The sequence below is a fragment of the Streptomyces sp. NPDC002144 genome, from assembly GCF_053593695.1.
This window is the reverse complement of sequence record NZ_JBSFDB010000004.1, coordinates 165,483-221,378: the sequence shown is the minus strand read 5'-3', so window position 1 is coordinate 221,378 and position 55,896 is coordinate 165,483. Positions and strand designations below refer to the sequence as shown.

Genomic DNA, 55,896 nt, shown 5'->3' with positions numbered 1-55,896 from the left:
CGCTCGTCGTCGGGGACGCAGGGGCGCACCGCGTCCGTCCTGCCGTCCTCCTGGACCACCCAGTGCCATTCCCAGCCCTCGGGGAGCTCCTGGGCGCACAGAGACTTGTAGGCGTCCCCCAATAACTCGGCCGATGGGGGATGGACGGCGGTGACGACGAGGATGTGGGGCATGGGCCCAGGCTACGGGCCGCCCAGAGGGGGCGATCAAGGGTGCACCACGACGTGAGGACCTCCGGCCGGCATACGGCTGGAGGTCTTCAACAGGCGGTTGTGTGTACGCAAGTTCGCCGTTACGTCGGGTGCGTCGGGGAGGGAGAAGAGGCGTTGATTCTCAGTTCTGAAGAGGGTCGGCCGGTATCGAAGACGATCGGCCAGTGGCGAAGAGGAGCGGTGTCTCAGCGCTGAAGGGGAGCCGTGGCGAGGTCCGCCGGGGCGCAGAGGGGGGTGGCCTGCTCGGGCAGAAGGGTCTCGGCGCTCGCGTCGGCGTCCGTGCGGGGACGGTGGCGGCAGCTCGGTGACTTGCCGTGGGCCTCGGCCCGGATGCGCTGCTTCATCGTGGGGGGCAGGGCTCGTGCGAAGAACCAGGACCAGTGCTGGGACGGTGTTGGCATCGTCACGTGGTGCGCGGTCCCGCTCGTGCTGTTGCCGGTCGCCTCGGTCTGCGCTACGGCCGCGGTGGCGGTCGACGTGGCGAGTCCGAGCGCCGCACACAGCGCGAAGAAGACGGTGACGATGGTGCTCCACAGCTTCATGACCTGGTTCCGGGCCATGGCCCCTCACTTTCGGGTTGGGCGATTTGCGTACTTTCCTCATGATGTGTATGGGGGCCGTGAAATGGTGGACCGACGCCCGTGGCGCGTCGATCTTCGGATGAACACCACTCGGATGGGTGCAAACAGCCAGAAAAGTGGAGAAGAATCACCTAAGAGGGATCAAAGTAACCGTCCGTGGAGGTGTGATCACCCTCAGATCGGAGCGGTCGGCTCCGGTTCTACTGCGGTTTCGGGACCGGGAGTTGAGGCCGGACGCAGGTCACCGATCGATATCGGTCGGTGTGTATAGTCGGGCGCCAGAGGTCCCCTACGTCAAGGAAGAGACGAGGTCGCGCGGTGAAGAAGCTTCTCCTGGTCGCACTGGCCGCCATCGGCGGGCTCCTCGTGTACCGCCAGATCCAGGCGGATCGCGCCGAGCAGGATCTGTGGACGGAGGCGACTGACTCCGTGCCCACGGGTTCGTGAGCACCGACATCCGATTCTGAAAAACCCCGGCCGTCAGAACGGTCGGGGTTTTGCGTTGCCCGGATGCCACGCCGCATCCCGGGGCAGGATGGGCGACGGTCCCACGGTCCGGGCAACGACGAGGGGTGGCGCGTGATGGGGCGGCGTACGACGTGGTGGCGCGCGAGACCGGGGCACGGCCGGACTCCGGTACGCGCGCGCGTGGCGGCCGCCGGAGCGGTGCTGTGCGTCTCGGTGGCGCTGACGGCGGGGCCGGCCTCGGCGGCGGACTCCTCCTACGCGTTCGCGGCGGACGCCCGGACCGTCAAGGGCGCGACGGGTACCACGGACGCCGCCCTCCTCGACCCCGGCAGGAGCTACCGCAGCTCCCTCCCCAAAGGCGCGAAGCTCTACTACCGCCTCGAACCCGACGCCTCCACCAGCGCCTACGTCGCCGTCACCGCCGTACCGCGCGGCAGCGGCAAGCTCTCCGTGAACGACGGCATCAAGGTCTCGGTGCAGAACTCCCGGGGCAACTCCTGCTCCTATGAGAGCGCCAACTTCGGGATCACCGGCAGTCCGCATCCCATCACGGCCTGGGGCGCGCGGACGACGTCCCCGCGCATGCCCCTGTGCGAGGGCGGCGGCCCGTACTACGTGGTCGTCGAGCGCGCCGACGCCGACGGCTCGACCTCCGGCACCTGGGACCTGGAACTGGCCACCGCGACCGAGCCGCGCCTCGGCCGGACCGGCGCGACCAGCGCGCCGACGACCTGGAACTCCGCCACCCCCTCCCCGCTCACCGGCGAGGCCACCACGCGCCAGGGCGGGGCCGGGTTCGCCCGGGCGGCCTCGGTGAAACAGGGCGTCTGGCGCGCCGGCATCTCGCCCGGGCAGACGCTCTTCTACAAGGTCCCCGTCGACTGGGGCCAGCAGCCGTCCGCCGTGGCGGAGCTGGGCAGCCACGACGCCGGCGACAGCAGCGGTTACGCGGTGGGCGCGCTGCAGATGACCCTCTACAACCCCGTGCGCGCCGACGTCGAGGACATCGAGATCGGCTACGACGGCAGCCAGAACACGGCCTCCCTGGCCCCGGTACCGCCTGTCGCCTACGCCAACCGCTACGCGCCCACCGACCAGGTCAACGGCATGCGCTTCGCCGGCTGGTACTACCTCGCGATCCACCTCTCCACCGCGGTGGCCGACGACTTCGGCACCGGGCCGTTCGGGCTGACACTGCGGGTCCGGGTCACGGGCGCGGCCCAGGACGGCCCCGGGTACGCCGGGCAGGCCGTCCCGCAGGACGTCTTCGGTGTCACGGCCCAGGACCGCGCAGCCGCCGGGGACGGCGGGAGCGGCGCGGGCGGCGACGCGATGAGGGCACTCGCCGCGGGGGGCATCGGCGCGGGGACAGTGGTGCTGGTGGTGCTCGGGGTGTGGACGGTCGTGGGGCGACGGCGGGTTCGGGCCTCGTGAGGCGTCAGACGCGGGTCAGGGCCCAGAAGCCGACCGCGTAGCTGACCAGGGCGAACAGCAGGAGCGGCAGGGCCACCTTGGCGGGCGGGCCGCCGGGTCGGCGGGCTCGGCGTGCGGCCCGGTGGCTGCGGCGCGCGGTGTCCTGCGTGAGGCCGTTGACCAGGTGCGGAGCGATTTCCTGCGCGGGAGGTGGAACCTGCCGGTCCTGAGCGGTGTACGAAGCAGTAGAGGCATCGTCGCGCTGGTGCGGAGCCGGAGGCACGGCACGGGGGGAGGACAGGACGTGCGTGGGGTCGTGGGGGGAGACGTGGGCGGGGTAGGGCTGACCGCCCTGAGGTGTCTGGCCCTGTGCCTGCGCCTGTACGTGGGGCGGTGGCTGCGGGGCGGCCGGCGCCTGCGGAGAGGGAGTTCGGGGGGAAGCGGCGGAGGTGACGGTGGCCTGGGGCGGTGGCAGATGGAAGCTGCCGGTGTCCGACATGCCGGGCGGCTGAGCGGGGACGGCCGACTGCGGCTGGGAGCCGGTGTCCCGGCGCGGGTCGACGGGGGGAGCAACGCCCGCGGACGGTACGGCGGTTGTACGGGTGGGAGGCGGCCCGGAGTCTGCGCCGGAGCCGTACGGCAAGGAACCTGTACCGGGGCCGGACGGCACGGAGCCGGAACCTGCTCCGAACGGCAGAGAACCCACGCCGGAGCTGGACGGCACGGATCCTGCGCCGGACGCGGGCGGCACGGATCCTGCGCCGGACGCGGGCGATATGGACCCTGCGCCCGACTCGGGGGCCCGAGAGCCCGGGCCGGACTCGTAGGGCAGAGAACCCGTACCGGAGGTGGACGACGAATCGCCGGGGGAGGCGCTCGCCCTGACCTCGACTCCGGGTGCCGGTTTCAGGGGCCCCTCGGCGGCGAACCCCGGCGGCAGCGGTCCGATCTGGTCGAAGATCTCGATCAGCTCGTCGTCGGGACCGGGCTCCGGCAGCAGCTCCCTGGCCGCGGCAAGCGCCTTGCGCGCCCCCGTGGCGGTCCTGAACCGCGCCTGCGGGTCGGGCTGCAGCAGCGTCGCCACGACCTGCCACAGCGGCTCGGGAACGCTCTTGGGCGCGCCCGGCGTCCCGTGCGCCGCGAAGTACTCCACGAGCGCCTTGGTGTCCGGCTTGGCGCCCTCCAGCAGATACAGCGCGACCAGACCGACGGCGAACAGGTCCGCGGGGAAGTCGGGTTCCGCGCCCATCATCTGCTCGGGCGCGAGATAACCGGGCGTTCCCACCACGAGGTTGGTCTCCGTAAGCCGCGGCTCACCCAGCCGCATGGCGATGCCGAAGTCCGACAGCCGCAGCCGCGGCCGGCCCGTACCGGTGGCCTCCAGCAGCACGTTGGCGGGTTTGATGTCCCGGTGCACCACGTCCTCGGCGTGCACCGCGGCCAGCCCCGACAGCAGCTGATCGAGCAGCGTGCAGACGAACGCGGGCGGCAGAGGACCGTAGTCGCCGATCAGATGGACCAGCGAGCCGCCGGCGACCAGGTCCATGGTGAACAGAACCTTGTCGTCGTCGGCGGCCCAACTGGCGGGCGCGAGCACATGGGGGTGATCGATCCGCAGAGCCTGCTCACGGACGAACCGCAGCAGGGAGTGCGCGTCGCTCTGCTGGAGCACCTTGGCGGCCACATAGCGGCGCCGGCGGTGGTCCCAGGCACGCCACACGGCGCCGACCCCTCCGCGCCCGATCGGGTCGACCAGTTCGTACCGGCCGGCGAAGACCTCACCCATGGCTGTGCGTCGCTCCTCCCCCTTCGGCTACCCCCCTTGCTTCCCCCTGGATGAGCGATACGACTCCCCCTCGTTGCCGTGGCCCGGCCGCCGAACCCCCTTCGACGAACCGGGCCGCGGGCTCAGTTCTGGTGGGACTGGTAGTGCGCGACGGCGTCGGAGGTGCGGCCGGCGCCGTACACCCGGAGGAACTCTGCCAGTTCCGGGTGGCTCGGGGCGAGGGTGTCCGCGGCCTCGATGATGTCGCCCGCGGCGGCCACGGACCGCAGGAGCGACTGGATCTCGCGGACCACCCGCTTGACGGTCGGCGCTCCCGAACTGCTGGTCGTGGTCGTGGTGTTGCTGAGCACAGATCCCCCCTGAGACTTCTTGATCTCCTCCATGCGGTCGGTGGCCTCCGCCGCGCTGACACTGCCGTCCGCGACCTGCCCCGCCAGGTCCTGCAGCAGCTGCACCCGCTGTACGACAGCGGGATTGCCGATCTTCGCCCGCTGACCGCTCATCAGCTGTGACAGCATCGGAGCGGACAGGCCCAGAACCCCCGCAAGACGAGCCTGGTTGAGGCCGAGATCGTCTATGAGCTTACGGAAGAGCGCCCCCAGTGGCTCCCCGTACCAGTTCCGCTGCAGTTCCCGCGCTCTTGCGGTGGCTTCCTGCTGTGCGGCGTCCATTGCGTCTCCCCATCGCTTCCCCAAGTACGGTGGTTCGCTGTAGCGAACCACGCCGAGCATCTTACGGAGAGTGGTCGTCTGCGGGGACCCCCAATCTTTTTGCGAGATCCCCGGGATGACCCGGTACTCTGGTCTCCGGCGCACGTCGGTACGCGGTTCTTCCGATGGGACGCACCACTTCCGGGGCCTTAGCTCAGTTGGTAGAGCGCTGTCTTTGCATGGCAGATGTCAGGGGTTCGACTCCCCTAGGCTCCACATCGAAACCCCTCTGACCTGGAGAAACATGGTCGGAGGGGTCTTTTCATGCCGTCGGCCGCGGCGTTGGAACGGCCCGCAGGACACTCCGGGGCCGTCACCGGGCCGAGGCTGCCGTCCGGCCGTTCGCTGCTCGCTGCCGCTGCGGGCACCCTTCCTCCATGTCGGCCGCGATCCCAAGCCGCGCCGGTGCCCTGCGATCGCGTCCCCTCAGCTGGGCTCGAGGGGGTGATTCCCGGCTCCCCTCGGCCGGTGACGTGCATCACCGGGGCGCCCTCTCCCCGCGAACATTGCAAAAGTTTGCGCAAAGATGAGCATTCGTCAAGATCCATGGGCGGTCACCGCGGCGGCCCGTACGGCGCAGGGGGCGGTGGACGCGGGTAGAGAGCCCTTGCCCTGAGCTGGCGCGAAGGGGATCGCGGTAACCAGAAGGACGCACTCCGTAAAGAGAGTCCGCACAGGGTCCGCACAGACGGGGCGTTGCAAACGTCATCGTCCGCGGTGGAGACAGGGGAAGACAGTCGTGGGGCGGGAGACCGTCAAGTCTCCCGCCCCACGGGCGTGGTCGGGCGCCTCGGAGGTCAGTGGCCCTCGTCGTGCTTGGCGGCCTCCTCCTCGGCCTCCTTCGCCTGGACCTCGGGGTCGAGCACCGACTGTCCGCTGCCGTCCACGGACGTCAGCCGGCTCGTCTCGGGCACCTCGGTGGCGGCGGGCGGCTCGACCAGCCAGTCCGGGTTGGCCTGCTTGTCCCACCACTTCCAGGCGGCGAAGGCACCGCCGGCGACCGCGCTGATCACCAGCAGCGTCCTGGCCGCGCGGCCGGCCCGGGCCCGCCGCTCCTGCCTGCGGACCAGCTTCTGGATCTCCTTCGCCGAGACCTGGCCGCGCAGCGCGGCCAGCGCGGCGGCACCGCGCGCGGCGGCCTCGTCCGCGACGGGCCCGGCGACGGCGACCGCCTGCTCGATCCTCGGCCGTGAGTAGTCGGCGGCCTGCCGGGCCGCCTTGCGGGTACGGACGGCCGCCTCATGGGCGGCCTGGTCGACCTTCGGCGGCACATGGGTGCGTGCCTGTTCCAGCCGCGGCGCGACAAGGGCGTCGTACTGGACGCGTGCCTGGTCGGCCGCCAGGGACACCTTCGGCGCAAGCCGTACGCGTGCCTCGTGTGCGTAGTGCGCGGCCCTGTCCTTGGCCGTGTCGGCGTAGGGCGCCACCACTTCCGCGGCGTGCAGCACGCTGTCCTTCGCCGAACCGGTCGCGGCGCGCACGCTGTCGATGCGGGTCACGGGTTCCTCCTCCTCGGTGGCGTACGGTATTTCGACTTTCCACCCTTTTACGGATCATGCCTGTCAACGAACCCTCAGGCATGCGAGGGCGGGCATCCGGGTCATCTGAGGATGAATAAGGGGCAACGAGAGCTTGTCGTCGACAATGCCACGGATCGCCGCCCTTCGCTCCGGTACCGGGGGGTACAAGACCGGTTTTCCGCATCCGGTTACCCGGGATCCGCGCCGAGAAGCGGGTGCCGGACGACGTGGGGCGGGTACCGTGCGAGGATCGGGGGGTCACGGAAAGACAACGGAAGGCAGATCGTGGCTGAGCAGCTTTACGCCACCCTGAAGACCAACCACGGCGACATCGACGTCCGGCTCCTGCCGAACCACGCCCCCAAGACGGTCCGGAACTTCGTCGAGCTCGCCCAGGGCGAGCGTGAGTGGGTCAACCCCGCCACCGGCGCCAAGTCCACGGACAGGCTCTACGACGGCACGGTCTTCCACCGGGTGATCAGCGGTTTCATGATTCAGGGCGGTGACCCGCTGGGCAACGGCACCGGCGGTCCCGGTTACCAGTTCGAGGACGAGTTCCACCCGGACCTGTCCTTCAACAAGCCCTACCTGCTGGCCATGGCCAACGCGGGTCCGGGCACCAACGGCTCGCAGTTCTTCATCACCGTCGCCCCCACGACGTGGCTGAACCGCAAGCACACCATCTTCGGCGAGGTCACCGACGCGGCCAGCCAGAAGGTCGTGGACGCCATCGCCACCGCCCAGACCAACCCGCGCACCGACCGTCCGGTCAACGACGTCGTCATCGAGTCGGTCGTCGTCGAGACGCGCGAGGGCTGAGTCGCCGCACGGCAGGAACCAAACGCCCCGCTCATCCGTAAAGATGGGCGGGGCGGTGCTTTTGCGCAACGCACCCGTACGACGACCTAGGGGATGTCATGGACCACGCGGCAGGCAGCTCGCAGGACGCCACGAGCGCGCCCGGCTGCTACCGCCACCCGGACCGCGAGACCGGCATCCGCTGCACCCGCTGCGAGCGGCCGATCTGCCCCGAGTGCATGGTCAACGCCTCGGTCGGCTTCCAGTGCCCCGAATGCGCCCGCGGCGACTCCGGCACCGGGCATCCGCCGGCCGCGGCCCGTCCTCGTACGATCGCCGGCGGCAGCGTCGCGGCCGACCCGCGTCTGCTCACCAAGATCCTCATCGGGATCAACGTGGCGGTGTTCATCGCCGTGCACGTACGGCCCTCGCTGCTGGACCACCTGGTCCTCATCGGGGAGTGGCCCCCGGCGCCGTACCACGCGACGCAGGGCGTCGCCGCGGGTGAGTGGTACCGCCTGGTGACCTCGATGTTCGCGCACCAGGAGCTGTGGCACATCGCCTTCAACATGCTGAGCCTGTGGTGGCTCGGCGGGCCCCTGGAAGCGGCCCTCGGCCGTGCGCGCTATCTCGCGGTGTACTTCGCCTCGGGTCTCGCGGGCAGTGCCCTGGCCTATCTGGTGGGTTCACCGACCACCGCGACCCTCGGCGCCTCCGGCGCCATCTTCGGCCTCTTCGGCGCCACCGCCGTGCTGATGCGCCGGCTCAACTACGACATGCGGCCGATCCTCGCCCTGCTGGCGATCAACCTGGTCATCACCTTCGGCTGGGGCGGTATCTCCTGGCAGGCCCACATCGGCGGTCTGGTCGCCGGTGTGATCACCGGCTACGGAATGGTCCATGCACCCCGCAGACACCGCGCCCTCGTGCAGTACGGCACCTGTGCGCTCGTCCTGCTGGTTGTCGTGGTCCTGACCCTGATCAGGACGGCTCAGCTCACCTGACGTGCCCGGTTGTCCACAGCGGGTGGCGAATCTTGTGCATGACGGACGGGAACAGCTGCGCCCCCTGTCACTGACCGTGTTTGCGCAGGTCAGGCAGGGGGCGAACAGGCTTGCGAAGAGTCATGGGATGGTCGTACCGGCGTCAACGCCCGACGGGTTATCCACAGATCGTCGTTCTTTATCCCCAGGGGCTCTGTGGATTTTTTCTCCGGGCTGTGGATAACTCTGCGGATAGCCGTGGGCAGAGCTGGGTTCACCCGGCCGTGGCCGTCGCGTCGACCGCTACTTCCACTGCGTGGAGACGCCGAATCCCGCGGCGATGAAGCCGAAGCCCACCACGATGTTCCAGTTGTCCAGCGCGTCGATGGGCAGCGAACCGTCGGTCACATAGAAGACGACGATCCAGGCGAGGCCGATGACGAACATGGCCAGCATCACAGGCGCGACCCAGCCGCGGCTGTGCAGCTTGAGGTTGGTCGCCTGCTTCGCCGGAGGCGGCGTGTAGTCGGCCTTCTTGCGGATACGTGACTTCGGCACGAGGGTCTCTCCTGTCGATGCGCTGCGTGGCCGCGCAGGGAACTGGGGCTGGCTCCGGGGCAGCGTACAAGGGGACTCTCAGAGCTCCCCCGGGCGTCCGTTAGCGTAGTGCTTCCGCGGTGCCGAAGGAGATAAGGGTACGTTGAGCAATTCTGCCGACTCCCCCCAGGCCGGATCCAGTCCTGGCCGGGGGCCCCGTTTCCGGCCCGTACGGATCCTCACGGTGGCCGTCTTCGCCCTCGCGGGGCTCATTTTCTTCACCAGTTTCAATACGGCCAAGGGCACCAATATCCGCACGGACACGTCCTTGTTGAAGCTTTCGGACCTCATCCAGGAGCGCAGCCGCAAGAACAAGGAACTGGACGAGTCCAACGCCTCCCTGCGCGGGGACGTCGAGGCGCTCGCCGAGCGCGACGACGGCAGCACCAAGGCGCAGGACGAGAAGCTCGCCGGCCTGGAGAAGAGCGCGGGCACGCAGAAGCTCAAGGGCAGGGCGATCACCGTCACGCTCAACGACGCCCCGCCGAACGCCACCGCCAAGCTCCCGGGCTATCCCGAGCCGCAGCCCGACTACCTGGTCATCCACCAGCAGGACCTGCAGGCCGTGGTGAACGCCCTGTGGCAGGGCGGAGCCAAGGGGATCAAGGTCATGGACCAGCGGCTGATCTCCACCAGCGCCGTGCGCTGCGTGGGCAACACCCTGATCCTCCAGGGCCGGGTCTACTCGCCGCCGTACAAGATCACGGCGATCGGGGACCCGGACAAGCTGAACCAGGCGATGTCGGCCTCGAAGGCGATCCAGAACTACATGGTGTACGTCAACGTGTACGGCCTCGGCTGGAAAGTCACCCAGGACGGGACGGTGACTCTTCCCGGCTACTCGGGCACAGTGGATCTGCACTACGCCCAGCCCGTGAAGTGAACTGAGCCGCTCGGGAGCTGCCGGTGCGCGTCGTCGTCAGGACCGTCAGCGAACTGTTCATCACCGTCGGTGCGTTGATAGTCCTCTTCGTCGCCTATGTCCTGTTCTGGACGGGTGTTCGGGCGGACGGCGCGATGAGCCACCAGATCGATGTGCTGCACAACCAGTGGTCGAAGCAGACCGTGCGCCCCACGACGACGGCCGGCACCGCCGCCACGCTCAAGAAACCGGCGCCCTACAGTCCGGGCAGGCCTTTCGCGATCATGTACATCCCGCGGATTGGTTTCACGTGGAACAAGCCCGTGCTGGAGAACACCGCCGTCAACACCCTGAAGAAGGGCCTCGGGCACTACGCGGACACCGCGCAGCTCGGCCAGGTCGGCAACTTCGCGGTCGCCGGCCACCGTCGCACGTACGGCGACCCCTTCGTGGACTTCCCGAAACTGCGGCCGGGCGACGCCGTGGTGCTCACCGACGGGACCACTTGGTTCACGTATCGGATCGACAAAGGCCCCTACAAAACGGTTCCCACCGACGTTGAGGTGATCGACCCTGTGCCACGTAAGTCGGGGTACACGCGTCCGGGCCGTTATCTCACGCTGACCACGTGCGATCCGGAGTGGGGGCACAGCCACCGCCTGATCGTGTGGGGGCACCTGGACTCCACACAGCCTGTGGAGGCAGGCAAACCGGCCGCGCTGCGCCGTTAGTCTGGTGACGGTACGGCGTTGGACTGGTGCCGTGGGTGGAACGGAAGGGACGGCATGTACGGCTGGATCTGGCGGCATCTGCCGGGGAACGTGTGGGTGAAGGCGCTGATCTCGCTCGCCCTGGTCCTGCTGGTGGTCTACGTCCTGTTCCAGTACGTCTTCCCGTGGGCCGAACCGCTGCTTCCCTTCAACGATGTGACGGTGGACAACCAGTGAGCGCGCGCATTCTGGTCGTGGACAACTACGACAGCTTCGTCTTCAACCTGGTCCAGTACCTGTACCAGCTGGGTGCCGAGTGCGAGGTGCTGCGCAACGACGAGGTGTCGACCGCGCACGCCCAGGACGGCTTCGACGGCGTCCTGCTCTCGCCGGGCCCGGGCACACCCGAGGAGGCCGGCGTCTGCGTCGAGATGGTGCGCCACTGCGCCACGACCGGCGTCCCGGTCTTCGGCGTCTGCCTCGGCATGCAGTCCATGCAGGTGGCGTACGGCGGTGTGGTGGACCGCGCCCCGGAGCTGCTGCACGGCAAGACCTCGCTGGTCGAGCACGAGGGCAAGGGCGTCTTCGCCGGCCTGCCGACGCCGTTCACCGCGACCCGGTACCACTCGCTGGCGGCGATGCCGCCCACCGTCCCGGCCGAGCTGGAGGTCACCGCGCGCACCCACGACGGGATCATCATGGGCCTCAGGCACCGTGAACTCCCCGTCGAGGGCGTGCAGTTCCACCCCGAGTCGGTGCTCACCGAGCACGGGCACCGGATGCTGGCCAACTGGCTGGTGGAGTGCGGCGACCAGGGCGCGGTGGCGAGGTCGGTGGGGCTCGCCCCGGTGGTGGGCAGGGCCACGGCGTGACCGCGCTGCGCCCCGAGCGCGAGTCCGGCACCTCGTACGGGCAGGAGCCGCACGAGGCCTCCGGCACGTTCGAGGACTGGGCGGTGGGGCGGCAGGCCTACGAGCCGCCGATCGACGAGGAGACCGTGGCGCTGCGGATCCCGAATCCGCCGCCCGGCGAGTCGATATTGGCTGTGCGGCCGTCTGGCGCCTCAACGGCCGCTGCTGCGGGCGGAGTCACCCCGGGAGGCCGAGCGGCCCGCAGAAAGGCCGCCAAGCGCCGTCATGGGCGTCATGGGGGAGCTCCGGCGACTCCTGATACTGCTGAGGCTTCTGAGACCTCTGCTTCTGCGACGTCCGGGGTGCGGGCACCGCTGTCCCGGATGGAGGCCCGGCGTCAGGCCCGCGCGCGCAAGCCCAGCGCCGGGGTGATCGCGAGCCGGGCGATCGGTGAGCTGTTCATCACCACCGGTGTCCTGATGCTGCTGTTCGTCTCCTACCAGCTGTGGTGGACGAACGTCCGCGCCCACGCGCAGGCCGACAAGGAGACCAGCACCCTGCAGAACGACTGGGCCAGCGGAAAGCGCGCGCCCGGGGAGTTCGAGCCGGGGCAGGGCTTCGCGATCCTCCACATCCCCAAGCTGGACGTGGTGGTGCCGATCGCCGAGGGCGTCAGCAACAAGAAGGTGCTCGACAAGGGCATGGTCGGTCACTACAGCGAGGGCAAGCTGAAGACGGCGATGCCCTCCGCGAAGACCGGGAACTTCGCGCTGGCCGGCCACCGCAACACGCACGGCGAGCCGTTCCGGTACATCAACAAGCTCAAGCCGGGCGACGAGGTCGTCGTGGAGACGCAGGACGAGTACTACGTCTACAAGATGACCTCGACGCTGCCGGTGACCTCGCCCAGCAACACGAGCGTGATCGACCCCGTCCCCAAGGGGTCCGGTTTCACCCAGCCCGGCCGCTACATCACCCTCACCACCTGCACGCCGGAGTTCACCAGCAAGTACCGGTTGATCGTCTGGGGCAAGATGGTCGAGGAACGGCCGCGCAGCAAGGGCAAGCCGGATGCGCTCGTCGAATAGGACAGAGGAACGTGGCAGCGACCACCGACGACAGACAAGAGGACACGGACGACGCGGACGCGTACACCGGGACCCCGGCCCGCCGCCGGGGTCCCGGCCGGATCGCCACGGCGGTCAGCGTCTTCGGTGAACTCCTCATCACCGCGGGCCTGTTGCTGGGCCTTTTCGTCGTCTACTCGCTCTGGTGGACGAACGTCGTCGCCGACCGCGAGGCGGACAAGGAGGGCGACAAGGTCCGCGACACCTGGGCCCACGAGCCGGGCGGCCCGGGCGCGCTGGACACGAAGAACGGCATCGGCTTCCTGCACGTGCCCGCCATGAAGAACGGCGAGGTGCTGGTGGAGAAGGGCACCTCGACGAACGTCCTCAACGACGGCGTCGCCGGCTACTACACCGACCCGTTGAAGGCGACGCTCCCGATGACGGGCAAGAAGGGCAACTTCACGCTCGCCGCCCACCGGGACGGCCACGGCGCCAAGTTCCACAACATCGACAAGCTCAAGGTCGGCGACCCGATCGTCTTCGAGACCAAGGACAAGTGGTACGTCTACAAGGTCTACGACGTACTCGACGAAACCTCGAAGTACAACGTCCAGGTCCTCGCCCAGGTCCCCAAGGAGTCCGGCAGGACCAAGGCAGGCCACTACATCACCCTGACGACGTGCACCCCGGTGTACACCTCGCGCTACCGCTACGTGGTCTGGGGCGAACTGGTCCGCGTCGACAAGGTCGACAACAAGCGGACTCCGCCGAAGGAACTGCGCTGAGACGAGCGGGCTGAACCAAGCGAAGGGCCCCTGCCGGGATCGCTCCCGGCAGGGGCCCTTACGTGTCCGAGGGCACCGTCAGCCGCCTGCGCCGCCGAAGAGGTTGGTGCCGCCGTTGTTTCCGCCGTTGTTGTTGCCGTTTCCGCCGAAGGTCGTCAGGTTGACCGATGAACCCTGGTCGACCGTGCTGCCCTGGCCCGGGTCCGAGCTGATGACGATGGCGTTGTCGTCCTGGGAGCCGTTGATGTTGCCGACCTGGAGGCCCACCTGCTGCAGGGCGTTCTTGACGTCCTTCAGCCGCTGACCCTGGATGTTCGGCACCTGGACCTGGGTGTTCTGCTTCTGACCGATGTTGATCTGCACCGCGGTGTTCTTCTTGACCTGGGTGCCGATCGACGGGTTGGTCGAGATGGCCTTGCCGTCCTGGTTGTCGTCGGTCGTGGGGGTGTTGACGCAGTTGCCGTTCAGGCCGTTCTGCTGCAGCTCGGCCTTGGCGTCGTCACAGCTCTTGCCGGTGACGTCGGGCACCGCGACCGTCTCCGCGGCCTTGGCGATGGTGAGGGTGATCGTCGATCCCTTCTCCACCTCCTTGCCGCCGATGGGGTTCTGGTCGAGGACCGTGTTCGGGTCCTCCGTCGACTCACGCGTCTTGGTCTCGACCTTGAACTGGTAGTCGGAACCCTCGAGCTTCGCCTTCGCGTCGTCGAGGCTCAGGCCGACGACACCCGGCACCTGGACCTTGGGCGCCCCGGTCGACACCACCAGGTTGACGGCGGTGTTCTTCTTGACCTTGCTGCCCGGTGTCGGGTCCGTGGAGCAGATGTTGCCCTTGGACTGGTTCTCGCAGGGCTGTTCCTTGACCGTGCCGACCTTGAGGTCGCTGTTGGTCAGCTGTTTCTCGGCGTCCGCCTTCGGCTGGCCGACGATGCTCGGCACGGCAACCGTGTCGTTGCCGGTGCCGTGGCCGCTGACCACCCACCTGCCGATCAGGATCGCGCCCACCAGCACCAGGATGCCCGCGACGACCAGCAGGATCGTCGAGGTGTTGTTCTTCTTCTGGCGCCGCCGGTCGGGCCGGTCGTCGTAGCCGAAGCCGCCGTCGTCCGGGTTCATGGGCGGCAGCATCGACGTGGCGCCGGCGCCCGCGTCGGAGCGCAGGGCCGTCGTCGGCTGGTCGTCGGGGTAGCCGCCGTAGCCGACGGAACCCATCGCCGCCGTCGCCGCGACCGGCTGGCCGTCGAGGCACGCCTCGATGTCCATGCGCATCTCGTCGGCGGACTGGTAGCGGTAGTTGGGGTCCTTGACCAGCGCCTTCAGGACGATGGCGTCCATCTCGGGCGTGATCTCGGGGTCGAAGACGGAAGGCGGCTGTGCCTCTTCGCGGACGTGCTGGTAGGCGACGGCGACCGGGGAGTCGCCGACGAACGGCGGCCGTACCGTCAGCAGCTCGTACAGCAGGCAACCCGTCGAGTAGAGGTCCGAGCGGGCGTCCACCTGCTCGCCCTTCGCCTGCTCCGGCGACAGGTACTGCGCGGTGCCGATGACCGCCGCCGTCTGCGTCATCGTCATGCCGGAGTCGCCCATGGCGCGGGCGATGCCGAAGTCCATGACCTTGACCTGGCCGTTGCGCGTGAGCATCACGTTGGCCGGCTTGATGTCGCGGTGGACGATGCCGCTGCGGTGGGCGTACTCCAGGCCCTGCAGGATGCCGATGGTCATCTCCATGGCCCGCTCGGGCAGGAGCTTGCGGCCGGAGTGCAGGAGTTCGCGGAGCGTGGAGCCGTCTACGTACTCCATGACGATGTACGGGATCGAGACCCCGTCGATGTAGTCCTCGCCCGTGTCGTAGACCGCGACGATCGCGGGATGGTTGAGCGAGGCGGCCGACTGGGCCTCCCGGCGGAACCGGGCCTGGAAGGACGGATCCCGCGCGAGGTCCGCGCGCAGCGTCTTCACCGCCACGGTGCGGCCGAGCCGGGTGTCGTGCGCGAGGTAGACCTCCGCCATGCCACCACGGCCGAGCACCTGGCCCAGCTCGTACCGGCCGCCGAGGCGACGCGGCTCTTCCATAGCTTCCTACCAGCCCTCTCCGTCGGTCCCGACCGGCACGGGTGTGCGGTCGGAGGCTGCCGTCCGGGCCTACCGTACCCGGCTAGCTTTGTGTGACCTGGCCAAGCCCGTAACCCGATACAGGACCGGTATCGCAACGTGCACCGATGTGAGGAGGGCGTGAGCGGGGTCACTTCTTGGAGTTGATGACCGCCTCCATCACGCTCTTCGCGATCGGCGCCGCGAGGCCGCCGCCGGAGATGTCGTCGCGGTTGGCCTTGCTGTCCTCGATGACCACGGCCACGGCGACCGGCGCGCTGCCGTCGGGGAGCTTGGCGTAGGAGATGAACCAGGCGTACGGGTTCTCGCTGTTCTCGACGCCGTGCTGGGCGGTACCGGTCTTTCCGCCCACCGTGACGCCGTTGATCTGCGCATTGGTGCCGGTACCTTCCTTGACCACCGTCTCCATCATCGACTGCAGGATCTGCGCGTTCTTCGACGACAGGGGCTGGCTGAGCTCCTGCGGGTCGGTCTGCGCGATGGTGTCGAGGTTGGAGGACTGCAGCTTGTCGACCATGTACGGCTTCATCAGCTTGCCGTCGTTGGCGACCGCGGAGGCGACCATGGCCATCTGCAGCGGGGTCGCGGCGGTGTTGAACTGGCCGATGGAGGACAGCGCGGTCTGCGAGGAGTTCATGTTGTCGGAGAAGACCGAGGCCGCCGAGCGGACCGGCGTGAACTGCTCCGCGTCGAAGCCGAACTTCTTCGCCTCTTCGAGCATCTTCTCGTTGCCGAGGTCGGCGCCGATCTTGCCGAAGACGGTGTTGCAGGACACGCGGAGCGCGGTGCGCATGGTCGCGTTCTTGCAGGGGATGTTCCCCTCGTTCTTCAGCTCGGTCGTGGTGCCCTTCATGATGTAGGGCAGCGGCGAGTCGGTGTTCTGGTCGGCGGAGGTGTACAGCCCGTTCTCCAGCGCGGCCGCGGCGGTGACCACCTTGAAGGTGGAGCCCGGCGGGTAGGTCTCGCGCAGCGCCCGGTTCAGCATCGGGTCGTTCTTGTTGTTCTTCTTCAGCAGCGAGTTCCAGGCCTTGGTGTCCGTCGACGTGGAGTTGCCGGCGAAGCTCGAGGGGTCGTACGAGGGGTACGAGGCCAGCGCCAGGATCTTGCCGGTGGACGGGTCGAGTGCGGCGACCGCGCCCTTGCCGCCCTGGGCCTTCAGACCGTCGTACGCGGCCTTCTGGGCGGCCGCGTTGAGGGTGGTGACGACGTTGCCGCCCTGCCGCTGCTTGCCCGTGATCATGTCGAGCGTGTTGCGGAAGAAGAGCCGGTCGTCGTTGCCGGTGAGGATGCCGTCCTCGATGCTCTCCAACTGGGTGGCGCCGAAGGCCTGCGAGGCGAACCCGGTGACCGGCGCCCACATGGGGCCGTTCTTGTAGGTGCGTTTGTACTTCAGGTCGTTCAGGCCGCTCTTGCTCGTCGTGGTGGACCCGGTGATGGGATCGCCGTCGACGATGATGTCGCCGCGCGGGGTCGAGTAGCGGGCGATGGTGACACGGCGGTTCAACGTGTCGTTCCTCAGGCTGTCGGCCTTGACGTACTGCAGCCAGTTGTCCCGGACGAGCAGGGCGAGGACGAGAAGACCGCAGAAGATCGCGATCCGGCGCAGGGGCTTGTTCATGACGGGCGGACCACCTGGGTCATCTCGGCGTCAGGGTTGCTGGCGGGGGCGGGCGCCGGACGGCGGGCGGTGTCGCTGATGCGGATCAGGATGCCGATGAGGGCCCAGTTGGCGATGACGGAGGAACCGCCGTACGCCAGGAAGGGCATCGTCATACCGGTCAGCGGGATGAGGCCCATGACGCCGCCCGCGACGACGAAGACCTGGAGAGCGAAGGCGCCCGAGAGGCCGACGGCGAGCAGCTTGCCGAAGGGGTCGCGGGCGGCGAGGGCGGTGCGGATACCGCGCTCCACGATCAGGCCGTAGATCAGCAGGATCGCCATCAGGCCGGCCAGGCCCAGCTCCTCGCCGAAGGTGGCGAGGATGAAGTCGGAGTTGGCCGCGAAGCGGATGAGGTCGGAGTGGCCCTGGCCCCAGCCGGTGCCGAGGGTGCCGCCGGAGCCGAAGGCCCACAGGGCCTGCATGGCCTGTTCGGAGTGGAGGATGCCGTCGTGGCTGCCGGACTGGCTGAGCTTGTACTCGTGCAGTGGGTTGAGCCAGGCCTGGACGCGTGTCTGGATGTGCGGCTCGAAGCTGGCCACGCCGACGGCACCGGCCGCGGACATCAGCAGACCGAAGACGATCCAGCTGGTGCGCTCGGTGGCGACGTACAGCATGATGACGAACATTCCGAAGAACAGCAGCGACGTACCGAGGTCGGTCTCGAACACCAGGATGAGGATCGAGATCATCCAGACGACGACGATCGGACCGAGGTCGCGGCCTCGCGGCAGGTACAGGCCCATGAAGCGGCGGCTGGCGAGGGCGAGCGCGTCACGCTTCACCATCAGGTAGCCGGCGAAGAAGATCGCCAGCACGATCTTGGCGAACTCACCGGGCTGGATGGTGAAACTGCCGATCTGGATCCAGATCTTGGCGCCGTAGACGTTGGCGCCGAGGCCGGGGATCAAAGGGAGGAGCAACAGAACAATCGCGCCTGCCATGGAGATGTACGTGTACCGCTGCAGGGTGCGGTGGTCCTTCAGGAAGATCAGCGCGACGACGAACAGGGCGATGCCCAGCGCCGTGTAGATCAACTGGTTGGTCGCCTTGCCACCGGCGACATTGATGGACTGCAGCAGCTTGGACTGGTCGAGTCGCCAGATGGCGACGAGACCGAGGCCGTTGAGCAGTGTGGCCAGCGGCAGCAGCAGCGGGTCCGCGTACGGGGCGAACTTCCGCACCACGAGGTGGGCGACGCCGGCGAGCAGACCGAGGCCCAAGCCGTACCCGAGCAGGCCGGCCGGCACCTTGTCGTCGATGGCCAGGCCCACGTTGGCGTAGGCGAAGACCGGGATGACGACGGCGAACACCAGGAGCGCGAGCTCGGTGTTGCGTCTGCTGGGCGCTCCGATTGCGCCGATCGTGGACGTATGGTGCGTCGGTGTGTTGGTAGTACTGCTCATCGTGTGACGGGGCCTCTCACGGCTTGCCTACTGCTTACCGCACATCGAGACGACCTTCTGCTCTTCCTCCGAGAGGCTGGGGCCGGGGCTGGGAGTGGCGGTGGTCGCGGACGGGTTCGGGGTCGGGGAGGACTTCGGCTTCGTGGACGGACTCGGTGACGACGTGGCCTTGGACGTGAGCGAGGTGCTGGTGGTTCCCGTGGTGCCACCGGCCTGTCCCTGACCGGTCTTGGCGTTGTTCTTGCTCGCGGCCGCCTGCCGCTCGGCCTGCTTCTTGCACGCGGAGGCCTGTACGGCGAGCTCGTCGACCTTCTTCCGGGCGTCCGTCAGGCCGCCCTCGGCGATCGTGTTCTTGACCTGCTTCTGCTGGTACGGCGGCAGGTACTTGAGTTCGATCTCGGGGTGATCCTTCTCCACCTTGGACAGGGACACCCAGGCCAGGTCCTGGCTGATGCCCCGGTACAGCGCCACGTGCTCGCCGTTGGTGCCGACGTAGTACTGGGTCTGCGTCCAGCGGTAACCGCCGTACAGACCGCCGCCGATGACGGCGAGCGCGAGCACCGAGTAGAAGGATCTCTTCAGCCACTTGCGGCTTCTGCGCGGTTTGACGAAGTCGTCGTCGGTGTAGTCGCCGAAGCTGCCGGCCGGGATGTAGCCGGTGGTGTCGCCGGATCCGGGCGGCCCGAACTCGCCGCCTCCGCCCTGCCCGGGCACCTGGCGGCCGAGACCCGAGGCGCGCCCTGCGGGCGTCTGCATGATCCCGGGGTCGTGGTGCAGGTGGTTCTGGTTCTCGGCGACGGCGCCGACCACGACCGGGGTGTCGGAGAGCTGCCCGGCGAGGGTGTCCCCGGTGTCCAGGTCCAGGACGTCGGCGACGATCACGGTGATGTTGTCGGGGCCACCGCCGCGCAACGCCAGCTGGATGAGTTCCTGGACGGTCTCCTGGGGACCCTGGTAGCTGGCGAGGGTGTCCTCGAGGGTCTGGTGGGAGACCACGCCGGACAGGCCGTCGGAGCAGATCAGGTAGCGGTCACCGGCCCGGACCTCACGGATCGACAGGTCCGGCTCGACGTGCTCACCGCTGCCCAACGCCCGCATGAGCAGGGAGCGTTGGGGATGCGTGGTGGCCTCTTCCTCGGTGATGCGGCCCTCGTCGACCAGCCGCTGCACCCAGGTGTGGTCCTGTGTGATCTGGGTCAGGACGCCGTCGCGGAGCAGGTACGCGCGCGAGTCGCCGACGTGGACGAGACCGAGCCGCTGCCCGGTCCACAGCAGGGCGGTGAGCGTCGTGCCCATGCCCTCCAGCTGCGGGTCCTCCTCGACCATCGCGCGCAGCTGGTCGTTGGCACGCTGTACGGCGGCGCCGAGGGAGGTGAGGATGTCGGAGCCCGGCACGTCGTCGTCGAGGGCGACGATGGTGGAGATGGCCTCGGAGGAGGCGACCTCGCCGGCGGCGGCGCCGCCCATGCCGTCGGCGATCGCGAGCAGGCGCGGGCCGGCGTATCCGGAGTCCTCGTTGCCCTCCCGGATCATGCCTTTGTGCGATCCGGCGGCGAAGCGCAGTGACAGACTCATGCGCACCTCGCCCGTCGGCTCCGGGTACATCCGCACGGTGCCCACCCTCCGGTCGGGAGCGCGCCGGGGCCCGTGGTGGGGGCCGCCGCTGCGTGCTCGCTCCGCTCGCTCATTGTCGTACTACTTCCGCAGCTCGATGACTGTCTTGCCGATGCGGATCGGCGCGCCCAGCGGAATCGGCGTGGGGGTCGTCAGCCGGCTCCGGTCGAGGTACGTGCCGTTGGTGGAGCCGAGGTCCTCGACGATCCAGTTGCCGTCGCGGTCCGGGTAGATCCTGGCATGGCGGCTGGAGGCGTAGTCGTCGTCCAGCACGATCGTGCTGTCGTGCGCCCGGCCCAGGGTGATGGTCTGGCCCTGCAGGGCGACCGTGGTGCCGGTGAGGGTGCCCTCGCTCACCACGAGCTTGGTGGGCGCGTTGCGGCGCTGGCGGCCGCCGGACTGCTGGCGCTGCTGCGGAGGAGCCGCCTGCTGGCGGGCGGCTTGCTGCTGCTGCCGCCCGGCCTCTCGCCTGGACCCGCGCTGGGTGACGCGCGTACCGAACAGGTCGCTGCGGATGACCTGCACGGCCACGATCACGAACAGCCACAGTACGGCCAGGAAACCCAGCCGCATGACCGTGAGGGTCAGCTCTGACATTGCCCCCGCTTCACCCTTCGGCTTGCCGGTAAATGATGGTGGTGCTGCCCACGACGATCCGCGAGCCGTCGCGGAGCGTAGCGCGGGTGGTGTGCTGCCCGTCCACCACGATGCCGTTGGTGGACCCGAGATCCTGGATCGTCGAGGGCGTTCCGGTCCGGATCTCACAGTGCCGGCGGGAGACGCCGGGGTCGTCGATCCGCACGTCGGCTTCGGTGCTGCGGCCCAGCACCAGCGTCGGGCGGGAGATCTGATGGCGTGCGCCGTTGATCTCGATCCAGTAGCGGGTACGGCCGCCGGCCGCCGGGGCGGTCGCGGGCCGCTGGAGATAGGGAGCGCTGCCGCGGGCGCCGGGCGGCGGTGCGGCGGGCATCGGCGGGGCGCCCGCGGGGGCGGCGGCCGGCGGGTAGCCGTAACCGCCGGGGCGGCCCGCGGCCGGGGCCGCCGGAGCGGGGCCGGCGGGCGGCTGCTGGCTGGTGGAGGACGCGAGCGTACGGCTGCGCACCCGGTACAGACCGGTGTCGAGGTCGTCCGCCTTCTCCAGGTGGACCTTGATGGGGCCCATGAAGGTGTAGCGCTGCTGCTTGGCGTAGTCGCGCACCATGCCGGCGAGCTCGTCGCCGAGCTGGCCGGAGTAGGGGCTGAGCCGCTCGAAGTCCGGCGTGCTCAGCTCCACGATGAAGTCGTTGGGGACGACCGTCCGGTCGCGGTTCCAGATGGTCGCGTTGTTGTCGCACTCGCGCTGGAGCGCGCCGGCGATCTCCACGGGCTGGACCTCGGACTTGAACACCTTGGCGAAGGTGCCGTTGACCAGACCTTCGAGACGCTGCTCGAACTTCTTCAGGACTCCCATGGGGCACCTCCTCCGATGTCGCTGTCGTCCTGCTTCCCGCCTGGCGGGTACTGCCTTACCTTGTGCTGCCTTACCTGGTACTGCTTACTGATCGTATCCACGCGCCGGTGAATCGGCTGGTTCCCCCCGCGAGCCCCGCCGACGGGTGTCGCACCCGCCCGGTTCCCTCCGGAGGTTCCCTCCGAGGCTCCCCTTCGAACTCCTCCCGCGAACTCGTTCTGGCATGGATCGTAGAGGCGACCGCAGACCAGTGTCCCGCACCTGACTGTGGACCCGGCCCGGCTCCCGGGGAGACGGGCCGTACCGGTACGAGGTTGATACGAGAACCGGCACTCCCTGATACGGAGTGAAGGACTCCGAACGTGGGCCGGTCGCCGGCCGGGATCGGGAGACCTCCCTGGTCGGCGGCTGCCCCCTGGAAAGCGATGTGAACCCACCCCTGCCAGCGTGCTAATGTTCTGGGTGTCGGAAGGCGCCAGCCCACAAGGGCGAGGAGCCGGAGGACACACCCAATGCGCGGGTGGCGGAATAGGCAGACGCGCTGGATTCAGGTTCCAGTGCCCGCAAGGGCGTGGGGGTTCAACTCCCCCCTCGCGCACCAGCCGAAGGCCCTCAGGTCCCAGACCTGGGGGCCTTCGCGTTGTTCGGATCGGTGTGAGGCGTATTACCTGGTGAGGACAATCACACGGGTCGGTCGGGCCGTCGCCGGGCGGGGTTTTCCACAGGTTCGGAGTTGTCCACAGGGTCTGACGCGTTCTCGTCGGCGGCTGTACGGTCGGCACGAGTTGATGTTCGTCTTGATGTTCGTCTTGGTATGCGTCTTGAGGTTCGTCTGATGTCCGTCGGCGCCCGGTGGTGGGCGTGCGTCGTGCGAGTGCGGGGGAGGCGGTCGGTGTGACCGAAAGCGGAGCGGTGCCAGCGGCGGAGGCGACAGCGGCGTCGGCGACCGTGGCGTCTGCGACGGCGGCGTCGGGTGCGCGGCGGTTGCCGCGGGTGCGCGGATTCGCCGAGTGGCCGGTGGAGGGATCGCCCAAGGAGGAGGGCAAGGCGCTGCGCAGGCTGGTCCCGCGCCGGGCGCACGCCGAGCTCGACCTCGACGCGGGGCGGCCCGCCGCGGTCGCCGCGGTGGAAGAGTCCAACCTCGGCCGCATCCCCGAGCTCACCCCGATAAGGGCGGGCCGGATGGCGGCAACCCCCTTCGCCTTCCTGCGCGGCTCGGCGGGCCTGATGGCGTACGACCTCGCACGCACGCCCATGACCAGGATCCGGGCCCAGATCTGCGGGGACGCCCACGCCGCCAACTTCGGTCTGTACGGTGACGCGCGCGGCGACCTCGTGATCGACCTGAACGACTTCGACGAGACGGTGTACGGCCCCTGGGAGTGGGACCTGAAGCGGCTCGCCGCATCCCTGGTGCTCGCGGGCCGGGAGGCCGGCGCCGACGAGACCCAGTGCCGCAAGGCGGCCTACGACGCGACCGGCGCCTACCGCCGCACCATGCGGCTGCTGGCCAAGCTGCCGGTGCTGGACGCGTGGAACGCGATCGCGGACGAGGAACTGGTCTCGCACACCGACGCCCATGATCTGCTCGGCACGCTGGAGCGGGTCTCCGAGAAGGCGCGGGCCAACACCAGTGGGCGGTTCGCGGCGAAGGCGACGCAGCAGCACGAGGACGGCGGACGCCGGTTCGTGGACGCGGCGCCGGTGCTGCGGCGGGTGGGGGACGAGGAGGCGGCCGCCGTCGCCGCGTCCCTGGAGAGTTACGTGGACACGCTGTCCGAGGACCGCCTCCCGCTCCTCGCCCGGCACGCGGTGCACGACGTGGCCTTCCGGGTCGTCGGCACGGGAAGCGTGGGCACCCGGTCCTACGTCGTGCTCCTGCTGGACCACCGGGGTGAGCCGCTGGTGCTGCAGGTCAAGGAGGCCCGACCCTCGGCGCTGGTGCCGCATCTGGTGACCGCCGGTTTCGAGGCGCCGGTCGTCGAGCACGAGGGGCGCCGCGTGGTGCTCGGCCAGAAGCGGATGCAGGTCGTCAGCGACATCCTGCTGGGCTGGACCTCGGTGGACGGGCGGCCCTACCAGGTACGGCAGTTCCGCAACCGCAAGGGGAGTGTCGACCCCGCCGCACTGGCCGCCGACCAGATCGACGACTACGGCCGGATGACCGGCGCCCTGCTGGCCCGCGCCCACTCCCACAGCGCCGACCCGCGCCTGGTCGCCGGCTACTGCGGCAAGAATGAGGAACTGGACGAGGCGATCGCCGACTTCGCCGTCGCCTACGCCGACCGCACGGAGTCCGACCACGCCGATTTCGTGACGGCGGTACGGGCGGGGAGGCTGGCGGCGGAGATGGGGGTGTGAGGGTGTGATGTCCGCGGTGTGTGGGGGGCGTCATACCCAGCGGGGTGCGTGAGGCTGTGATGTCCGGCGGGGTGGCGGCCGCGTGAGCGGTGGCGGGATGCGTTCGCGTGAGCGGTGCCCGTGAGGTGCTCCGCTCCGGTCGTACTGGCATCCCCCGCGGCGTCGCGGTCGCAGGGCAGGCCGTGCAGCTCCCGGCGTGGCCTACGCTGGTCGGGTGACGAGCCCGGAAGCTGAGCAGGATGGGGTCGCCGGTGAGACGCCATCGACGCCCGAGGACGGTGCGCCGCGCCCCGAGGAGCGGCTGGAGCGGGCCGTGCGGGCCGCCGAGCAGGCGCTGATCGAGTACGAGATCGCGGTCGAGACCTTCCGTATCGAGGTCGAGAACTTCTCCCGGCTGCACCACCAGAAGCTCGGCCCGATGTACGCCCGTCTCGACGAGCTGGACGCGCAGATAGCCGAGGCCAGGGCCGCCCGCACCGGCGACCCCGAGGACCGTCGCAAGGCGGACGAGGCGCGGGCCCGGGTGCTGCCGATGCCGGCCGTGGAGGAACTGTTCCACGGCTGGATGGACGGCGACGGCCTGTTCCCGGAGGCCGCGGCGATGCTCACCGAGCAGCCCGTACGCCCTCCGCAGCGGGTGCGCCCCAGCGCCGAGGCCCGCAAGCTCTACCGCGAACTCGCCCGCAAGGCCCACCCCGACCTGGCCCAGGACGACGCCGAGCGGGAGCGCCGTGAGGAGTTCATCACCCGGGTCAACGGCGCCTACGCCCGCGGCGACGAGGCCCTGCTGCGTGAACTGGCGGAGGAGTGGGCCAAGGGACCGGCGCCGGTGGAGCGCGGCCCGAGCCGCAGCGAGGAGCTGTACGCCCGCCTCGAGTGGCTCGCCCAGCGGAAGGAGTTGCTGACGCTGGTGGCCAAGGAGCTGGAGGAGGGCGCGATCGGCTCGATGCTCCGGCTCGCTCCCGACGATCCGGACCGTCTCCTCGACGAGATCGCCGAACAGCTCCTGTCGGACGTCGCCCTGCGCGAACAGGAGCTGGCGACGCTGCTCGAGCAGTAGCCGGGCGAGGGCCTCGGGCGGTGTCCGGTAGCGTCGGGGTATGAGTTTCGGAGCTGGTGTGCCCACGGTCGGGGTCTCGGACCTCAAGGACAGCGACTTCCTGGTGGACGTCCGCGAGGACGACGAGTGGCAGGCGGGCCATGCCGAAGGCGCCCTGCACATCCCCATCAGCGAGTTCGTCGCCCGCTACGGCGAGCTGACGGAGGCCGCGCCGCAGGACGGCCGCGTGCATGTGATCTGCCGCTCGGGCGGCCGGTCGGCCCAGGTCACGATGTATCTGGTCCAGCAGGGCATCGACGCGGTGAACGTCGACGGCGGCATGCAGGTCTGGGCCGCCGCGGGCCGACCGGTGGTGACGGACGAGGGCCGACCCGGGTTCGTGCTCTAGGTCCAGGGGACCTGGGACCCGGGGACCAGCGGGTCCAGCAGGTTCGGCTACGCGGCCGTCAGCCCAGTGGGTGCGCCGCCAGCAGATCGCCCAGTGCCTCCTCGTGTGCCGCCGCCGGGCCGAGCGACAGTTCCAGGTGCTTGGCCCAGGCGTGGTACCGGTGGAGCGGGTACTCGACGTCCGCCCCGAACCCGCCGTGCAGATGCTGCGCGGTCTGAACGATCCGCCGCACCCCCTCCGACGCCCAGATCTTGGCGACGGCGACGTCACCGGAGGCGGGCAGCGCGCCGGACGCCCCGGAGGCCATCCGCCATGCGGCCTGCCAGAGCGTGGCCTCCATGGCGCGGAGGTCGATGTAGCGGTCGGCGGCCTGTACCGCCACCGCCTGGAAGGTGGCGATCGGATGCCCGAACTGCTCCCGCTTGCCGGCGTAGTCGCTGGTCATCTCCAGTACCCGCTCGCCCAGTCCGAGTGCGAGCGCACAGGTCCCGGTCGTCAGCAGCTCCCGCAGCCACTCCCAGGCCCCGTCCGCGTCGATCACGTCCCGGGCCGCGATCCTCACCGACTCCAGCCGCAGCTCGCCCAGCCGCTCCCCCGCGGTGGAGATCTGCTCACCGAGCACGACCCCTTCGTGGTCGCGGGACACCACGGCCAGCAGGGTCCGGTCCGCCGCCGTCCGCGCCGGTACGAGGACGAGGTCGGCGGTGTGCGCCCATGGCACCGCGGTCTGCACCCCGTCCAGCAGCCAGTCGTCGCCGTCCTGTCGGGCGGTGACGGCGAGTTCGGCTCCGTCGTGACCGGTGCGGCCGTTCGCAGCGACGGTCAGCACCAGCTCGCCCCGCCCCGCCCGCTCCAGCAGCGTCGCCTTCAACTCCGGTCCGCCGTAGGCCTGTACGGCGGCGGTGGCCGCGGCGCTCTCCAGCAACGGCACCCGCGCCAGCCCCTTCGCCGACTCCCGCAGCACCAGGCACAGCGCGATGGCGTCCAGCCCCGCCCCGCCGTACTCCGCGCCCAGCAGCAGACTCAGCAGGTCGGCCTCGGCAAGCCTGCCCCACAGCGGACGGTCGAAGTCCTCGGCGACGGCGCCCGCGACCAGCGAGGGAGAGGGCACCGTGTCCGGAGCGACCCCGGCGAACACCCCCCGTGCCGCCTCGGCCGCCGCCTGCTGCTCCTCGGTGAAGGTGAAGTCCACGGTCCTGTCCCTCCGGAGGGTCCGCTGATCTGACGGACCGTCAAGATAGAACAGGTTCTAGAAGAAGGGAACGGGCTGCCGACGGCCAATGCACGGGCAATGCACGGCCAATGCGGGGGCGGCGCTCCGCCGGTGTTCACCGGTCGGGGCTGCCGCTCCGCCGGTGTTACCGGTCGGAGCCGACGCTCCACACGTCATCATCGGTCGAAGTCCAGCTCCACCTTCTCCGTCACCGGATGCGACTGGCACGCCAGCACATATCCCGCCTCCGTCTCCTCCCGCTCCAGCGCGAAGTTGCGGTCCATGCGCACCTCGCCGGTGACCAGGAAGGCGCGGCACGTCCCGCACACCCCGCCCTTGCAGGCGTACGGGGCGTCGGGCCGGTTGCGCAGCACCGTGTCGAGCAGGGATTCACCGTCCTGCACGGGCCAGGTCCCGCCGCGCCCGTCGAGCCGGGCCGTGACCGTGCTGTGCGCGGGGGCGGCGCCGATGGTGGTGCCGGTGACCGGCTGGGCGCTGTCCACGTGGAAGATCTCCTCGTGGATACGGGCCCGGGGGACACCGAGGCCGCGCAGCGTCCGCTCCGCCTGCTGCACGAGTCCGTAGGGGCCGCACAGGAACCACCCCGCCACCCGGTCCACCGGCAGCAGCGCGGGCAGCAACGCGGTCAGCCGCTCCTGGTCCAGCCGCCCGGACGGCAGCCCCGCCTGCTGTTCCTCCCGGGACAGCACCGTGACCAGCTGAAACCGGCCCGGGTACCGGTCCTTGAGGTCGGCGACCTCCTCCAGGAACATCGTCGAGGCGGCCGTCCGGTCGCTGCGTATGAGGCAGAACCGCGCCTCCGGCTCGCGCGCGAGCAGGGTCGAGACGATCGACAGCACCGGGGTGATGCCGCTGCCACCGACGACGGCCGCGTACAGACCGGGCGCCGGGTCGAGGGTGAAGCGGCCGGCCGGGGTCATGACCTCCAGCTCGTCACCGACGTTGATCTCCTTGAGCGCGTACGTCGAGAAGGCCCCGCCCTCCACCAGCCGCACGCCGACCCGCAGGGTGCGCGGCCCGTCCGCGTCGGGTGCCGGGGAGCAGATCGAGTACGTACGGCGTATCTCGACCCCGTCGACCACGCGGCGCAGGGCGAGGTGCTGGCCGGCCGCGTGCCGGTACTCCTCGCGCAGCTCGGGCGGGACGGTCAGGGTGAGGGCCACGGAGTCGTCGGTGAGCCGGTCGACCGCCGCCACCGGGAGCGCGTGGAAGCGGGCCATCACAACTCCTTGAAGTGGTCGAAGGGTTCACGGCACGCGAGACAGCGGCGCAGTGCCTTGCACGCGGTGGAGGAGAAACGGCTCAGCAACTCGGTGTCGGGGGAGCCGCAGTGGGGGCAGCGGACGGGTTCGGGCCGGGGTGCGGGTTCGTCGGCGAGGGTGCGGGTCGGTCCCAAGCCGACGGTCACCGGCCCGGAGTCGCGTACCGAGCGCGGCGGCGCGATCCCGAACTCCCTGAGTTTGCGCCGTCCTTCGGCCGTGATGTCGTCCGTCGACCAGGCCGGCCGCAGCACCGTGCGGACCGCGACCTCACGCATGCCGTGGGCCCGCAGCACCCGCTCTATGTCCAGCGACATCGCCTCGATGGCCGGGCAGCCGGTGTACGTCGGGGTCAGCTCCACCTCGACCGAGTCCGCGCCGCGCACATGCACCGCCCGAACGACACCGAGCTCCTGGAGGGTGAGTACCGGCAGCTCCGGGTCGGGCACCGAGCCGGCGATCTCGAGGAGTTCGGCCTCCAGCGGGGTCGTCGTCACCATGACGCCCCCGGGTGGCTGCGGTGCAGATGCTGCATCTCGGCGAGCATCCGCCCGAACGGCTCGGTGTGCACGCCCTGACGGCCCGCGCCGGCCGACCAGGCGCCGGAGCGCGGCCCCTCCGGGAGGGGCAGGGTCGCCCGGCGCAGCACGGCCTCGACGGACTCCAGCCAGGCGGTGTCCATCCCGGCCCAGTCGACGTCCAGCCCCTCCACCGGCTGGAACATCTCGCCGGTGAGGCGCCACAGTGCCGTGCACGCCCGCACCATCCGCTCATGGCTGGCGTTCGTGCCGTCGCCGAGCCGGAGGGTCCACTGCTCCGCGTGGTCGCGGTGGTAGGCGACCTCCTTGACGGCCTTCGCGGCGAGACCGGCGAACGGGCCCTCACCGACGGCAAGTTCGGCGTACAGCAGGTGCTGGTAGGTGGAGAAGTACAGCTGGCGGACGATGGTGTGGGCGAAGTCGCCGTTGGGCTGTTCCACCAACTGCAGGTTGCGGAAGGCGCGTTCTTCGCGCAGATACGCCAGCTCGTCCTCGTCGCCCACCGTCGACAGCAGCACCCGGGCCTGCCCGAGCAGGTCCAGCGCGATGTTGGCGAGGGCGACCTCCTCCTCCAGGACCGGGGCGTGGCCGGCCCACTCGCCCAGGCGGTGCGAGAGCACCAGGGCGTCGTCGCCGAGAGCGAGGGCGGCAGCCGTGGGAACGGTCGTCGTCACAGGTGCTTCACCCCCTCCGGGATCTCGTAGAACGTCGGGTGCCGGTACGGCTTGTCGGCGGCCGGCTCGAAGAACGGGTCCTTCTCGTCCGGCGAGGACGCGGTGATCGCGGCCGAGGGCACGACCCAGATCGAGACGCCCTCGCCGCGCCGGGTGTACAGGTCGCGGGCGTTGCGCAGGGCGAACTCCGCGTCCGGCGCGTGCAGACTGCCGGCGTGGGTGTGGGACAGGCCCCGGCGCGAGCGCACGAAGACCTCCCACAGGGGCCAGTCGGTGTTGGTCATGCCTGCTCCGCTTTCGTGTCGTCGCTGTGCTTGGCCGCGTAGGCCGCGGCCGCCTCGCGCACCCAGGCGCCCTCTTCGTGGGCCTTTCTGCGCTGGGTGAGCCGCTGTTCGTTGCACGGTCCGTTGCCCTTGAGGACTTCCTTGAACTCCGTCCAGTCGATCGGGCCGAAGTCGTGGTGTCCCCGCTCCTCGTTCCACTTCAGGTCCGGGTCGGGCAGGGTCAGGCCCAGCGACTCGGCCTGGGGGACGCAGATGTCGACGAAGCGCTGGCGCAGGTCGTCGTTCGAGTGCCGCTTGATCTTCCACGTCATCGACTGAGCGGAGTGCGCCGACTCGTCGTCGGGCGGGCCGAACATCATCAGGGACGGCCACCACCAGCGGTCCACCGCGTCCTGGGCCATGGCGTGCTGTTCGGGGGTGCCGCGGCTGAGGGCGAGCAGCAGCTCGTAGCCCTGGCGCTGGTGGAAGGACTCCTCCTTGCAGATGCGGACCATGGCGCGCGCGTACGGTCCGTACGAGCAGCGGCACAGCGGGACCTGGTTGGTGATCGCCGCGCCGTCCACCAGCCAGCCGATGGCACCGACGTCCGCCCAGGTCAGCGTCGGGTAGTTGAAGATCGAGGAGTACTTCTGGCGGCCGGAGTGGAGCTTGTCCAACAACTCCTCGCGGCTGGTGCCCAGGGTCTCGGCCGCGCTGTAGAGGTAGAGCCCGTGGCCCGCCTCGTCCTGGACCTTGGCCATCAGGATGGCCTTGCGGCGCAGGGAGGGCGCGCGCGTGATCCAGTTGGCCTCCGGCTGCATGCCGATGATCTCGGAATGGGCGTGCTGGGCCATCTGCCGGACCAGCGTCGCGCGGTAGGCGTCGGGCATCCAGTCCCGCGGCTCGATGCGCTCGTCCGCGGCCACGGCGGCGTCGAAGGCACGCTCGTAGGCGGCGGTGCCCGCGTGTTCCTCCTCGGTGCCGTACGCCTTGTGCGCGGCTGCTGTGGCCATGCGGTCCCCCTCGACCTGGGTTCTGTCCGGAGTCGGCTCCCGACCGATCGTTCGGTTCGTGCGATTCCATGGTCGGTCGGGCGCCGTAAGGTGTCAACCGCTGTGGACAACCTGCGGCATGCCCTGTGGAAAACACGGATCCGGTCCGCGCCGCCGGGCCCGTCCGGCAAGGGGCGAGCCGGTCCGGTAGGGCGAGCCGGTCCGGTAGGGCGAGCCGGTCCGGTAGGGCGAGCCGTGCTCCGCGGGAGGGGACTGTGCCTCGCGGGCGGGTCTGAGTACCGTTCGCGTGCGAGTGCGGTGGTGCGGCGGGCACGTGTGGTGCGGTGCCCGCGGCCGGGCAGCCGAAGACGGACCGGGATCGGGGATCGGGGCGGAATGGACGCGTACGACACAGGGTCGGGCGCCCGGCGTGTGCCGGACGGGTCCGGCGGCTTGCCCGAGCCGGGTGAACCGGACGGGGCGGCCGAGCAGCGGTCCGCGCCGCCCGAGCCCCCCTCACCCGCACCCGAGCCGGACCCCGCCCTCCGCACCGGCCCCTACGCCGAGCCCCGGACGGGTGTCGCCGCCCTCTCCCTGCGCTACCAGATAGGCGCCGCGCTCGCTCTCGCCGTCGTCGCCGCCGTCGTCTGCGTGCACATCGGCATGGTGTTCCTGCACGTCGCGCCGGCGAACACGGTCACCCAGCAGCACGGCAAGGCGATCGACGAATGGATCTACCCGGAGTTCGAACAGAACTGGAAGCTGTTCGCGCCCAACCCGCTGCAGCAGAACATCGCGGTCCAGGCCCGCGCCGAGGTGCGCGCGACGGACGGCGGGGTGCGCACCACCGGCTGGTACGACCTGTCGGCCGAGGACGGCCGGGCCATCGACGGCAATCTGCTGCCCAGCCACACCCAGCAGAACGAACTGCGCCGGGCCTGGGACTTCTTCCTCGCCACGCACGACGCCGACAACCGCCCCTCGGGCCTGCGCGGCTCCCTGTCCGAGGCGTACGTGCGGCGCATCGTGGCGCTGCGCCTCGACCGGGACGACGCGGCGGGGAAGAGCGGCTCGGTGATCCAGGTGCAGGTCCGCTCGCGCACCACCAACGTCCAGCCCCCGAAGTGGAGCGCAGAGAAGCTCTCCGACCAGCCGATGTACCGGGTGCTGCCCTGGTGGCCGGTCTCGGCCGCCGACACCGAGGGGGGCGCGGAGTGAACCGCTTCGCTCTGGCCGTCTCGGCCGGCATCGCCCGCGTCACCGACGCGGCCCTCGGCCCGTACCAGACCGCCGTGATCCGTATCGGCTTCAGCGCGACCTGGCTGCTGTTCCTGCTGAGGGAGTTCCCGCACCGCCAGGAGATGTACGGCCCCGACGCCCCGTGGAGCTGGGACCTGGCCCAGCGGCTGATCGCCGACAACCACGCCTTCACGGCCCTGATGTGGTCCAGCGGCCGGTTCTGGTTCGAGCTGGTCTACGCGTTCGCCCTGCTGGCGAGCGTCCTGCTGCTGCTGGGCTGGCGCACCCGCACCATGTCCGTGCTGTTCATGGTCGGTGTGCTCTCCCTGCAGAACCGCAGCGTCTTCATCGGCGACGGCGGTGACAACGTCCTGCACCTGATGTCCGTCTATCTCGTCTTCACCCGCTGCGGCCAGGTGTGGTCGCTGGACGCGCGGCGGGAACGGCGCACGCGCGAGGCACACGCGCGTGGGGAGGTCGTCGCGGACCGGATCGGTCCCCCCCTGTGGGGCGTGCTCGGGTTCGTCCTGGTCGCGGTGACGGCCGGGGGCCGATTCGACGGCACCGACCCGACCGTGCCGGTCATCCTGTGGCTGGTGTGGGTGGCGCAGGCCGTGCGGTGGGCCGTCGCCCGCTGGGCCGGGCGCCGGGAACCGCGGATCCTGGCGGACGTCGTGGCCAACGTCGTGCACAACGGCGCCCTGCTGGTGATCATGACGGAGGCCTGTCTGATCTATGCGACGGCCGGCTGGTACAAGATCCAGGGCTCGCGCTGGCAGGACGGTACCGCCGTCTACTACCCGCTCCACCTGGACTACTTCTCGCCCTGGCCGGGCCTCGCCGACCTGCTGTCCTCCAGCGGCACGATGGTGATGCTGGTGACGTACGGGACCGTGATCGTGCAGGTCGCCTTCCCGTTCACGCTGTTCAACCGGCGGGTGAAGAACGTCCTGCTGGCGGCGATGATGACCGAACACGCCGTGATCGCCGTGGTCCTCGGGCTGCCGTTCTTCTCGCTGGCCATGATCGCGACGGACGCGGTCTTCCTGCCGACGTCGTTCCTGCGCCGTCTGGGCGGTTTGGCCGCACGCGCGCGTACCCGTGTCCTGGCGGGCCGTGCGGCGGTGCCCGAGCCGCGGACACCGGAGAACCCCGAGCCCGCGCACGCGAACTCCACGGCGTGAACCCCCAAGGCACGCGCACGTAGGCTGCACGCCATGACCGACCCCGTGACCCTCTGGCGCCGGCTCGCCGACTCCTCCGTCCTGCTCGACGGCTTCCACGCCCTCAAGCACGCCGTGCGCTTCGGAGCGGAGATCCCGGTGGCGGTCGCCGTGGACCGGGCGGCCGTACTCGCCCTCGCCGACGAGCTGGCCCCCGATGTCACGGACACGCTGGCCGCGCTCCTGACGGAGGTGCCGGAGCCCACGTACCGCGGCCTCGTCGATCGCCCGCACCCGACGGCGGTGGCCGCCCTGGCCGTACGACCGCCCCGCGCGGCGCATCTCGAGACGCTGGCGCGCCGCCCCCGCACCGCCCCGGTCGTGGTCCTCGACAACCCGCGCAACCTGGGCAACGCAGGCGCGGTGATCCGTCTGGCCGCCGGTTTCGGGGCGACCGGCGTGGTCACCACCGGCACGCTGGACCCCTGGCACCCGACGGTCGTCCGCGGCGGGGCCGGGCTGCACTTCGCGACGGCGGTGGAACGGCTGGCCGTGGAGGAGCTGCCCGAAGGGCCGCTGTTCGCCCTGGACCCGGAGGGCGACGACATCCGGGGGACGAAGCTCCCGGACGACGCCGTCCTCGCGTTCGGATCGGAGCGCAGCGGCCTGTCGGCCGCCCTACGCGCGCGTGCCGACCATCTGCTGTCCCTGCCCATGCGTCCCCAGGTCTCCAGCTACAACCTGGCGACCAGCGTGGCGATGACGCTCTACCACTGGAGCGCCGGCGGTTTCTAGGCCTCCCGCCGCACCTCGACGACGCGGAAACGGTTGGCCACGAACGCCCCGTCGCACAGCGCGGCGTTGGCCGCCGGGTTGCCGCCCGAGCCGTGGAAGTCGGAGAAGGCGGCCGTCTGGTTGACGTACACCCCGCCGGTCAGGTTCAGCGACAGCTGGGCCGCCTCCTCCAGGCAGACCTCCTGGACCGCCTGCTCGACCTCCTCGTCGCTCGTGTACGCCCCGACGGTCATCGCGCCCTTCTCGCGGACGGTGCGCCGCAGCAGTTCCAGCGCGTCGGCCGTCGAGTCGACCGCCACGGCGAAGGAGACCGGGCCGAAGCACTCGCTCATGTAGGCGGCCTCGTCGTCCGGCTTGGCGCCGTCGAGCTTGACGATGACCGGCGTGCGGACCACGGCCTGCGGGAACTCCGGGTTGCTGATCTCCCGCGACGCAAGGGCGACTTCGCCGAGACCCGCGGCCGCTTCCAGCCGGGCCTTCACGTCCGGGTTGACGATGGCGCCGAGGAGCGCGTTCGCGCGGGCGTCGTCGCCGAGCAGTCCGTCGACGGAGCGGGCGAGATCGGCGACGACCTCGTCGAAGGTCTTCGGCCCCTCCTCGGTACGGATGCCGTCACGGGGGATCAGCAGGTTCTGCGGGGTGGTGCACATCTGGCCGCTGTACAGGGACAGCGAGAAGGCCAGGTTGGACAGCATCCCCTTGTAGTTCGCCGTCGAGTCCACGAGCACCGTGTTCACGCCGGCCTTCTCCGTGTAGACCTGCGCCTGCCGGGCGTTGGCCTCCAGCCAGTCGCCGAAGGAGGTCGAACCCGTGTAGTCGATGATCCGGATCTCCGGGCGGGTCGCCAGCGTCTTGGCGATGCCCTCGCCGGGGCGCTCGGCAGCCAGAGCCACCAGGTTCGGGTCGAAGCCGGCCTGGCCGAGGACCTCGCGCGCGACCTGCACGGTGAGCGCGAGCGGCAGCACCGCGCGCGGGTGGGGCTTGACCAGGACCGCGTTGCCGGTCGCCAGGGAGGCGAACAGGCCCGGATAGCCGTTCCACGTCGGGAAGGTGTTGCAGCCGATCAGCAGTGCGATCCCGCGCGGGACCGGCGTGAACTGCTTGGTGAGCGCGAGCGGGTCGCGCTTGCCCTGCGGCTTGGTCCACTCCGCCGTGTCGGGCGTGCGCACCTGCTCCACGTACGCGTACGCGACCGCCTCCAGGCCGCGGTCCTGCGCGTGCGGGCCGCCCGCCTGGAACGCCATCATGAACGCCTGGCCGCTGGTGTGCATGACGGCGTGCGCGAACTCGTGCGTCCGGTCGCTGATCCGCTTGAGGATCTCCAGGCAGACCACCGCGCGCGCCTCCGCGCCCGCGTCCCGCCAGGCTTTCTGGCCCGCCCGCATGGCGGGCAGCAGCACGTCGACGTCCGCGTGCGGGTACTCCACGCCCAGCTCGATCCCGTACGGCGAGACCTCGCCGCCCACCCAGTCGTCCGTGCCGGGCTGGCCGAGGTCGAGGCGGGTGCCCAGGACGGCGTCGAAGGCGGCCTTGCCCGCGGCCATGTCCAGGCTGCCGTTCTCGCCGTAGGCCTTGGGGTGCTCGGGGTGCGGGGACCAGTACGCACGTGTGCGGATCGCTTCCAGCGCCTGGTCGAGGGTCGGCCGGTGCTTGGCGATGAGCTCGTGCGTGGTCAGTTCGGCGGCCATGCGGGACCAACTCCTCGTCTCAAGAGCTCTTCGTCGAGCTCATGACCTGGGCAGAAACTTGGGCAGGAACAGCCAGTCAGAGTTAGAGTAACCGAACGATCGGTCGGGACAAGGGGGTCCGCCGCATCTGTGGAAAACCCCGTGCGGGAGGATCGCGCACATGACAGCACTCGACCTCAGCAGCCCCGTGGCCGTCGTCGGCACCGGCACGATGGGCCAGGGCATCGCCCAGGTCGCGCTGGTCGCCGGCCATCGCGTACGGCTGTTCGACGCCGTTCCCGGCCGGGCCCAGGACGCGGCCGCGGCGATCGGCGCCCGGCTCGACCGGCTCGTCGAGAAGGACCGGCTCACCGGCGCCGAACGGGACGCGGCACGCGCGCGTCTGCTGCCCGCCGCGGACCTCGCCGAGCTCGCCGACTGCTCCCTGGTCGTCGAGGCCGTCCTGGAGCGGCTGGACGTCAAGCAGGACCTCTTCCGGGCGCTCGAGGACCTCGTCGACGAGGACTGTCTGCTCGCCACCAACACCTCCTCCCTGTCGGTCACTGCGATCGGCGGTGCCCTGCGCAGCCCGGGCCGCTTCGTCGGCCTGCACTTCTTCAACCCCGCGCCGCTGCTGCCGCTGGTGGAGGTGGTCTCCGGGTTCGCCACCGACGTCTCGTCGGCCACGCGCGCGTACGAGATGGCACGCGCCTGGGGCAAGACGCCGGTGGCCTGCGCCGACACCCCCGGCTTCATCGTCAACCGCATCGCCCGGCCCTTCTACGCCGAGGCGTTCGCGGTCTACGAGGCCCAGGGCGCCGACCCCGCCACCATCGACGCGGTCCTGCGCGAGTCCGGCGGCTTCCGGATGGGCGCCTTCGAACTGACCGACCTCATCGGCCAGGACGTCAACGAGTCGGTCACGCACTCGGTGTGGCAGAGCTTCTTCCGGGACGTGCGCTTCACCCCCTCGCTCGCCCAGCGCCGCCTGGTCGAGTCGGGCCGGCTCGGCCGCAAGAGCGGGCACGGCTGGTACGACTACGGGGACGACGCCGAGCGGGCCGAGCCGCACACCGCGGAGCGGGCGCAGCCGCCCGCGTACGTCGTCGCCGAGGGCGACCTGGGCCCCGCCTCGGAACTGCTCGCGCTGATCCGCGAGGCGGGCATCCAGGTCCGCGAGGAGGACGAGGACCACGGCAGCCGCCTGGTGCTGCCGGGCGGCGGCCAGCTCGCCCTCGCCGACGGGCAGACCTCGGTGGAGTTCCGCGACGTCGTCTACTTCGACCTCGCCCTGGACTACCGCCGCGCCACCCGAATCGCCCTGTCCGCCTCCCAGGACACCGCCCCGCAGACCCTCGCCGAGGCCACCGGCCTCTTCCAGGCGCTCGGCAAGGACGTCAGCGTCATCGGAGACGTCCCCGGCATGATCGTCGCGCGCACGGTCGCCCGGATCGTCGACCTCGCGCACGACGCCGTCGCCAAGGGCGTGGCCACCGAGGAGGACATCGACACCGCGATGCGCCTGGGCGTCAACTACCCGCTGGGCCCCTTCGAGTGGAGCCGCAGGCTCGGCCGGAACTGGGCCTACGCCCTCCTCGACGACCTGCACCTGCGCGACCCCTCCGGCCGCTACGCGCCCTCCCTGGCGCTGTACCGGCACGCCTACGCCTCCGACAAGCGGGAGGGCAGCACCTCATGACGACCGCCAAGCGCGACACGTACACCCCGGAGACGCTGCTGTCCGTCGCCGTCCAGGTCTTCAACGAGCGCGGCTACGACGGCACCTCCATGGAGCACCTGTCCAAGGCGGCCGGCATCTCCAAGTCGTCGATCTACCACCATGTGGCGGGCAAGGAGGAACTGCTGCGCCGGGCCGTCAGCCGGGCCCTGGACGGCCTCTTCGGGATTCTCGACGAGGACCACGCGCGCGTGGGGCGTGCCGCCGACCGTCTTCAGTACGTCGTACGGCGCATGGTCGAGGTGCTGATCGGCGAACTCCCCTACGTCACCCTGCTGCTGCGCGTGCGCGGCAACACCGGCACCGAACGGTGGGCCCTGGAACGGCGCCGCGACTTCGACCACCGGGTCGCCGAGCTGCTGAAGGCGGCGGCCGCGGACGGGGACGTGCGCGGCGACGTGGAGGTGCGGCTCGCCACCCGGCTCGTCTTCGGGATGATCAACTCGATCGTCGAGTGGTACCGGCCGGACGGGCGCGGGATGAACGAGCGCGAGGTCGCCGACGCGGTGGTGCAGCTGGTCTTCGGAGGCCTGCGCGAGGAGGGCTGACCTCAGCCCTGCGGTTCCAGGTCCTCCTCCTCGAACACCAGCAGCGTGCGGGTGCTCAGCACCTCCGGCATGTTCTGCAGCCGGGTGAGGACCAGTTCGCGCAGCGCCCGGTTGTCGGACGTGTGGACCAGCAGCAGTACGTCGAAGTCGCCGCCCACCAGGGCGATGTGGGAGGCGCCGGGCAGCTGTCTGAGCTGCTCGCGGACCGTGCGCCAGGAGTTCTGCACGATCTTCAGGGTGATGTACGCCGATGTGCCCTGACCGGCGCGTTCATGGTCGACGCGGGCGCCGAAGCCGCGGATGACGCCGTCGTCGATGAGCCGGTTGATACGGGCGTAGGCGTTGGCGCGGGAGACGTGGACCCGTTCGGCGACCGACCTTATCGACGCACGGCCGTCAGCCTGGAGCATCTGCAGGATGTCCAGATCGATCGCGTCGAGGGGCCGCGGCGGCGGCAGGGGGACGGTGCCCTCGGGCTCCTCGGCCATTTGTTCAGGTGCCATGTCCCCCCGCCTCCCTGCCATGGACGTACTGCGTTCATTCCAGGCTGTGGAGAACCGTTTGTCCACAGCCCGAAGGGGCCTGTAGCCAAAATGTGCCGACGACCGAACAATCGGTAGGTGAGGCGGGTCACAGCCGACGCGCCTCCCGTAGCCACTCCCACGAGGAGGTGCCGTCATGACGGTCATGGAGCAGCGGGGCGCGTATCGGCCATCGCCACCCCCCGCCTGGCAGCCCCGCACCGATCCCGCGCCGCTGCTGCCCGACGCGGAGCCCTACCGGGTGCTGGGCACCGGGGCGGCGGCGAAGTCCGACCCTGCCCTGCTGCGCCGCCTGTACGCCGAGCTGGTGCGCGGCCGCCGCTACAACGCGCAGGCCACCGCCCTCACCAAGCAGGGCCGTCTCGCCGTCTACCCCTCCAGCACCGGTCAGGAGGCCTGCGAGGTCGCCGCCGCGCTCGCCCTGCAGGAGCAGGACTGGCTCTTCCCCAGCTACCGCGACACCCTCGCCGCCGTCGTCCGTGGCGTCGACCCCGTCCAGGCGCTGACCCTGCTGCGCGGTGACTGGCACACCGGCTACGACCCGTACGAGCACCGGGTAGCCCCCCTGTGCACCCCGCTGGCCACTCAGCTCCCGCACGCCGTCGGGCTCGCGCACGCCGCCCGCCTCAAAGGCGACGACGTGGTCGCGCTCGCCATGGTCGGCGACGGCGGTACCAGCGAGGGCGACTTCCACGAGGCGCTGAACTTCGCCGCCGTCTGGCAGGCACCGGTCGTCTTCCTGGTCCAGAACAACGGCTTCGCCATCTCCGTCCCGCTCGCCAAGCAGACCGCGGCCCCCTCCCTGGCCCACAAGGCCGTCGGCTACGGCATGCCCGGCCGGCTGGTCGACGGAAACGACGCGGCCGCCGTCCACGAGGTCCTCACCGACGCCGTACGGCACGCACGTGAGGGCGGCGGACCCACGCTGGTCGAGGCGATCACGTACCGCATGGACGCCCACACCAACGCCGACGACGCCACCCGCTACCGGGGTGACGCCGAGGTCGAGGCCTGGCGGGCGCACGATCCGATCGCGCTCCTGGAACACGAACTGACCGAACGCGGCCTCCTCGACGAGGACGGGATGCGGCACGCGAGCGATGCCGCCGAGACCATGGCCGCCGACCTGCGCGAGCGCATGAACCAGGACGCGGTGCTCGACCCGGCGGACCTGTTCGCCCACGTCTACGCCGAACCGACACCGCAACTGCGCGAACAGCAGGCCCTGCTGGAGGCCGAGCTGGCGGCGGAGCAGGAAGGGGCGCACTGATGACCACCGTCGCCGTCAAGCCGGCCACCATGGCGCAGGCCCTCACCCGAGCGCTTCGCGACGCCATGGCCGCCGACCCCTCGGTGCACGTCATGGGCGAGGACGTCGGCACCCTCGGCGGCGTCTTCCGCGTCACCGACGGCCTCGCCAAGGAGTTCGGCGAGGACCGCTGCACCGACACCCCGCTCGCCGAGGCCGGCATCCTCGGCACCGCCGTCGGGATGGCGATGTACGGGCTGCGCCCGGTGGTGGAGATGCAGTTCGACGCGTTCGCGTACCCCGCCTTCGAGCAGCTGATCAGCCATGTCTCCCGCATGCGCAACCGCACGCACGGCGCCATGCCGCTCCCGATCACCATCCGTGTCCCCTACGGCGGCGGCATCGGCGGTGTCGAGCACCACAGCGATTCCTCCGAGGCGTACTACATGGCGACTCCGGGGCTCCATGTGGTCACGCCGGCCACCGTCGCCGACGCCTACGGACTGCTGCGCGCCGCCATCGCCTCCGACGACCCGGTCGTCTTCCTGGAACCCAAGCGCCTGTACTGGTCGAAGGACTCCTGGAACCCCGAGCACCCGACCGACGTGGAACCGATAGGCCGCGCCGTGGTGCGGCGCCCGGGCCGGAGCGCCACGCTCATCACCTACGGCCCCTCGGTCCCCGTCTGCCTCGAAGCCGCCGAGGCCGCGCGCGCCGAGGGCTGGGACCTCGAAGTCGTCGACCTGCGCTCCCTGGTGCCGTTCGACGACGAGACGGTCGCGGCCTCGGTACGGCGGACCGGACGCGCGGTCGTCGTGCACGAGTCGGGCTCCTTCGGGGGACCGGGCGGAGAGATCGCGGCGCGGGTCACCGAGCGCTGCTTCCACCATCTGGAGGCGCCGGTGCTGCGCGTGGCCGGGTTCGACATCCCCTACCCGCCGCCCATGCTGGAGCGGCACCACCTGCCCGGCGTGGACCGGATCCTGGACGCCGTGGGGCGTCTGCAGTGGGAGGCGGAGAACTGATGGCACAGGTGCTGGAGTTCAAGCTCCCCGACCTCGGGGAGGGGCTCACCGAGGCGGAGATCGTGCGCTGGCTGGTGCAGGTCGGCGACGTCGTCGCCGTGGACCAGCCGGTCGTCGAGGTCGAGACGGCCAAGGCGATGGTCGAGGTGCCCTGTCCCTACGGCGGCGTGGTCACCGCCCGCTTCGGCGAGGAGGGCACGGAGCTTCCCGTCGGCGCCCCGCTGCTGACGGTCGCGGTGGGCCCGAAGGCCTCGCACACCGAGTCCGAGGGCTCCGGGAACGTGCTGGTGGGCTACGGCACGGGGGCACCCCCGGCACGCAGGCGCAGGGTGCGCCCGACGACACCGACGGGCGCTCCCGCGGGTCCGACGGGCGGTCCCGCGGCACCCGGACGTGTGCCCCCGGCGGCACCGGGGCGCGGGCATGCCACTCCCGCCGACGACGCCTCCGACCGCTCCGGCCGCTCCGACGGCTCCGACGGCTCCGACGGCTCCGAAGGGTCCGACGGCAGGATCGCGTCGGCGGCGGGCCAAGGACCCGCCCGGCAGAACGGCACCGTCGCCGTCGGCACCGCGCGCGTGACCGACGCACCCGGGAGCCCCCGGGGCGAGGGACCCGTCCCCGTGATCTCCCCGCTCGTCCGCCGTCTCGCCCGCGAGAACGGCCTGGACCTGCGGGAGTTGGCCGGCTCAGGACCCGACGGGCTGATCCTGCGGGCCGACGTCGAGTACGCGCTGCGGGCCGCGGACGCGGCGTCCCGGCGGGCGGCACCAGCGGCCGAGCCGCACGCACGCGTGACCGCGACGCCCACGCCCGCGACCCCGGCGCCCGGGCCGTCGCAGGCCGCCCCCGCCGGCACCCGCATCCCCCTCAAGGGCATCCGCGGTGCCGTCGCCGACAAGCTCTCCCGCAGCCGGCACGAGATACCGGACGCCACCTGCTGGGTGGACGCCGACGCGACCGAGCTAATGCGCGCGCGTGCCGCGATGAACACGGCGGGCGGCCCCAAGATCTCCCTCCTCGCCCTCCTGGCCAGGATCTGCACCGCCGCCCTCGCCCGCTTCCCCGAGCTCAACTCCACGGTCGACACAGCGGCCAGGGAGGTCGTCCAGCTCGACCACGTGCACCTGGGGTTCGCCGCGCAGACCGAGCGGGGCCTGGTCGTACCGGTCGTACGGGACGCCCACGCGCGCGACGCCGAGGCGCTGACCGCCGAGTTCGCCCGGCTGACCGAGGCGGCCCGCGCGGGAAGCCTCACGCCCGGGGAACTCACGGGCGGGACCTTCACGTTGAACAACTACGGAGTGTTCGGCGTCGACGGCTCCACGCCGATCATCAACCACCCCGAGGCGGCCATGCTCGGCGTCGGCCGTATCGTCCCCAAGCCGTGGGTGCACGAGGGCGAGCTGGCGGTGCGCCAGGTCGTCCAGCTCTCGCTCACCTTCGACCACCGGGTGTGCGACGGCGGCACGGCGGGCGGCTTCCTGCGCTACGTGGCGGACTGCGTGGAACAGCCGGCGGTCCTGCTGCGCACGCTCTGAACCGGACGTGCTGCGTGACTGTGCGGCCGCCCGCACGTTCCCTGTGATCGTGAGGCCCCCCATACTCATGGGGTGACCTCGTACGAGCGCTCGGACGTCCCCGGCACGGCGTACGACGCCGTCGTCCTGGCCGGGGGCGCCGCGCGGCGGCTCGGCGGCGCCGACAAACCCGGCCTGCGCGTAGGAGGGCGGGCGCTGCTCGACCGCGTGCTCGCGGCCTGCGCCGACGCGCGCAGGACGGTCGTCGTGGCCGAACCGCGCCCCACACCCCGGCCCGTGCTGTGGGCCCGAGAGGACCCGCCCGGCGGCGGCCCGCTCGCCGCGCTCGGCGCCGGACTGCGCGACACCACGGCCGACCCCGTCGTCGTCCTCTCCGCCGACCTGCCCTTCCTCGAAGCGCAGACGGTACGGCGGCTGCTGACCGCCCTCCGGGCGAGCAGCGCCGACGGCGCCCTGCTCACCGACGCCGACGGCCGGGACCAACCCCTGGTGGCCGCCTACCGCGGGCCCGCGCTGGGCCGCGCACTGGCCGCCCTCTCCGCAGAACACGACGGCCTCACCGGCCTCCCCCTCCGCCGGCTGACCGCCGGCCTCGACCTCACCCGCGTCCCCGACCCCGTCGCGTCCTTCGACTGCGACACCTGGGACGACATCGCCACCGCCAGGGCACGTATCAGGGAGCATGGGCACGTGTTGGATGAATGGATCTCCGCAGCCAAGGACGAGCTGGGCATCGACCTCGACGTCGACACCGGCGTCCTGCTCGATCTCGCCCGCGACGCCGCTCACGGTGTGGCCAGGCCCGCCGCACCCCTGACCACCTTCCTCGTCGGCTATGCGGCCGGACTGGCCGGCGGCGGCCCGCAGGCCGTCGCCGAGGCCGCCCGCAAGGCCGCCGCCCTCGCCTCACGCTGGGCGGACGAGGTCGCCGACGCCAAGGCGGACGCGGCCCCGGACGCCACGCCCGAGCCCCGTCCGGACGCCGGATGACCGCCCGCTCCACCCGGACCGGCGAGGACGCCGAGGACCTGGACGTCGAGGAGGTGCTCGCGCTGGTGAACGAGCACGGTGGCCCCGCGGGCGACCCCGGCGGCCGTAGGGAAGGCCCCGCCCACGTCCCGGCCCCCGCCGCCCAGGGTGCCCACCACAAGCCGGACGCCCACCACAGGGCCACCCCCTGGCCCGAGGCCCGCGCGACCGCGGCCCGTGCGGCCCGCGCCGGCTCCAGGGCCGCCCGCCGCGCCCCTGTCTCGGTGACTCTGGACGACGCTCTGGGCCTCACCCTCGCCGCCCCCCTCACCGCCCTCACCGACCTGCCCTCCTTCGACACCTCGGCGATGGACGGCTGGGCGGTCGCCGGGCCCGGCCCCTGGGACGTACGGGACGAGGGGGTGCTGGCCGGGCACGCGGAACCCGAACCGCTCACCGACGGCGAGGCCGTCCGGATCGCCACCGGCGCCCGTGTCCCCCCGGACACCACGGCCGTCCTGCGCACCGAACACGGCCGCAGCGACGCCCAGGGCCGTCTGCACGCCACCCGCGAGATGCACCACGGCCAGGACATCCGCCCCCGCGGCCAGGAGTGCCGCTCCGGCGACCAGCTCCTGCCCGTCGGCGCCCTGGTGACCCCGGCGGTGCTGGGTCTCGCCGCGGCCGCCGGCTACGACACGCTCACCGCCGTACCCCGCCCCCGGGCCGAAGTGCTCGTCCTCGGCGACGAGTTGCTCACCGAGGGGCGACCGCACGACGGTCTGATCCGGGACGCGCTCGGCCCGATGCTGCCGCCCTGGCTGCGCGCGCTCGGCGCCGAGGTCGTCGCCGTACGCCGCCTGCGTGACGACGCCAAGGCACTGCACAAGGCGATCTCCGGCTCCACCGCCGACCTGATCGTCACCACCGGCGGCACGGCCGCCGGCCCCCTCGACCACGTCCACCCCACCCTGGAGCGCATCGGCGCCGAACTCCTCGTGGACGGCGTGAAGGTGCGCCCCGGCCATCCCATGCTGCTGGCCCGCACCAAGGAGGACCAGCACCTCGTCGGCCTCCCCGGCAACCCCCTCGCCGCCGTCTCCGGCCTGCTCACCCTCGCCGAGCCCCTGCTGCGCACCCTCGCCGCGCACCCCGCCCCGGAGCCGTACGCGCTGCCGTTGCAGGGCACGGCGCACGGGCATCCGTACGACACCCGGCTCATCCCGGTCGTGCTGCGCGGGAATGTCGCCGTGCCGCTGCACTACAACGGGCCCGCCATGCTGCGGGGCATCGCGGCGGCCGACGCTCTCGCCGTCGTACCGCCCGGTGGCGCACGAGCGGGTCAGGAGCTGGAACTCCTCGATCTGCCCTGGGCGTCCGCCGGCATCGGGGTGTGTTTCACGTGAAACTTCCGGGCCATGACGCGATCGCCCGCCAGGCGGACGAACATCTCGTGACCCATCGCGTGAAACTCCCCCGGAAGGTGGTGGACCGGCCCATCCAGCAGGTCGTCAAACGCCTGCTGATGGCCCTGCTGGTCCTGGTCGCGACCGCCCTCATCGTCTACGCCGACCACGAGGGCTACAACGACAACGCCGACGGCTCGGTCGATCTCGTCGACGCGTTCTACTACGCGACCGTCACCCTCTCCACGACCGGCTACGGCGACATCACCCCGGTCAGCCATGGCGCCCGGCTCACCAACATCCTCGTCATCACGCCCCTGCGCGTGCTCTTCCTGATCATCCTGGTCGGCACCACCCTCGAGGTCCTCACCGAACGCACCCGGGAGGAGTGGCGGCTGAATCGCTGGAGGTCCGCCTTGCGGGATCACACCGTCGTCGTCGGGTTCGGGACGAAGGGGCGGTCGGCGATCCAGACCGTCTGCGCGACGGGGCTGAGGAAGGACCAGGTCGTCGTGGTCGATCCCGCCGCCAAGGTGATCGACGCGGCGGCGGCCGACGGGTACGCAGGCGTCATAGGTGACGCGACCCGCAGCGAGGTGCTCAAGCGGGCCGAGGTGCACCGGGCACACCAGATCATCATCGCGACCCAGCGCGACGACACGGCCGTGCTGGTGACGCTGACGGCCCGGCAGCTCAACCGGGGCGCGAAGATCGTGGCCGCCGTGCGGGAGGAGGAGAACGCGCCGCTGCTGAAACAGTCCGGTGCCGACGCGGTGATCACCAGCGCCAGTGCGGCCGGACGGCTGCTCGGCCTGTCCGTGCTCAGTCCGGCGGCCGGCATGGTGATGGAGGACCTCATCCAGCAGGGCAGCGGGCTCGACATCGTCGAACGGCCGGTCACCAAGGCCGAGGCCGGCAAGGGTCCGCGTGAGACGGAGGACCTGGTGGTGAGCGTCGTCCGCGGGCACCGGGTGCTCGGATACGACGATCCCGCCATAGGAACCCTGCAGTTGACGGACCGTCTGATCACCATCGTCCGGGCGACCCCGGGCAACCAGGTCGCCCCCGACGTCCGCCCGATGCGGCAGGACTGAGTCCCGCCGTCGGTGAGGGGTAGCGTCCCCCTCATGCATGCGATCACGATTTCCGAACCTGGCGGACCCGAGGCCCTGGTGTGGGAGGAGGTCCCCGATCCGGTGCCCGCGGAGGGCGAGGTGCTGGTAGAGGTGGTGGCCGGCGCCGTCAACCGCGCCGACATCATGCAGCGCATGGGCTTCTACGACCCTCCGCCCGGCGCCTCCCCCTACCCCGGCCTCGAGTGCTCGGGCCGTATCGCCGCGATCGGCCCCGGCGTCTCCGGCTGGGCCGTCGGCGACGAGGTGTGCGCGCTGCTGTCGGGCGGCGGTTACGCCGAGAAGGTCGCCGTACCGGCCGGACAACTGCTGCCCGTCCCCGAGGGGCTGGAGCTCAGGCAGGCGGCCGCGCTGCCCGAGGTGGTCTGCACCGTCTGGTCGAACGTCTTCATGATCTCCCACCTGCGTCCCGGCGAGACCCTGCTGGTGCACGGCGGTTCCAGCGGTATCGGCACGATGGCGATCCAGCTGGCCAAGGCCGTGGGCGCCAAGGTCGCCGTCACGGCCGGCACCAAGGAGAAGCTGGACCAGTGCGCCGAGCTCGGCGCGGACATCCTGATCAACTACCGGGAGCAGGACTTCGTCGAGGAGATGGAGCGGGCCACGGACGGCGCGGGCGCCGACGTCATCCTCGACAACATGGGCGCCAAGTACCTGGACCGCAACGTCCGCACGCTCGCCGTCAACGGGCGGCTCGCCATCATCGGCCTGCAGGGCGGCGTCAAGGGCGAGCTGAACATCGGCGCGCTGCTGGGCAAGCGGGCCGCCATCAGCGCGACCTCGCTGCGGGCCCGTCCGCTGGGCGAGAAGGCGGCCATCGTGGCGGCCGTACGTGAACACGTCTGGCCGCTGATCGCCGCCGGGCACGTCCGTCCCGTCGTCGACCGCGAGATCCCGATGAGCGACGCGAGCGCCGCGCACCGGGTGGTGGAGGAGAGCGGGCACATCGGCAAGGTGCTGCTCGTCGTGGGCTGACGGGCCTCAGGACCGGCGCAGCCGCAGCCCGATGAACGCCAGCCCCAGGCCGAGCCCGATCAGCACCAGTCCGCTGCCCAGCGGCAGGACGCGCAGGACGGGCTCAGCGGGGGCCACGGCCTGCGTCCCGCTCCGCCCCGGAGGCTGCTGCGCGGGCGTGGGGGTGACCTGAACGGCCTCCTCGGACGGCACGGATGCGTCGGCGCTCTCGGCGACGCCGCCGTCGCCTCCGCCGGCCTCCTCCGGGTCGGTGGCCGCCACGTCGGTGTCCGCGCCCTGCTCCGTCGCCGACTCCTCGGCCCGCCCCGGCCGCTCCCGACCCACCCCGGCCCGGCTCCCGGCACGGGACGGCTCGGCGGAAGCGGCCGGTGCGGAGGGCCGTACATGCTCGCGCGCGGGCCTGCCATAGGAGCCGGGTGCGCCCACGGTCTCGTACGCCGGCGCGAGTTCATGAGCGGGCGTGTGCTGGTGCGTCGGCGTGGCGCCGGGCGCGGGCAGGACCCTGTGTGCCGACGGGTGCTGCCGCGCGTACGCCGACCCGGAGCCATGAGCCGTCGATCCGCCCCCGTGAGCCCACGCCGCGCCGCCCGGCGTCACCCCGGCCACCACCGCCACCAGCAGCCCCGCCGTCCGCATCGCACGCGCCCATCCAGTCATGCATCCACGGTCACACCGACGCACGCGTCCGGCACTCCGGAGGCCGCCAAAAACGCGAACGGGCTGCACAATCCGGGTATGTCGATACGTCACGGACTGCTGGCGCTCCTGGAAGGCGGCCCCCGCTACGGCTCCCGGCTGCGCACCGAGTTCGAGGCGCGCACCGGCGGCACCTGGCCGCTGAACATCGGGCAGGTCTACACGACCCTCGGCCGGCTGGAGCGGGACGGCATGGTCGCGCAGGACGGCCAGGACGACGGCGGACGGGCGCTGTACACGCTGACGGAGGCGGGCCGGGCCGAGCTGCGGGCCTGGTTCGGGCGGCCCGTGGAGCGGGAGAGTCCGCCGCGCGACGAGCTGGCGATCAAGCTGGCCCTGGCGGTCACCGCGCCCGGCGTCGATGTGCGCGAGGTCGTCGAGACCCAGCGCCGGCACGCGTCGCAGGCGCTGCACGAGCACGTACGGCAGCGCGCCCAGGCGCTGGCCGACTCCCCCGGGCATCCGGACGAGCTGGCACGGCTGCTGGTCCTGGAGCAGCTGATCTCTCACGCGGAGGCCGAGATCCGCTGGCTGGACCACTGCGAGGCCCGGCTGCTGCGGCTGACGGTCACCGAGCGCGCGGAGGAGTGACGCAAACCTACACGCCGTGAGCGGTGGATCACCTCGTACGGGGGGCACCACGGTGATGTGATGCACGGGTGCGAGAGAATGGCGGCATGGAGATGCCGAGGAACGAACGGTCGCCGGAGAATCCCCAGATCCTGGTCGTGGGCCAGGACGGCATGGCGATTGGCGGCGGAGGTGACGAGGACTCCCGCGAGATTCCGGTGACGGAGCAGGTCGAGCAGCCGGCCAAGGTGATGCGGATCGGCAGCATGATCAAGCAGCTCCTGGAAGAGGTGCGGGCGGCTCCTCTGGACGAGGCGAGCCGGGCCCGGCTCAAGGACATCCACCGCAGCTCGGTCAAGGAGCTGGAGGACGGGCTGGCACCGGAGCTGGTGGAGGAGCTGGAGCGGCTGTCGCTGCCGTTCCAGGACGAGGGCACCCCCAGCGACGCCGAACTGCGGATCGCGCAGGCGCAGCTGGTGGGCTGGCTGGAGGGCCTCTTCCACGGCATCCAGACCACGCTGTTCGCCCAGCAGATGGCCGCGCGGGCCCAGTTGGAGCAGATGCGCCGCGCCCTGCCGCCGGGGGTCACCCCGGGCATGGGTGAGGACGGCGGCCCCGCGGCCGGCCGCTCGGGCGGACCGTACCTGTAAGCACCTGGACCACGACAAGGAAAGGGCCCGGCGGCCGAACCGCCGGGCCCTTCGCACGTCGGGAGTCAGGAGGCCGGATTGCCCGTCGAGACCTGCAGTTCGAGCTCGACCTTCTTCGGGTTGACGTCGGTACCGGCCGCGGGGAACTGGTTGATCACCGCGCCCTGGCCGTACGTGTTCTCGTCGAGGTTGTCGATCTTCAGCTGCCAGCCCGCGGCCTGCAGGCACTCCTTGACCGAGCCGATGTACTTGAAGCGGAAGTCGGGCACACGGATCTTGCCCGCCTCGTCGTACGACTCCTGCGGCTCGGTGCACTCCGTCTTGTCGATGGTCTTCGAGGTGTCCGGACCGCGATAGCCCGCCACCTGCCTCGTCGACGTGGTCGGGCTGGAACTCCCGCTCGCGCCCTTGTCCTTGTTGCCGCCGGTGTGCAGCAGCACGGCCGCGAGCAGCCCGGTGACCGCGATGATCGACACGATGACCGCGCCCACCACGACCGGCTTGTTGCTCCTGTCGCCGCCGGAGGGCGCGGGCGTCGGCGGCTGCGGTGTGATGGCGTACGGCGGCGGGGTGGACGGCTGCCCGCCGTAGGCGGCCGGCGTCGGGTAGCCGCCCTGCTGCGGATAGCCGTACGACGGCGAGGGCGCGGGCGTGGAGTACGGGTTCGGCGTCGACGGCTGGTACGGCGTCTGGACGGGGCCTGCCGGCCCCGCGGCCGACTGGTCGACCGGCGGGAAGACGGCGGAGCCGACACCGGCACCGCTCTGCGCCGGGGCGCCCGGCACGATGTTCGGCGGGGCGGCCTGGAAGGACGCGGCCACGCGCAGGCACTCGTCGCGCATGGCGACGGCGTTCGGGAAGCGCTCGTTCGGGTTCTTCTTCAGCGCGCGGGCGACCAGCGCGTCCACGGCCGGGGGCAGCGCGCGGTTGACGGAGGAGGGCGCGACCGGTTCCTCCTGCACGTGCGCGTAGGCGATGGCCAGCGGGGAGTCCGCTTCGAACGGCAGCCGTCCGGTGACCAGTTGGAACAGCATGATGCCGACCGAGTACAGGTCGGAGCGGGCGTCGACGCCGCGGCCCAGGGCCTGCTCGGGCGAGAGGTACTGGGGGGTGCCGACGACCATGCCGGTCTGCGTCATGGACGTCACACCGGACTGCATCGCGCGCGCGATGCCGAAGTCCATCACCTTGACCACGCCGCGCTTGGTCATCATGACGTTGCCCGGCTTGATGTCGCGGTGCACCAGCCCCATCTCGTGGCTGATCTCCAGGGCCGCGAGCACGTCCGCGGTGACCTTCAGCGCCTTGTCGGCGGGCATCGCGCCGAACCGCCGTACGTCCTCGTCGAGCACGGAGCCGAGGGGGCGGCCCTCTACGTACTCCATGACGATGTACGGGGTCGTCATCCCGTCGAGGGTGTCCTCGCCGGTGTCGAAGACCGAGACGATGTTGGTGTGCGTGAGCTTGGCCACGGCCTGCGCCTCGCGGCGGAAGCGCTCGCGGAAGGCCTGCTCCCGGCCGAGGTCGGTGTGGAGTGTCTTGATCGCGACCTGCCGGTCCAGCGTGGCGTCGTACGCCAGGTGCACCGAGGCCATGCCGCCCTCGCCGAGCAAGTCGCGCAGCTGATACCGGCCGCCGGCGAGCGCCCGGCCCGCGTAACGGCCCTGTGCGGCGTCCTGGCTCATGTTCCGCGTCCCCCATGGGCCTTCAGGCGCCGGCCCGGCTGTCGTTGATCGAATGGCTCATTCCCGGCCAAGTCTGCCCGAGGGCACTGACACGTCAAGCGCGGTGCCCGTTCCGTGACCGTACGCGAAAGAAGCGTCGCGCGAGCGTTACAGAGGCTGTACGGCCGGTACACAGAATTTGCACGACCACACCGGAAGACGGTTTGATGGCCGGTCCGTCTCGTGCCGGTTCCGGCCCCCTTCTCGGACCGGCGGCTTGCGTTGAGGCTGTAGCGTGGCCGACGGAGACCGTAACAACACCGCGCGCACCGCGGGCAGAAACGACGGCGAGGACTGATGGAGCAGCAGCAGCGCGCTCAGGGCCCGTCCGACCCCGAGGCGACTGGCGGCGGTATGTCAGATGCGCCGGAGATGTGGGGTAACGGCGGGCTTGTCGGGGACGGCCGGTATCGGCTGACCCGCAGACTCGGCCGGGGCGGCATGGCAGAGGTGTTCGCCGCGGAGGACGTGCGCCTGGGGCGCACCGTCGCGGTGAAGCTGCTGCGCGCCGACCTCGCGGAGGATCCGGTCTCCAAGGCCCGCTTCACCCGCGAGGCCCAGTCGGTGGCCGGCCTCAACCACCACGCGATCGTCGCCGTGTACGACTCCGGCGAGGACTACGTGGGCGGCCAGTCGGTGCCGTACATCGTGATGGAGATCGTCGAGGGCCGCACCATCCGCGACCTGCTGATCAACGCCGAGGCGCCGGGGCCCGAGCAGGCCCTGATCATCGTCTCCGGCGTTCTGGAGGCGCTCGCCTACTCGCACCAGCACGGCATCGTGCACCGCGACATCAAGCCGGCGAACGTCATCATCACGCACAACGGCGCCGTCAAGGTCATGGACTTCGGCATCGCGCGCGCCCTGCACGGCGCGTCCACGACGATGACGCAGACCGGCATGGTCATGGGCACGCCCCAGTACCTCTCCCCGGAGCAGGCGCTCGGCAAGGCCGTCGACCACCGCTCCGACCTGTACGCGACCGGCTGTCTGCTGTACGAACTCCTCGCTCTGCGGCCCCCGTTCGTCGGGGAGACCCCGCTGTCGGTGGTCTACCAGCACGTCCAGGACGTGCCGGTCCCGCCGTCGCAGATCTCGGGCGGGGAGTCTCCGCCGGAGCTCGACGGCCTCGTCATGCGCTCGCTCGCCAAGGAGCCGGACGACCGCTTCCAGACCGCCGAGGAGATGCGCGGCCTCGTCCAGTACGGGCTGCAGATGCTCTACGACCAGGGCGGCCACACCGGCACCTGGAACACCGGGCCGGTCGACATGCACGACGGCCGGCACACCCCGGCCGCCGGTTTCGCCGGCACGCAGGTGCTGCCGCACCCGGCCGACGGCTCCGGCACGACCCAGATCCCACAGCCGATCCTGCCGGGCGGCGGTTACGGCGGCGGGGACGACGGCGGCTTCGAGGGGCACGGCAACAGGGGCAGCGGCCGCGGCAAGCTGTGGATCCTGGCCGTCCTCGCGGTGATCGCCATCGCGGCGGGCGTCGCGCTGGCGCTGCAGAAGAGCGGCGGGGACGGGGGCGGCGCCGGGACCTCCCAGACGCCCACCACCTCGCAGACCACCAAGGACGACACCAACAGCGAGACACCGAGCGACCAGTCCACGGACCAGTCCGCCGACACGTCCACGGACGACGGCTCGGGCACGAACACCGGGTCCGGGGACTACACGCCGTCGTACACCCCGTCGTACACGCCGTCCCGGAGCTCGACCAGCCAGCCGAGCAGCCAGCCGACGAACAAGCCGACGACCTCGGCACCGGCGGACACGCCCAGCGAGACGTCCCAGCCCTCGGAGACGTCGGACCCCAGTGGCGGCGCCGGTGGAGACAACGGTGGCCTGACGCAAGGGATCGGCGGCTGACCCGGTCGCTCTCGATCAACCTGCACGCGCGTGGGAGCTCGCATGCTCCCGCGCGCGTACCGCCGACAGGGCTCTTCACGCGCGTGCACCGGTCATGAGCCCGGCCGTCACCCCGCGAACGCCTCGCACACCGTGTCGTACTCGCGGGTCCACCACACCGCGAGGGCCGAGGCCGCCGGGAACTGGGGGTCGGCCCGGGTGTCGCCGCGTTCGTAGTGCCAGCGCAGCATCCAGAAGTCGTTGAGCCGCTCCCACCACACGCGGTGCACGGCCGCCGCCAGCTGGGAGGGCGTGGCGCCCGCCGTACGCCGGTACGCGCGCGCGTACGCCCGCACCTTCGGCAGGTCCAGGGTGCCCGCGGGCCGTACGAAGAAGATCGCGGCGGCGCGTACGGCCTCCTCCGCGCGCGGGCGCAGCCCCAGCCGGTCCCAGTCGACGATCGCGGCCGGCGCATCGCCCTTGTAGAGCAGGTTGAACGGGTGGAAGTCGCCGTGCACCCAGCCCACCGAGCCGCCCCGCGGGGGACGCCGGTCGGCGTGCTGCTCCAGCAGCGCGCGCCGCTCCAGGAGGCGGTGCCGGGCGAGTTCGTCGAAGGAGTCGGCGGGCCGGTGGCGGTGCACCCGGCCGAGCAGGTCGTCGATGAGGGTGAAGGTGTCGGCGGGGTCGGCGCTCTCGGCGCGCGCGTCCGGGGCGGGCGGATGCGAGGCGGCCGGATCCGAGGCGGCCGGGTCCGAGGCGAGTGCCCGCGCGCGGGGCGGCATCACGCGCTCCAGGCTGGCGTGGACGAGTCCCAGCAGCGCCCCCAGCCGCGCGCACTGCCCGGCGGTGAGCTGGCCGCCGTGCCGGTGCCGTCCCTCGACCCAGGGATGCAGCGCGTACGCGTGCCCGCCGACGACGGCGACCGTGCGCCCGTCCCTGCCGGGCAGCGGGGGCGCCACCGGGACGCCCAGGTCCGCAAGGCGCTGGGTGGCCCGGTGCTGGCGGGCGATCGCGGCCGGGTCGGCGGTCTCGGGGTCGAAGTGGTGCTTGAGGAAGTAGCGGCCCCGGGTGGTGCACAGGCGGTAGCCGCGGTTCAGCAGGCCCTGTTCGACGGGCTCACAGGCGAGGGCGGAACCGGCGGAGTACTGGCGCAACAGGGCGCCCAACGGGGGCGCGTGAGGGTCGTGGGGTGGTACAGAGGAGCGCGGCACGCGCCAGATGCTAGGGCACGAGCCGGGCCTGTGAGCTGGGCGTTGTCACAGGCAGTCGCATTCGGTCACACCATGTGCTCGAAGTGGCCTTCAGGGCCACCATCGGTGCCACCATCGGGATTTTCCGTGCCGTGTCCGCGCAGGTGTCCGCGCAAGTCCGACACGGAAACCCTTCCCGTGACCTCGGTCACCGATATAACGTGCCGTTGTTCCGGCCCCCTGCAAGGCTGTGACCAGGACAAGTTCCGGGCTCTCGGGATTTACTTGGAAATCCAAGCAAAATCCCAGGTCAGGAGGGGTTTCACAGAGATGTGGAGCACTGGGTAACGTGCCTTGTGCAGGGCGCTCGCCGGGGCACCTTGTCACGCCTGTTCCGGCCGAGTGGCACCCACCCCGTGCACGGGTGTCGGAACAGGTGAGCCGTACTGGTACCCGGCAACCCCGGGGGCCGGACCGACGGAGGAGCACACGTGACCGTGGAGAGCACTGCCGCCGCGCGCAAGCCGCGACGCAGCGCCGGGACGAAGAAGTCCCCGAGCACCAAGCCCGAACTCGTTCAGTTGCTGACGCCCGAGGGCGAGCGCCTGAAGAACGCCGAGTACGACAAGTACGTCGCCGGCATCACCCCGGAAGAGCTGCGCGGTCTCTACCGCGACATGGTCCTCACCCGTCGCTTCGACGCCGAGGCCACCGCCCTGCAGCGCCAGGGCGAGCTCGGCCTGTGGGCCTCCTTGCTGGGCCAGGAGGCCGCCCAGATCGGCTCCGGCCGGGCCACCCGCGAGGACGACTACGTCTTCCCGACCTACCGCGAGCACGGCGTCGCCTGGTGCCGCGGGGTCGACCCGACCAACCTGCTCGGCATGTTCCGCGGCGTGAACAACGGCGGCTGGGACCCCAACAGCAACAACTTCCACCTCTACACGATCGTCATCGGCTCCCAGACGCTGCACGCCACCGGCTACGCGATGGGCGTCGCCAAGGACGGCGCCGACAGCGCGGTGATCGCCTACTTCGGCGACGGGGCGTCGAGCCAGGGCGACGTGGCCGAATCGTTCACCTTCTCCGCGGTCTACAACGCACCGGTCGTGTTCTTCTGCCAGAACAACCAGTGGGCGATCTCCGAGCCGACCGAGAAGCAGACCCGGGTCCCGCTCTACCAGCGCGCCCAGGGCTACGGCTTCCCGGGCGTCCGCGTGGACGGCAACGACGTGCTGGCCTGTCTCGCGGTGACCAAGTGGGCGCTGGAGCGGGCCCGCAGCGGTGAGGGCCCCACGCTGGTGGAGGCGTACACCTACCGGATGGGCGCGCACACCACGTCCGACGACCCCACCCGCTACCGGGGCGACGAGGAGCGGCTGGCCTGGGAGGCGAAGGACCCGATCCTGCGGCTTCGCCGGTACCTGGAGGCCTCAAACCACACGGACGAGGGATTCTTCGCGGAACTCGAGGCCGAGTCCGAGGCGTTGGGCAGACGAGTGCGCGAGGCGGTCCGTGCCATGCCGGACCCGGACCACTTCGCCATCTTCGAGAACGTGTACGCGGACGGGCACGCGCTCGTCGACGAGGAGCGAGCCCAGTTCGCCGCCTACCAGGCGTCGTTCGCGGACGGAGAGGGGGCCTGACATGGCGGAGACCGTGACATCCAGGACGGCGACATCCAAGACCATGGCTGTGGCCAAGGCGATCAACGAGTCGCTGCGGCGCGCCCTGGACGCGGACCCCAAGGTGCTCGTCATGGGTGAGGACGTCGGCAAGCTCGGCGGTGTCTTCCGGGTGACGGACGGCCTGCAGAAGGACTTCGGCGAGAGCCGTGTCATCGACACCCCGCTCGCCGAGTCCGGAATCGTCGGCACGGCGATCGGCCTCGCGCTACGCGGCTACCGCCCGGTCGTCGAGATCCAGTTCGACGGCTTCGTCTTCCCGGCCTACGACCAGATCGTCACCCAGCTCGCCAAGATGCACGCGCGTTCCCTGGGCAAGGTCAAGCTCCCGGTCGTCGTCCGCATCCCGTACGGCGGCGGCATCGGCGCGGTCGAGCACCACTCCGAGTCCCCGGAGTCACTGTTCGCGCACGTGTCGGGCCTGAAGGTGGTCAGCCCCTCCAACGCCTCGGACGCCTACTGGATGATGCAGCAGGCCATCCAGAGCGACGACCCGGTGATCTTCTTCGAACCCAAGCGCCGGTACTGGGACAAGGCCGAGGTCGACCCGGAGGCCATCCCCGGCCCGCTGCACAAGGCGCGGACCGTGCGCACGGGCACCGACCTGACCCTGGTCGCGTACGGCCCGATGGTGAAGCTCTGCCAGGAGGTGGCCGACGCGGCCGCCGAGGAGGGCAAGTCGCTGGAGGTCCTGGACCTGCGCTCCATCTCCCCCCTGGACTTCGACTCGATCCAGACCTCGGTGGAGAAGACCCGCCGCCTGGTCGTCGTCCACGAGGCACCGGTGTTCTTCGGCTCGGGCGCGGAGATCGCCGCCCGGATCACCGAGCGCTGCTTCTATCACCTGGAGGCTCCGGTGCTCCGGGTCGGCGGCTACCACGCCCCGTACCCGCCGGCCCGGCTGGAGGAGGAGTACCTGCCGGGCCTGGACCGGGTGCTCGACGCCGTCGACCGCGCCCTGGCGTACTGAGGAGAGGGTCGTGACGACGATGACGGAAGCGTCCGTACGCGAGTTCAAAATGCCGGACGTGGGCGAGGGGCTCACCGAGGCAGAGATCCTCAAGTGGTACGTGCAGCCCGGCGACACCGTCACCGACGGCCAGGTGGTGTGCGAGGTCGAGACGGCCAAGGCGGCCGTCGAACTGCCCATCCCGTACGACGGGGTGGTGCGCGACCTGCACTTCCCCG

At 70.8% G+C, this 55,896-nt stretch carries 53 protein-coding genes, 2 tRNA genes and 1 pseudogene (2 of these 56 running past the window's edge); 33 read left to right on the top strand and 23 right to left on the bottom strand.

Annotation, left to right across the window (positions count from 1 at the left end; genetic code table 11):
* Together ACWCQ1_RS08265 and ACWCQ1_RS08260 are read right to left on the bottom strand one after the other, a co-directional pair.
* On the bottom strand, positions 1–173 hold the start of the coding sequence (locus ACWCQ1_RS08265) for a glycosyltransferase family 2 protein (RefSeq protein ID WP_358600623.1). The gene continues 580 nt to the left of window position 1, outside the view; the window shows 173 of its 753 coding nt (coding positions 1–173); its start codon is at positions 171–173; its stop codon lies off the left edge, out of view.
* A 224-nt stretch (positions 174–397) separates the two neighbouring features.
* Positions 398–772 (bottom strand): DUF6344 domain-containing protein, encoded by a 375-nt coding sequence (locus ACWCQ1_RS08260; RefSeq protein ID WP_358600626.1) that lies wholly within the window; start codon positions 770–772, stop codon positions 398–400.
* A 339-nt stretch (positions 773–1,111) separates the two neighbouring features.
* Here ACWCQ1_RS08260 and ACWCQ1_RS08255 point away from each other — a divergent pair, with 339 nt between their 5' ends.
* Together ACWCQ1_RS08255 and ACWCQ1_RS08250 are read left to right on the top strand one after the other, a co-directional pair.
* Positions 1,112–1,240 carry a DLW-39 family protein gene (locus tag ACWCQ1_RS08255; RefSeq protein WP_003999697.1) on the top strand — a complete coding sequence of 43 codons (129 nt, stop codon included), beginning with the start codon at positions 1,112–1,114 and terminating at the stop codon, positions 1,238–1,240.
* Positions 1,241–1,441: 201 nt separating this feature from the next.
* Complete coding sequence (locus ACWCQ1_RS08250; protein ID WP_451026085.1) at positions 1,442–2,695, top strand: hypothetical protein; 1,254 nt, start codon at positions 1,442–1,444, stop codon at positions 2,693–2,695.
* 4 nt (positions 2,696–2,699) lie between these two features.
* On the opposite strand, the gene ACWCQ1_RS08245 is transcribed toward ACWCQ1_RS08250, so the two are convergent.
* Entirely contained in the window at positions 2,700–4,460 is a 1,761-nt protein-coding gene (locus tag ACWCQ1_RS08245; protein ID WP_451026084.1) for a protein kinase domain-containing protein, read from the bottom strand.
* A gap of 122 nt (positions 4,461–4,582) precedes the next feature.
* Positions 4,583–5,131 carry a helix-turn-helix domain-containing protein gene (locus ACWCQ1_RS08240; protein ID WP_133048376.1) on the bottom strand — a complete coding sequence of 183 codons (549 nt, stop codon included), beginning with the start codon at positions 5,129–5,131 and terminating at the stop codon, positions 4,583–4,585.
* 182 nt (positions 5,132–5,313) lie between these two features.
* Here ACWCQ1_RS08240 and ACWCQ1_RS08235 point away from each other — a divergent pair.
* Positions 5,314–5,386, top strand: a tRNA-Ala gene (locus tag ACWCQ1_RS08235).
* A gap of 581 nt (positions 5,387–5,967) precedes the next feature.
* Here ACWCQ1_RS08235 and ACWCQ1_RS08230 read toward each other — a convergent pair.
* Positions 5,968–6,669, bottom strand: a complete 702-nt coding sequence (locus tag ACWCQ1_RS08230; RefSeq protein ID WP_133048377.1) for a DUF5324 family protein — start codon at positions 6,667–6,669, stop codon at positions 5,968–5,970.
* Positions 6,670–6,975: 306 nt separating this feature from the next.
* Here ACWCQ1_RS08230 and ACWCQ1_RS08225 point away from each other — a divergent pair, with 306 nt between their 5' ends.
* Together ACWCQ1_RS08225 and ACWCQ1_RS08220 are read left to right on the top strand one after the other, a co-directional pair.
* Entirely contained in the window at positions 6,976–7,509 is a 534-nt protein-coding gene (locus ACWCQ1_RS08225) for a peptidylprolyl isomerase (RefSeq protein ID WP_208781654.1), read from the top strand.
* Between the two features lie 98 nt (positions 7,510–7,607).
* Positions 7,608–8,492, top strand: coding sequence for a rhomboid family intramembrane serine protease (locus tag ACWCQ1_RS08220; RefSeq protein ID WP_133048379.1), 885 nt, complete (start codon positions 7,608–7,610; stop codon positions 8,490–8,492).
* A 282-nt stretch (positions 8,493–8,774) separates the two neighbouring features.
* Here ACWCQ1_RS08220 and crgA read toward each other — a convergent pair whose 3' ends face one another.
* Positions 8,775–9,029, bottom strand: coding sequence for a cell division protein CrgA (gene crgA / locus ACWCQ1_RS08215; protein WP_133048380.1), 255 nt, complete (start codon positions 9,027–9,029; stop codon positions 8,775–8,777).
* A gap of 142 nt (positions 9,030–9,171) precedes the next feature.
* Here crgA and ACWCQ1_RS08210 point away from each other — a divergent pair, with 142 nt between their 5' ends.
* The 6 genes and pseudogenes from ACWCQ1_RS08210 to ACWCQ1_RS08185 all read left to right on the top strand — a co-directional run bounded on the left by ACWCQ1_RS08210 (position 9,172) and on the right by ACWCQ1_RS08185 (position 13,346).
* Positions 9,172–9,951, top strand: a complete 780-nt coding sequence (locus ACWCQ1_RS08210; RefSeq protein ID WP_356770046.1) for a DUF881 domain-containing protein — start codon at positions 9,172–9,174, stop codon at positions 9,949–9,951.
* Between the two features lie 23 nt (positions 9,952–9,974).
* Positions 9,975–10,661 (top strand): class E sortase, encoded by a 687-nt coding sequence (locus ACWCQ1_RS08205; RefSeq protein ID WP_451026083.1) that lies wholly within the window; start codon positions 9,975–9,977, stop codon positions 10,659–10,661.
* Positions 10,662–10,684: 23 nt separating this feature from the next.
* Positions 10,685–10,877: pseudogene (locus ACWCQ1_RS08200) on the top strand (hypothetical protein).
* A complete protein-coding gene (locus ACWCQ1_RS08195; protein WP_358600639.1) occupies positions 10,874–11,512 on the top strand; it encodes an aminodeoxychorismate/anthranilate synthase component II in 639 nt (212 codons plus the stop codon). Before ACWCQ1_RS08200 ends, ACWCQ1_RS08195 begins: the two are co-directional and overlap by 4 nt.
* Positions 11,509–12,579: a class E sortase gene (locus ACWCQ1_RS08190; protein ID WP_451026082.1), complete on the top strand. Its 1,071-nt coding sequence runs from the start codon at positions 11,509–11,511 to the stop codon at positions 12,577–12,579. The genes ACWCQ1_RS08195 and ACWCQ1_RS08190 overlap by 4 nt, the downstream gene beginning before the upstream one ends.
* Before the next feature lie 11 nt (positions 12,580–12,590).
* Complete coding sequence (locus ACWCQ1_RS08185) at positions 12,591–13,346, top strand: class E sortase (RefSeq protein WP_451026081.1); 756 nt, start codon at positions 12,591–12,593, stop codon at positions 13,344–13,346.
* 78 nt (positions 13,347–13,424) lie between these two features.
* Here ACWCQ1_RS08185 and pknB read toward each other — a convergent pair whose 3' ends face one another.
* The 6 genes from pknB to ACWCQ1_RS08155 all read right to left on the bottom strand — a co-directional run bounded on the left by pknB (position 13,425) and on the right by ACWCQ1_RS08155 (position 21,582).
* The gene (gene pknB, locus ACWCQ1_RS08180; RefSeq protein WP_451026080.1) at positions 13,425–15,416 is read right to left on the bottom strand and encodes a Stk1 family PASTA domain-containing Ser/Thr kinase; all 1,992 of its coding nucleotides are present in this window, start codon (positions 15,414–15,416) and stop codon (positions 13,425–13,427) included.
* 169 nt (positions 15,417–15,585) lie between these two features.
* Positions 15,586–17,073 (bottom strand): peptidoglycan D,D-transpeptidase FtsI family protein, encoded by a 1,488-nt coding sequence (locus ACWCQ1_RS08175; RefSeq protein ID WP_451026079.1) that lies wholly within the window; start codon positions 17,071–17,073, stop codon positions 15,586–15,588.
* Positions 17,070–18,518 (bottom strand): FtsW/RodA/SpoVE family cell cycle protein, encoded by a 1,449-nt coding sequence (locus ACWCQ1_RS08170; RefSeq protein ID WP_451026078.1) that lies wholly within the window; start codon positions 18,516–18,518, stop codon positions 17,070–17,072. Before ACWCQ1_RS08170 ends, ACWCQ1_RS08175 begins: the two co-directional genes overlap by 4 nt.
* A gap of 27 nt (positions 18,519–18,545) precedes the next feature.
* Positions 18,546–20,123, bottom strand: coding sequence for a Stp1/IreP family PP2C-type Ser/Thr phosphatase (locus ACWCQ1_RS08165; RefSeq protein ID WP_207929976.1), 1,578 nt, complete (start codon positions 20,121–20,123; stop codon positions 18,546–18,548).
* Between the two features lie 90 nt (positions 20,124–20,213).
* Complete coding sequence (locus tag ACWCQ1_RS08160; RefSeq protein WP_133048391.1) at positions 20,214–20,729, bottom strand: FHA domain-containing protein FhaB/FipA; 516 nt, start codon at positions 20,727–20,729, stop codon at positions 20,214–20,216.
* Between the two features lie 10 nt (positions 20,730–20,739).
* Positions 20,740–21,582, bottom strand: a complete 843-nt coding sequence (locus tag ACWCQ1_RS08155) for an FhaA domain-containing protein (protein ID WP_133048392.1) — start codon at positions 21,580–21,582, stop codon at positions 20,740–20,742.
* Positions 21,583–22,096: 514 nt separating this feature from the next.
* On the opposite strand from ACWCQ1_RS08155, the gene ACWCQ1_RS08150 reads away from it, so the two are divergent.
* From ACWCQ1_RS08150 to ACWCQ1_RS08135, 4 genes are all read left to right on the top strand, one after another.
* Positions 22,097–22,183 (top strand) — tRNA-Leu (locus ACWCQ1_RS08150).
* A 347-nt stretch (positions 22,184–22,530) separates the two neighbouring features.
* Entirely contained in the window at positions 22,531–23,943 is a 1,413-nt protein-coding gene (locus tag ACWCQ1_RS08145; protein ID WP_451026150.1) for a DUF2252 domain-containing protein, read from the top strand.
* 214 nt (positions 23,944–24,157) lie between these two features.
* Positions 24,158–25,003, top strand: coding sequence for a J domain-containing protein (locus ACWCQ1_RS08140; RefSeq protein ID WP_358597458.1), 846 nt, complete (start codon positions 24,158–24,160; stop codon positions 25,001–25,003).
* A 58-nt stretch (positions 25,004–25,061) separates the two neighbouring features.
* Positions 25,062–25,391 (top strand): rhodanese-like domain-containing protein, encoded by a 330-nt coding sequence (locus ACWCQ1_RS08135; protein WP_208785366.1) that lies wholly within the window; start codon positions 25,062–25,064, stop codon positions 25,389–25,391.
* A gap of 58 nt (positions 25,392–25,449) precedes the next feature.
* On the opposite strand, the gene ACWCQ1_RS08130 is transcribed toward ACWCQ1_RS08135, so the two are convergent.
* From ACWCQ1_RS08130 to paaA, 6 genes are all read right to left on the bottom strand, one after another.
* Positions 25,450–26,583 (bottom strand): acyl-CoA dehydrogenase family protein, encoded by a 1,134-nt coding sequence (locus ACWCQ1_RS08130; RefSeq protein ID WP_451026077.1) that lies wholly within the window; start codon positions 26,581–26,583, stop codon positions 25,450–25,452.
* Positions 26,584–26,780: 197 nt separating this feature from the next.
* Complete coding sequence (locus ACWCQ1_RS08125) at positions 26,781–27,845, bottom strand: 2Fe-2S iron-sulfur cluster-binding protein (RefSeq protein WP_451026076.1); 1,065 nt, start codon at positions 27,843–27,845, stop codon at positions 26,781–26,783.
* The gene (gene paaD, locus ACWCQ1_RS08120) at positions 27,845–28,384 is read right to left on the bottom strand and encodes a 1,2-phenylacetyl-CoA epoxidase subunit PaaD (RefSeq protein ID WP_358597466.1); all 540 of its coding nucleotides are present in this window, start codon (positions 28,382–28,384) and stop codon (positions 27,845–27,847) included. Before paaD ends, ACWCQ1_RS08125 begins: the two co-directional genes overlap by 1 nt.
* Complete coding sequence (paaC, locus tag ACWCQ1_RS08115; protein WP_451026075.1) at positions 28,378–29,097, bottom strand: 1,2-phenylacetyl-CoA epoxidase subunit PaaC; 720 nt, start codon at positions 29,095–29,097, stop codon at positions 28,378–28,380. Before paaC ends, paaD begins: the two co-directional genes overlap by 7 nt.
* A complete protein-coding gene (paaB, locus tag ACWCQ1_RS08110; RefSeq protein WP_133043987.1) occupies positions 29,094–29,381 on the bottom strand; it encodes a 1,2-phenylacetyl-CoA epoxidase subunit PaaB in 288 nt (95 codons plus the stop codon). The genes paaC and paaB overlap by 4 nt, the downstream gene beginning before the upstream one ends.
* A complete protein-coding gene (paaA, locus tag ACWCQ1_RS08105) occupies positions 29,378–30,373 on the bottom strand; it encodes a 1,2-phenylacetyl-CoA epoxidase subunit PaaA (RefSeq protein WP_133043988.1) in 996 nt (331 codons plus the stop codon). Before paaA ends, paaB begins: the two co-directional genes overlap by 4 nt.
* 375 nt (positions 30,374–30,748) lie before the next feature.
* Between paaA and ACWCQ1_RS08100 the strand changes: the two genes are divergently transcribed.
* From ACWCQ1_RS08100 to ACWCQ1_RS08090, 3 genes are read left to right on the top strand one after another with little or no spacing between them, the layout of a single operon-like run.
* Positions 30,749–31,570, top strand: coding sequence for a DUF5819 family protein (locus ACWCQ1_RS08100; protein ID WP_358597474.1), 822 nt, complete (start codon positions 30,749–30,751; stop codon positions 31,568–31,570).
* Entirely contained in the window at positions 31,567–32,775 is a 1,209-nt protein-coding gene (locus ACWCQ1_RS08095; protein WP_451026074.1) for an HTTM domain-containing protein, read from the top strand. Before ACWCQ1_RS08100 ends, ACWCQ1_RS08095 begins: the two co-directional genes overlap by 4 nt.
* 33 nt (positions 32,776–32,808) lie before the next feature.
* Positions 32,809–33,549, top strand: coding sequence for a TrmH family RNA methyltransferase (locus tag ACWCQ1_RS08090; protein WP_133043991.1), 741 nt, complete (start codon positions 32,809–32,811; stop codon positions 33,547–33,549).
* On the opposite strand, the gene paaN is transcribed toward ACWCQ1_RS08090, so the two are convergent.
* Complete coding sequence (gene paaN / locus ACWCQ1_RS08085; protein ID WP_358597479.1) at positions 33,546–35,237, bottom strand: phenylacetic acid degradation protein PaaN; 1,692 nt, start codon at positions 35,235–35,237, stop codon at positions 33,546–33,548. The two genes, ACWCQ1_RS08090 and paaN, sit on opposite strands and share 4 nt — an antisense overlap.
* Positions 35,238–35,397: 160 nt before the next feature.
* Here paaN and ACWCQ1_RS08080 point away from each other — a divergent pair, with 160 nt between their 5' ends.
* Both ACWCQ1_RS08080 and ACWCQ1_RS08075 read left to right on the top strand, forming a co-directional pair.
* A complete protein-coding gene (locus ACWCQ1_RS08080) occupies positions 35,398–36,915 on the top strand; it encodes a 3-hydroxyacyl-CoA dehydrogenase (RefSeq protein WP_451026073.1) in 1,518 nt (505 codons plus the stop codon).
* The gene (locus ACWCQ1_RS08075) at positions 36,912–37,502 is read left to right on the top strand and encodes a TetR/AcrR family transcriptional regulator (protein ID WP_133043994.1); all 591 of its coding nucleotides are present in this window, start codon (positions 36,912–36,914) and stop codon (positions 37,500–37,502) included. Before ACWCQ1_RS08080 ends, ACWCQ1_RS08075 begins: the two co-directional genes overlap by 4 nt.
* 2 nt (positions 37,503–37,504) lie before the next feature.
* Here ACWCQ1_RS08075 and ACWCQ1_RS08070 read toward each other — a convergent pair whose 3' ends face one another.
* Positions 37,505–37,990 carry an Lrp/AsnC family transcriptional regulator gene (locus ACWCQ1_RS08070; protein WP_358597979.1) on the bottom strand — a complete coding sequence of 162 codons (486 nt, stop codon included), beginning with the start codon at positions 37,988–37,990 and terminating at the stop codon, positions 37,505–37,507.
* A gap of 190 nt (positions 37,991–38,180) precedes the next feature.
* Here ACWCQ1_RS08070 and pdhA (ACWCQ1_RS08065) point away from each other — a divergent pair, with 190 nt between their 5' ends.
* The 7 genes from pdhA (ACWCQ1_RS08065) to ACWCQ1_RS08035 all read left to right on the top strand — a co-directional run bounded on the left by pdhA (ACWCQ1_RS08065) (position 38,181) and on the right by ACWCQ1_RS08035 (position 46,342).
* A complete protein-coding gene (gene pdhA / locus ACWCQ1_RS08065; RefSeq protein ID WP_358597485.1) occupies positions 38,181–39,314 on the top strand; it encodes a pyruvate dehydrogenase (acetyl-transferring) E1 component subunit alpha in 1,134 nt (377 codons plus the stop codon).
* Complete coding sequence (locus ACWCQ1_RS08060; RefSeq protein ID WP_358597488.1) at positions 39,314–40,318, top strand: alpha-ketoacid dehydrogenase subunit beta; 1,005 nt, start codon at positions 39,314–39,316, stop codon at positions 40,316–40,318. Before pdhA (ACWCQ1_RS08065) ends, ACWCQ1_RS08060 begins: the two co-directional genes overlap by 1 nt.
* Entirely contained in the window at positions 40,318–41,859 is a 1,542-nt protein-coding gene (locus ACWCQ1_RS08055; RefSeq protein ID WP_451026072.1) for a dihydrolipoamide acetyltransferase family protein, read from the top strand. Before ACWCQ1_RS08060 ends, ACWCQ1_RS08055 begins: the two co-directional genes overlap by 1 nt.
* 72 nt (positions 41,860–41,931) lie before the next feature.
* Positions 41,932–42,849: an NTP transferase domain-containing protein gene (locus ACWCQ1_RS08050; RefSeq protein ID WP_451026071.1), complete on the top strand. Its 918-nt coding sequence runs from the start codon at positions 41,932–41,934 to the stop codon at positions 42,847–42,849.
* A complete protein-coding gene (locus ACWCQ1_RS08045) occupies positions 42,846–44,234 on the top strand; it encodes a molybdopterin molybdotransferase MoeA (protein WP_358597497.1) in 1,389 nt (462 codons plus the stop codon). Before ACWCQ1_RS08050 ends, ACWCQ1_RS08045 begins: the two co-directional genes overlap by 4 nt.
* Entirely contained in the window at positions 44,231–45,328 is a 1,098-nt protein-coding gene (locus ACWCQ1_RS08040) for a potassium channel family protein (RefSeq protein ID WP_451026070.1), read from the top strand. Before ACWCQ1_RS08045 ends, ACWCQ1_RS08040 begins: the two co-directional genes overlap by 4 nt.
* 33 nt (positions 45,329–45,361) lie before the next feature.
* Positions 45,362–46,342, top strand: a complete 981-nt coding sequence (locus ACWCQ1_RS08035; protein ID WP_208785825.1) for an NAD(P)H-quinone oxidoreductase — start codon at positions 45,362–45,364, stop codon at positions 46,340–46,342.
* Positions 46,343–46,348: 6 nt separating this feature from the next.
* On the opposite strand, the gene ACWCQ1_RS08030 is transcribed toward ACWCQ1_RS08035, so the two are convergent.
* The gene (locus ACWCQ1_RS08030; protein ID WP_451026069.1) at positions 46,349–46,999 is read right to left on the bottom strand and encodes a hypothetical protein; all 651 of its coding nucleotides are present in this window, start codon (positions 46,997–46,999) and stop codon (positions 46,349–46,351) included.
* Between the two features lie 78 nt (positions 47,000–47,077).
* Between ACWCQ1_RS08030 and ACWCQ1_RS08025 the strand changes: the two genes are divergently transcribed.
* Both ACWCQ1_RS08025 and ACWCQ1_RS08020 read left to right on the top strand, forming a co-directional pair.
* A complete protein-coding gene (locus ACWCQ1_RS08025) occupies positions 47,078–47,629 on the top strand; it encodes a PadR family transcriptional regulator (RefSeq protein ID WP_358597509.1) in 552 nt (183 codons plus the stop codon).
* A gap of 86 nt (positions 47,630–47,715) precedes the next feature.
* Positions 47,716–48,258, top strand: coding sequence for a bacterial proteasome activator family protein (locus ACWCQ1_RS08020; protein ID WP_133044003.1), 543 nt, complete (start codon positions 47,716–47,718; stop codon positions 48,256–48,258).
* A 65-nt stretch (positions 48,259–48,323) separates the two neighbouring features.
* Here ACWCQ1_RS08020 and ACWCQ1_RS08015 read toward each other — a convergent pair whose 3' ends face one another.
* Positions 48,324–49,943: a protein kinase domain-containing protein gene (locus ACWCQ1_RS08015; RefSeq protein WP_133044004.1), complete on the bottom strand. Its 1,620-nt coding sequence runs from the start codon at positions 49,941–49,943 to the stop codon at positions 48,324–48,326.
* Positions 49,944–50,279: 336 nt separating this feature from the next.
* Here ACWCQ1_RS08015 and ACWCQ1_RS08010 point away from each other — a divergent pair, with 336 nt between their 5' ends.
* Positions 50,280–51,857, top strand: coding sequence for a protein kinase domain-containing protein (locus tag ACWCQ1_RS08010; protein ID WP_133044005.1), 1,578 nt, complete (start codon positions 50,280–50,282; stop codon positions 51,855–51,857).
* 107 nt (positions 51,858–51,964) lie between these two features.
* Here the strand turns inward: ACWCQ1_RS08010 and ACWCQ1_RS08005 are convergent, their stop codons facing one another.
* Positions 51,965–53,047 carry a phosphotransferase gene (locus tag ACWCQ1_RS08005; RefSeq protein ID WP_133044006.1) on the bottom strand — a complete coding sequence of 361 codons (1,083 nt, stop codon included), beginning with the start codon at positions 53,045–53,047 and terminating at the stop codon, positions 51,965–51,967.
* A 470-nt stretch (positions 53,048–53,517) separates the two neighbouring features.
* Here ACWCQ1_RS08005 and pdhA (ACWCQ1_RS08000) point away from each other — a divergent pair, with 470 nt between their 5' ends.
* The 3 genes in view from pdhA (ACWCQ1_RS08000) to ACWCQ1_RS07990 are tightly spaced (at most 10 nt apart) and all read left to right on the top strand, a layout consistent with a single transcriptional unit that may run on beyond the window.
* Complete coding sequence (pdhA, locus tag ACWCQ1_RS08000; RefSeq protein WP_208781496.1) at positions 53,518–54,669, top strand: pyruvate dehydrogenase (acetyl-transferring) E1 component subunit alpha; 1,152 nt, start codon at positions 53,518–53,520, stop codon at positions 54,667–54,669.
* A 1-nt stretch (position 54,670) separates the two neighbouring features.
* Positions 54,671–55,678, top strand: a complete 1,008-nt coding sequence (locus ACWCQ1_RS07995) for an alpha-ketoacid dehydrogenase subunit beta (RefSeq protein WP_208781497.1) — start codon at positions 54,671–54,673, stop codon at positions 55,676–55,678.
* A gap of 10 nt (positions 55,679–55,688) precedes the next feature.
* Positions 55,689–55,896 carry the 5' end (the start) of a dihydrolipoamide acetyltransferase family protein gene (locus ACWCQ1_RS07990; protein WP_451026068.1) on the top strand. The gene runs 1,214 nt beyond the window's last position, so the window shows 208 of its 1,422 coding nt (coding positions 1–208); it begins with the start codon at positions 55,689–55,691; its stop codon lies beyond the right edge, outside the window.

Coding starts and splice junctions, on each gene's coding strand:
- paaA (WP_133043988.1), bottom strand. CDS start 30,373: ATGGCCACAGCAGCCGCGCACAAGGCGTACGGCACCGAGGAGGAACAC.
- ACWCQ1_RS08080 (WP_451026073.1), top strand. CDS start 35,398: ATGACAGCACTCGACCTCAGCAGCCCCGTGGCCGTCGTCGGCACCGGC.
- ACWCQ1_RS08220 (WP_133048379.1), top strand. CDS start 7,608: ATGGACCACGCGGCAGGCAGCTCGCAGGACGCCACGAGCGCGCCCGGC.
- paaD (WP_358597466.1), bottom strand. CDS start 28,384: ATGGTGACGACGACCCCGCTGGAGGCCGAACTCCTCGAGATCGCCGGC.
- ACWCQ1_RS08060 (WP_358597488.1), top strand. CDS start 39,314: ATGACCACCGTCGCCGTCAAGCCGGCCACCATGGCGCAGGCCCTCACC.
- ACWCQ1_RS08025 (WP_358597509.1), top strand. CDS start 47,078: ATGTCGATACGTCACGGACTGCTGGCGCTCCTGGAAGGCGGCCCCCGC.
- ACWCQ1_RS08170 (WP_451026078.1), bottom strand. CDS start 18,518: ATGAGCAGTACTACCAACACACCGACGCACCATACGTCCACGATCGGC.
- ACWCQ1_RS08010 (WP_133044005.1), top strand. CDS start 50,280: ATGGAGCAGCAGCAGCGCGCTCAGGGCCCGTCCGACCCCGAGGCGACT.
- ACWCQ1_RS08125 (WP_451026076.1), bottom strand. CDS start 27,845: ATGGCCCGCTTCCACGCGCTCCCGGTGGCGGCGGTCGACCGGCTCACC.
- ACWCQ1_RS08240 (WP_133048376.1), bottom strand. CDS start 5,131: ATGGACGCCGCACAGCAGGAAGCCACCGCAAGAGCGCGGGAACTGCAG.
- ACWCQ1_RS08015 (WP_133044004.1), bottom strand. CDS start 49,943: ATGAGCCAGGACGCCGCACAGGGCCGTTACGCGGGCCGGGCGCTCGCC.
- paaB (WP_133043987.1), bottom strand. CDS start 29,381: ATGACCAACACCGACTGGCCCCTGTGGGAGGTCTTCGTGCGCTCGCGC.
- pdhA (WP_358597485.1), top strand. CDS start 38,181: ATGACGGTCATGGAGCAGCGGGGCGCGTATCGGCCATCGCCACCCCCC.
- ACWCQ1_RS08070 (WP_358597979.1), bottom strand. CDS start 37,990: ATGGCCGAGGAGCCCGAGGGCACCGTCCCCCTGCCGCCGCCGCGGCCC.
- ACWCQ1_RS08090 (WP_133043991.1), top strand. CDS start 32,809: ATGACCGACCCCGTGACCCTCTGGCGCCGGCTCGCCGACTCCTCCGTC.
- ACWCQ1_RS07995 (WP_208781497.1), top strand. CDS start 54,671: ATGGCGGAGACCGTGACATCCAGGACGGCGACATCCAAGACCATGGCT.
- ACWCQ1_RS08260 (WP_358600626.1), bottom strand. CDS start 772: ATGGCCCGGAACCAGGTCATGAAGCTGTGGAGCACCATCGTCACCGTC.
- ACWCQ1_RS08155 (WP_133048392.1), bottom strand. CDS start 21,582: ATGGGAGTCCTGAAGAAGTTCGAGCAGCGTCTCGAAGGTCTGGTCAAC.
- ACWCQ1_RS08035 (WP_208785825.1), top strand. CDS start 45,362: ATGCATGCGATCACGATTTCCGAACCTGGCGGACCCGAGGCCCTGGTG.
- ACWCQ1_RS08030 (WP_451026069.1), bottom strand. CDS start 46,999: ATGACTGGATGGGCGCGTGCGATGCGGACGGCGGGGCTGCTGGTGGCG.
- ACWCQ1_RS08020 (WP_133044003.1), top strand. CDS start 47,716: ATGGAGATGCCGAGGAACGAACGGTCGCCGGAGAATCCCCAGATCCTG.
- ACWCQ1_RS08075 (WP_133043994.1), top strand. CDS start 36,912: ATGACGACCGCCAAGCGCGACACGTACACCCCGGAGACGCTGCTGTCC.
- ACWCQ1_RS08055 (WP_451026072.1), top strand. CDS start 40,318: ATGGCACAGGTGCTGGAGTTCAAGCTCCCCGACCTCGGGGAGGGGCTC.
- ACWCQ1_RS08175 (WP_451026079.1), bottom strand. CDS start 17,073: ATGAACAAGCCCCTGCGCCGGATCGCGATCTTCTGCGGTCTTCTCGTC.
- ACWCQ1_RS08160 (WP_133048391.1), bottom strand. CDS start 20,729: ATGTCAGAGCTGACCCTCACGGTCATGCGGCTGGGTTTCCTGGCCGTA.
- ACWCQ1_RS08100 (WP_358597474.1), top strand. CDS start 30,749: ATGGACGCGTACGACACAGGGTCGGGCGCCCGGCGTGTGCCGGACGGG.
- ACWCQ1_RS08245 (WP_451026084.1), bottom strand. CDS start 4,460: ATGGGTGAGGTCTTCGCCGGCCGGTACGAACTGGTCGACCCGATCGGG.
- pknB (WP_451026080.1), bottom strand. CDS start 15,416: ATGGAAGAGCCGCGTCGCCTCGGCGGCCGGTACGAGCTGGGCCAGGTG.
- ACWCQ1_RS08165 (WP_207929976.1), bottom strand. CDS start 20,123: ATGTACCCGGAGCCGACGGGCGAGGTGCGCATGAGTCTGTCACTGCGC.
- ACWCQ1_RS08045 (WP_358597497.1), top strand. CDS start 42,846: ATGACCGCCCGCTCCACCCGGACCGGCGAGGACGCCGAGGACCTGGAC.
- paaN (WP_358597479.1), bottom strand. CDS start 35,237: ATGGCCGCCGAACTGACCACGCACGAGCTCATCGCCAAGCACCGGCCG.